Annotated in this window: 65 protein-coding genes (2 of these 65 running past the window's edge); 61 read left to right on the top strand and 4 right to left on the bottom strand. The window is 37.7% G+C overall.

Annotation, left to right across the window (positions count from 1 at the left end):
• The 11 genes from AC2TFD_RS21300 to fni form a co-directional block, all read left to right on the top strand.
• Positions 1-301, top strand: partial view of a Glu/Leu/Phe/Val family dehydrogenase gene (locus AC2TFD_RS21300; RefSeq protein WP_484673915.1) — the 3' portion only. Its footprint begins 977 nt before the window's first position; only the last 301 of its 1,278 coding nucleotides appear in the window; the start codon falls outside the window, past its left edge; its stop codon occupies positions 299-301.
• A 129-nt stretch (positions 302-430) separates the two neighbouring features.
• Positions 431-1,402: a YpdA family putative bacillithiol disulfide reductase gene (locus AC2TFD_RS21295; RefSeq protein ID WP_335518077.1), complete on the top strand. Its 972-nt coding sequence runs from the start codon at positions 431-433 to the stop codon at positions 1,400-1,402.
• A gap of 4 nt (positions 1,403-1,406) precedes the next feature.
• Positions 1,407-2,363: an asparaginase gene (locus tag AC2TFD_RS21290; RefSeq protein ID WP_335518073.1), complete on the top strand. Its 957-nt coding sequence runs from the start codon at positions 1,407-1,409 to the stop codon at positions 2,361-2,363.
• Between the two features lie 94 nt (positions 2,364-2,457).
• The gene (gene prsW, locus AC2TFD_RS21285) at positions 2,458-3,147 is read left to right on the top strand and encodes a glutamic-type intramembrane protease PrsW (RefSeq protein WP_335518070.1); all 690 of its coding nucleotides are present in this window, start codon (positions 2,458-2,460) and stop codon (positions 3,145-3,147) included.
• A gap of 109 nt (positions 3,148-3,256) precedes the next feature.
• Positions 3,257-4,126 (top strand): spore cortex-lytic enzyme, encoded by an 870-nt coding sequence (gene sleB, locus AC2TFD_RS21280; RefSeq protein WP_335567285.1) that lies wholly within the window; start codon positions 3,257-3,259, stop codon positions 4,124-4,126.
• A 12-nt stretch (positions 4,127-4,138) separates the two neighbouring features.
• Positions 4,139-5,491, top strand: a complete 1,353-nt coding sequence (gene ypeB, locus AC2TFD_RS21275; protein ID WP_335567284.1) for a germination protein YpeB — start codon at positions 4,139-4,141, stop codon at positions 5,489-5,491.
• 78 nt (positions 5,492-5,569) lie between these two features.
• Positions 5,570-5,749 (top strand): YpfB family protein, encoded by a 180-nt coding sequence (locus AC2TFD_RS21270; RefSeq protein WP_335567283.1) that lies wholly within the window; start codon positions 5,570-5,572, stop codon positions 5,747-5,749.
• A 149-nt stretch (positions 5,750-5,898) separates the two neighbouring features.
• Complete coding sequence (gene cmk / locus AC2TFD_RS21265) at positions 5,899-6,573, top strand: (d)CMP kinase (protein ID WP_335518057.1); 675 nt, start codon at positions 5,899-5,901, stop codon at positions 6,571-6,573.
• A gap of 2 nt (positions 6,574-6,575) precedes the next feature.
• Positions 6,576-7,157: a lysophospholipid acyltransferase family protein gene (locus AC2TFD_RS21260; RefSeq protein WP_335518080.1), complete on the top strand. Its 582-nt coding sequence runs from the start codon at positions 6,576-6,578 to the stop codon at positions 7,155-7,157.
• 128 nt (positions 7,158-7,285) lie between these two features.
• Positions 7,286-8,425, top strand: a complete 1,140-nt coding sequence (gene rpsA, locus AC2TFD_RS21255; protein WP_335567282.1) for a 30S ribosomal protein S1 — start codon at positions 7,286-7,288, stop codon at positions 8,423-8,425.
• Positions 8,426-8,437: 12 nt separating this feature from the next.
• Positions 8,438-9,493 (top strand): type 2 isopentenyl-diphosphate Delta-isomerase, encoded by a 1,056-nt coding sequence (fni, locus tag AC2TFD_RS21250; RefSeq protein WP_335567281.1) that lies wholly within the window; start codon positions 8,438-8,440, stop codon positions 9,491-9,493.
• A gap of 25 nt (positions 9,494-9,518) precedes the next feature.
• Here fni and AC2TFD_RS21245 read toward each other — a convergent pair whose 3' ends face one another.
• Positions 9,519-9,665: a YpzI family protein gene (locus tag AC2TFD_RS21245; RefSeq protein WP_335518048.1), complete on the bottom strand. Its 147-nt coding sequence runs from the start codon at positions 9,663-9,665 to the stop codon at positions 9,519-9,521.
• A gap of 111 nt (positions 9,666-9,776) precedes the next feature.
• Here AC2TFD_RS21245 and AC2TFD_RS21240 point away from each other — a divergent pair, with 111 nt between their 5' ends.
• The 29 genes from AC2TFD_RS21240 to AC2TFD_RS21100 all read left to right on the top strand — a co-directional run bounded on the left by AC2TFD_RS21240 (position 9,777) and on the right by AC2TFD_RS21100 (position 35,658).
• Positions 9,777-10,385: a YphA family membrane protein gene (locus tag AC2TFD_RS21240; RefSeq protein WP_335567280.1), complete on the top strand. Its 609-nt coding sequence runs from the start codon at positions 9,777-9,779 to the stop codon at positions 10,383-10,385.
• A 167-nt stretch (positions 10,386-10,552) separates the two neighbouring features.
• A complete protein-coding gene (gene der / locus AC2TFD_RS21235; protein WP_335567279.1) occupies positions 10,553-11,863 on the top strand; it encodes a ribosome biogenesis GTPase Der in 1,311 nt (436 codons plus the stop codon).
• 22 nt (positions 11,864-11,885) lie between these two features.
• Positions 11,886-12,941 carry an NAD(P)H-dependent glycerol-3-phosphate dehydrogenase gene (locus tag AC2TFD_RS21230; protein ID WP_335567278.1) on the top strand — a complete coding sequence of 352 codons (1,056 nt, stop codon included), beginning with the start codon at positions 11,886-11,888 and terminating at the stop codon, positions 12,939-12,941.
• A gap of 243 nt (positions 12,942-13,184) precedes the next feature.
• Positions 13,185-13,370: a DUF2768 domain-containing protein gene (locus AC2TFD_RS21225; protein WP_335516149.1), complete on the top strand. Its 186-nt coding sequence runs from the start codon at positions 13,185-13,187 to the stop codon at positions 13,368-13,370.
• Between the two features lie 207 nt (positions 13,371-13,577).
• Positions 13,578-14,288: a hypothetical protein gene (locus tag AC2TFD_RS21220; RefSeq protein ID WP_484673914.1), complete on the top strand. Its 711-nt coding sequence runs from the start codon at positions 13,578-13,580 to the stop codon at positions 14,286-14,288.
• A gap of 356 nt (positions 14,289-14,644) precedes the next feature.
• The gene (spoIVA, locus tag AC2TFD_RS21215; RefSeq protein WP_335516143.1) at positions 14,645-16,123 is read left to right on the top strand and encodes a stage IV sporulation protein A; all 1,479 of its coding nucleotides are present in this window, start codon (positions 14,645-14,647) and stop codon (positions 16,121-16,123) included.
• 359 nt (positions 16,124-16,482) lie between these two features.
• Entirely contained in the window at positions 16,483-16,755 is a 273-nt protein-coding gene (hbs, locus tag AC2TFD_RS21210) for a non-specific DNA-binding protein Hbs (protein WP_034676225.1), read from the top strand.
• Between the two features lie 219 nt (positions 16,756-16,974).
• Positions 16,975-17,541 carry a GTP cyclohydrolase I FolE gene (gene folE / locus AC2TFD_RS21205; protein WP_335567276.1) on the top strand — a complete coding sequence of 189 codons (567 nt, stop codon included), beginning with the start codon at positions 16,975-16,977 and terminating at the stop codon, positions 17,539-17,541.
• 12 nt (positions 17,542-17,553) lie between these two features.
• Positions 17,554-17,790, top strand: coding sequence for a trp RNA-binding attenuation protein MtrB (gene mtrB, locus AC2TFD_RS21200; RefSeq protein ID WP_335516134.1), 237 nt, complete (start codon positions 17,554-17,556; stop codon positions 17,788-17,790).
• Positions 17,791-17,965: 175 nt separating this feature from the next.
• Entirely contained in the window at positions 17,966-18,787 is an 822-nt protein-coding gene (locus AC2TFD_RS21195; protein ID WP_335567275.1) for a heptaprenyl diphosphate synthase component 1, read from the top strand.
• A gap of 4 nt (positions 18,788-18,791) precedes the next feature.
• On the top strand, positions 18,792-19,496 hold the full coding sequence (locus AC2TFD_RS21190) for a demethylmenaquinone methyltransferase (protein ID WP_335567274.1): 705 nt from the start codon (positions 18,792-18,794) through the stop codon (positions 19,494-19,496).
• A gap of 42 nt (positions 19,497-19,538) precedes the next feature.
• Positions 19,539-20,501 (top strand): heptaprenyl diphosphate synthase component II, encoded by a 963-nt coding sequence (gene hepT, locus AC2TFD_RS21185; protein WP_335516126.1) that lies wholly within the window; start codon positions 19,539-19,541, stop codon positions 20,499-20,501.
• A gap of 155 nt (positions 20,502-20,656) precedes the next feature.
• Positions 20,657-21,103 carry a nucleoside-diphosphate kinase gene (gene ndk, locus AC2TFD_RS21180; protein ID WP_335567273.1) on the top strand — a complete coding sequence of 149 codons (447 nt, stop codon included), beginning with the start codon at positions 20,657-20,659 and terminating at the stop codon, positions 21,101-21,103.
• Positions 21,104-21,343: 240 nt separating this feature from the next.
• On the top strand, positions 21,344-22,516 hold the full coding sequence (gene aroC, locus AC2TFD_RS21175) for a chorismate synthase (RefSeq protein WP_335567296.1): 1,173 nt from the start codon (positions 21,344-21,346) through the stop codon (positions 22,514-22,516).
• A complete protein-coding gene (gene aroB / locus AC2TFD_RS21170) occupies positions 22,516-23,586 on the top strand; it encodes a 3-dehydroquinate synthase (RefSeq protein ID WP_335567272.1) in 1,071 nt (356 codons plus the stop codon). The genes aroC and aroB overlap by 1 nt, the downstream gene beginning before the upstream one ends.
• 203 nt (positions 23,587-23,789) lie before the next feature.
• The gene (aroH, locus tag AC2TFD_RS21165; RefSeq protein WP_335516116.1) at positions 23,790-24,164 is read left to right on the top strand and encodes a chorismate mutase; all 375 of its coding nucleotides are present in this window, start codon (positions 23,790-23,792) and stop codon (positions 24,162-24,164) included.
• A 36-nt stretch (positions 24,165-24,200) separates the two neighbouring features.
• Positions 24,201-25,313: a histidinol-phosphate transaminase gene (gene hisC, locus AC2TFD_RS21160; RefSeq protein WP_335516113.1), complete on the top strand. Its 1,113-nt coding sequence runs from the start codon at positions 24,201-24,203 to the stop codon at positions 25,311-25,313.
• Between the two features lie 11 nt (positions 25,314-25,324).
• Entirely contained in the window at positions 25,325-26,434 is a 1,110-nt protein-coding gene (locus AC2TFD_RS21155) for a prephenate dehydrogenase (RefSeq protein ID WP_484673913.1), read from the top strand.
• Positions 26,435-26,458: 24 nt separating this feature from the next.
• Positions 26,459-27,748, top strand: coding sequence for a 3-phosphoshikimate 1-carboxyvinyltransferase (gene aroA / locus AC2TFD_RS21150; protein WP_335516110.1), 1,290 nt, complete (start codon positions 26,459-26,461; stop codon positions 27,746-27,748).
• A 103-nt stretch (positions 27,749-27,851) separates the two neighbouring features.
• Positions 27,852-28,754, top strand: coding sequence for a hypothetical protein (locus AC2TFD_RS21145; RefSeq protein WP_335567271.1), 903 nt, complete (start codon positions 27,852-27,854; stop codon positions 28,752-28,754).
• A gap of 26 nt (positions 28,755-28,780) precedes the next feature.
• The gene (locus AC2TFD_RS21140) at positions 28,781-30,046 is read left to right on the top strand and encodes a tetratricopeptide repeat protein (protein WP_335567270.1); all 1,266 of its coding nucleotides are present in this window, start codon (positions 28,781-28,783) and stop codon (positions 30,044-30,046) included.
• Positions 30,047-30,082: 36 nt separating this feature from the next.
• A complete protein-coding gene (locus AC2TFD_RS21135) occupies positions 30,083-30,649 on the top strand; it encodes a ReoY family proteolytic degradation factor (RefSeq protein ID WP_335567269.1) in 567 nt (188 codons plus the stop codon).
• A gap of 109 nt (positions 30,650-30,758) precedes the next feature.
• Positions 30,759-31,223 carry a YpiF family protein gene (locus AC2TFD_RS21130; protein WP_335567268.1) on the top strand — a complete coding sequence of 155 codons (465 nt, stop codon included), beginning with the start codon at positions 30,759-30,761 and terminating at the stop codon, positions 31,221-31,223.
• Positions 31,224-31,363: 140 nt separating this feature from the next.
• Positions 31,364-31,873 (top strand): QcrA and Rieske domain-containing protein, encoded by a 510-nt coding sequence (locus AC2TFD_RS21125; protein ID WP_335519722.1) that lies wholly within the window; start codon positions 31,364-31,366, stop codon positions 31,871-31,873.
• Positions 31,874-31,876: 3 nt separating this feature from the next.
• The gene (gene qcrB, locus AC2TFD_RS21120; protein WP_335519725.1) at positions 31,877-32,551 is read left to right on the top strand and encodes a menaquinol-cytochrome c reductase cytochrome b subunit; all 675 of its coding nucleotides are present in this window, start codon (positions 31,877-31,879) and stop codon (positions 32,549-32,551) included.
• Positions 32,552-32,616: 65 nt separating this feature from the next.
• On the top strand, positions 32,617-33,390 hold the full coding sequence (locus tag AC2TFD_RS21115; RefSeq protein ID WP_335519728.1) for a menaquinol-cytochrome c reductase cytochrome b/c subunit: 774 nt from the start codon (positions 32,617-32,619) through the stop codon (positions 33,388-33,390).
• 65 nt (positions 33,391-33,455) lie between these two features.
• Complete coding sequence (gene lhaT, locus AC2TFD_RS21110) at positions 33,456-34,049, top strand: lipoprotein heptaprenylglyceryl N-acetyltransferase LhaT (protein WP_335567266.1); 594 nt, start codon at positions 33,456-33,458, stop codon at positions 34,047-34,049.
• A gap of 78 nt (positions 34,050-34,127) precedes the next feature.
• The gene (gene ypjB / locus AC2TFD_RS21105) at positions 34,128-34,922 is read left to right on the top strand and encodes a sporulation protein YpjB (protein ID WP_335519733.1); all 795 of its coding nucleotides are present in this window, start codon (positions 34,128-34,130) and stop codon (positions 34,920-34,922) included.
• Positions 34,923-34,977: 55 nt separating this feature from the next.
• Positions 34,978-35,658, top strand: coding sequence for a zinc metallopeptidase (locus tag AC2TFD_RS21100; RefSeq protein WP_335519736.1), 681 nt, complete (start codon positions 34,978-34,980; stop codon positions 35,656-35,658).
• Between the two features lie 28 nt (positions 35,659-35,686).
• Here the strand turns inward: AC2TFD_RS21100 and AC2TFD_RS21095 are convergent, their stop codons facing one another.
• Positions 35,687-36,559, bottom strand: a complete 873-nt coding sequence (locus AC2TFD_RS21095; RefSeq protein ID WP_335519739.1) for a YitT family protein — start codon at positions 36,557-36,559, stop codon at positions 35,687-35,689.
• A gap of 178 nt (positions 36,560-36,737) precedes the next feature.
• On the opposite strand from AC2TFD_RS21095, the gene AC2TFD_RS21090 reads away from it, so the two are divergent.
• The 18 genes from AC2TFD_RS21090 to AC2TFD_RS21005 all read left to right on the top strand — a co-directional run bounded on the left by AC2TFD_RS21090 (position 36,738) and on the right by AC2TFD_RS21005 (position 52,382).
• Entirely contained in the window at positions 36,738-37,082 is a 345-nt protein-coding gene (locus tag AC2TFD_RS21090; RefSeq protein WP_335519742.1) for a nucleotide pyrophosphohydrolase, read from the top strand.
• A gap of 6 nt (positions 37,083-37,088) precedes the next feature.
• On the top strand, positions 37,089-37,892 hold the full coding sequence (gene dapB / locus AC2TFD_RS21085; protein ID WP_335519745.1) for a 4-hydroxy-tetrahydrodipicolinate reductase: 804 nt from the start codon (positions 37,089-37,091) through the stop codon (positions 37,890-37,892).
• A gap of 10 nt (positions 37,893-37,902) precedes the next feature.
• On the top strand, positions 37,903-38,322 hold the full coding sequence (mgsA, locus tag AC2TFD_RS21080) for a methylglyoxal synthase (RefSeq protein WP_335519748.1): 420 nt from the start codon (positions 37,903-37,905) through the stop codon (positions 38,320-38,322).
• Complete coding sequence (gene bshB1, locus AC2TFD_RS21075; protein WP_335567265.1) at positions 38,312-39,022, top strand: bacillithiol biosynthesis deacetylase BshB1; 711 nt, start codon at positions 38,312-38,314, stop codon at positions 39,020-39,022. The genes mgsA and bshB1 overlap by 11 nt, the downstream gene beginning before the upstream one ends.
• Before the next feature lie 2 nt (positions 39,023-39,024).
• Positions 39,025-40,152, top strand: coding sequence for an N-acetyl-alpha-D-glucosaminyl L-malate synthase BshA (gene bshA, locus AC2TFD_RS21070; protein ID WP_484673912.1), 1,128 nt, complete (start codon positions 39,025-39,027; stop codon positions 40,150-40,152).
• Positions 40,153-40,162: 10 nt separating this feature from the next.
• Complete coding sequence (locus AC2TFD_RS21065) at positions 40,163-41,362, top strand: CCA tRNA nucleotidyltransferase (RefSeq protein WP_484673911.1); 1,200 nt, start codon at positions 40,163-40,165, stop codon at positions 41,360-41,362.
• Positions 41,347-42,324: a biotin--[acetyl-CoA-carboxylase] ligase gene (locus AC2TFD_RS21060; RefSeq protein WP_484673910.1), complete on the top strand. Its 978-nt coding sequence runs from the start codon at positions 41,347-41,349 to the stop codon at positions 42,322-42,324. Before AC2TFD_RS21065 ends, AC2TFD_RS21060 begins: the two co-directional genes overlap by 16 nt.
• Before the next feature lie 259 nt (positions 42,325-42,583).
• On the top strand, positions 42,584-43,420 hold the full coding sequence (gene panB / locus AC2TFD_RS21055) for a 3-methyl-2-oxobutanoate hydroxymethyltransferase (RefSeq protein WP_335567261.1): 837 nt from the start codon (positions 42,584-42,586) through the stop codon (positions 43,418-43,420).
• Positions 43,417-44,268, top strand: coding sequence for a pantoate--beta-alanine ligase (gene panC / locus AC2TFD_RS21050; RefSeq protein WP_335567260.1), 852 nt, complete (start codon positions 43,417-43,419; stop codon positions 44,266-44,268). Before panB ends, panC begins: the two co-directional genes overlap by 4 nt.
• A 23-nt stretch (positions 44,269-44,291) precedes the next feature.
• Positions 44,292-44,675, top strand: a complete 384-nt coding sequence (panD, locus tag AC2TFD_RS21045) for an aspartate 1-decarboxylase (RefSeq protein ID WP_335517521.1) — start codon at positions 44,292-44,294, stop codon at positions 44,673-44,675.
• Positions 44,676-44,800: 125 nt separating this feature from the next.
• Complete coding sequence (dinG, locus tag AC2TFD_RS21040; RefSeq protein ID WP_484673909.1) at positions 44,801-47,608, top strand: ATP-dependent DNA helicase DinG; 2,808 nt, start codon at positions 44,801-44,803, stop codon at positions 47,606-47,608.
• Positions 47,609-47,654: 46 nt separating this feature from the next.
• Positions 47,655-48,509 (top strand): ComEC/Rec2 family competence protein, encoded by an 855-nt coding sequence (locus tag AC2TFD_RS21035; RefSeq protein ID WP_335517516.1) that lies wholly within the window; start codon positions 47,655-47,657, stop codon positions 48,507-48,509.
• Positions 48,510-48,543: 34 nt separating this feature from the next.
• Positions 48,544-48,714, top strand: a complete 171-nt coding sequence (locus AC2TFD_RS21030; protein ID WP_335517514.1) for a YpmA family protein — start codon at positions 48,544-48,546, stop codon at positions 48,712-48,714.
• A 19-nt stretch (positions 48,715-48,733) separates the two neighbouring features.
• Positions 48,734-49,207 (top strand): cell wall elongation regulator TseB-like domain-containing protein, encoded by a 474-nt coding sequence (locus tag AC2TFD_RS21025; protein ID WP_335567258.1) that lies wholly within the window; start codon positions 48,734-48,736, stop codon positions 49,205-49,207.
• 25 nt (positions 49,208-49,232) lie between these two features.
• The gene (locus AC2TFD_RS21020; protein ID WP_335520572.1) at positions 49,233-50,426 is read left to right on the top strand and encodes a pyridoxal phosphate-dependent aminotransferase; all 1,194 of its coding nucleotides are present in this window, start codon (positions 49,233-49,235) and stop codon (positions 50,424-50,426) included.
• Between the two features lie 126 nt (positions 50,427-50,552).
• The gene (locus AC2TFD_RS21015) at positions 50,553-51,257 is read left to right on the top strand and encodes a DnaD domain-containing protein (RefSeq protein ID WP_335567257.1); all 705 of its coding nucleotides are present in this window, start codon (positions 50,553-50,555) and stop codon (positions 51,255-51,257) included.
• A 65-nt stretch (positions 51,258-51,322) separates the two neighbouring features.
• A complete protein-coding gene (gene nth, locus AC2TFD_RS21010; protein WP_335509912.1) occupies positions 51,323-51,985 on the top strand; it encodes an endonuclease III in 663 nt (220 codons plus the stop codon).
• The gene (locus AC2TFD_RS21005) at positions 51,978-52,382 is read left to right on the top strand and encodes a YpoC family protein (protein ID WP_335509910.1); all 405 of its coding nucleotides are present in this window, start codon (positions 51,978-51,980) and stop codon (positions 52,380-52,382) included. Before nth ends, AC2TFD_RS21005 begins: the two co-directional genes overlap by 8 nt.
• Positions 52,383-52,406: 24 nt before the next feature.
• Here AC2TFD_RS21005 and AC2TFD_RS21000 read toward each other — a convergent pair whose 3' ends face one another.
• Positions 52,407-54,983 carry a PBP1A family penicillin-binding protein gene (locus tag AC2TFD_RS21000; RefSeq protein WP_484673908.1) on the bottom strand — a complete coding sequence of 859 codons (2,577 nt, stop codon included), beginning with the start codon at positions 54,981-54,983 and terminating at the stop codon, positions 52,407-52,409.
• A 42-nt stretch (positions 54,984-55,025) separates the two neighbouring features.
• Complete coding sequence (gene recU / locus AC2TFD_RS20995) at positions 55,026-55,637, bottom strand: Holliday junction resolvase RecU (protein ID WP_335509905.1); 612 nt, start codon at positions 55,635-55,637, stop codon at positions 55,026-55,028.
• Positions 55,638-55,818: 181 nt separating this feature from the next.
• Between recU and AC2TFD_RS20990 the strand changes: the two genes are divergently transcribed.
• The 3 genes from AC2TFD_RS20990 to AC2TFD_RS20980 form a co-directional block, all read left to right on the top strand.
• A complete protein-coding gene (locus AC2TFD_RS20990) occupies positions 55,819-56,793 on the top strand; it encodes a DUF2515 family protein (RefSeq protein WP_484673907.1) in 975 nt (324 codons plus the stop codon).
• A gap of 337 nt (positions 56,794-57,130) precedes the next feature.
• A complete protein-coding gene (locus tag AC2TFD_RS20985) occupies positions 57,131-57,406 on the top strand; it encodes a hypothetical protein (RefSeq protein ID WP_484673906.1) in 276 nt (91 codons plus the stop codon).
• Positions 57,407-57,500: 94 nt separating this feature from the next.
• Positions 57,501-57,671 carry the 5' end (the start) of a DUF1798 family protein gene (locus AC2TFD_RS20980; RefSeq protein WP_335509899.1) on the top strand. It continues 183 nt past the right edge of the window, so the window shows 171 of its 354 coding nt (coding positions 1-171); it begins with the start codon at positions 57,501-57,503; the stop codon falls past the right edge of the window.

The following is a 57,671-nucleotide window of genomic DNA, read 5'->3' as shown; positions in this document are numbered from 1 at the left end:
TAACGGACCAACAACACTTGAGGCAACAGAAATACTAACAGAACGCGGCATTTTACTCGTACCAGATGTACTTGCTTCCGCTGGCGGAGTTACAGTTTCTTACTTCGAATGGGTGCAAAATAACCAAGGATATTACTGGTCAGAAGAGGAAGTTGAGGAAAAACTTGAAATAGTAATGGTGAAATCCTTTAACAATATTTATGATACAGCGCAAACACGGCGTGTTGATATGCGATTAGCTGCCTATATGGTTGGTGTTAGAAAAATGGCTGAGGCAAGCCGCTTCAGAGGATGGATTTAAAAAGCATTACGATTGAAACAATATAGAAAAACTCCTATCATATGACGGTAGGAGTTTTTTTTTTGGAGTCTTTTAATAAAGATTGTTGTTAAAATAGCCATTGTGGAATAATAAATTGAGGTGATCATTTTGCAAGTAGAAGATATTATTATTGTCGGAGGGGGACCATGTGGTTTAGCCGCTGCGATTGCTTTTAAAGAAGTTGGGTTTAATCCTCTCATCCTTGAAAAAGGGAATGTAGTAAATGCTATCTATCATTATCCAACACATCAAACGTTTTTTAGTACGAGTGAAAAACTTGAAATTGGAGATATTCCATTTATTACTGAAAGTTATAAACCAAAACGAAACCAAGCGCTCGTATATTACCGAGATGTTGTTAAAAGGAAACAACTGCGTGTCAATTCTTTTGAAAAGGTTACTAATGTGTTAAAAGAAGGAAAACAGTTTCAAGTTTTATCGGATAAACAAATATATCAGGCTCAGTTTGTAGTGATTGCGACAGGATACTATGACCACCCAAACTACATGAATATTCCCGGGGAAGATTTACCGAAAGTTTCTCATTATTTTAAAGAAGCCCATCCATATTTTGATAAGGATGTCTGTGTAATCGGCGGGAAAAATTCAAGTGTTGATGCAGCGCTTGAACTCGTAAAAGCGGGTGCAAGAGTGACTGTTATTTATCGTGGAACAGAATACTCCTCTAGCATTAAGCCATGGATTCTCCCAGAATTTGAAGCATTAGTACGAAACAATATCATTACGATGGAATTTAATTCACATCTCATCGAGATAACGGAAGACCAGGTTCGATATCAAAAAGATGGAAAAGAAAAGTCGATTTACAATGACTTTGTTTTTGCGATGACTGGCTACAGACCAGATCATCATTTCCTTAAGACCATGGGAATATTAATTGATGAGGAATCCGGAAGACCATTATTTAATCCTGATTCAATGGAGACGAATGTTGATGGGATTTATATTGCAGGAGTTATCGCTGCTGGAAATAATGCCAACGAAATATTTATAGAAAATGGCAGGTTCCATGGCGGTCTTATAGCACAATCTATTCAAGAAAAAGTAATAAAGGGGTGAAAAGATGAAAAAAGTTGTATTGTTAACGACTGGTGGAACAATAGCAAGTAAAACAAATAAAGACTCGGGAAAATTAGCTTCAGGGGAATTAACAGGCGAAGAGCTTGCTTCCATGTGTAATCTGCCAAATGATATCGAAATCATCATTGAATCTGTATTTCAAAAGGCAAGCATACATATTACATTTGATGACCTAGTCGTTTTAAAAAATAAAATTGAAACATACTTCCAGGATGATACCATTTCTGGGGTAGTGGTTACTCATGGTACAGATACTCTTGAAGAAACAGCTTACTTTCTTGATTTAACCATAAAAGACATAAGACCAGTAGTTATAACTGGGTCCCAGCGTTCGCCAGAGGAATTAGGCAGCGATGTCTACATTAACTTAAGGCATGCCATCTATTCTGCGTGTTGTGATGATTTACAAGATGCGGGGGCTGTAGTGGTGTTCAATGAGCGGATATTTACTGCTAGGTATGTAAAAAAGGAACATGCCTCGAATATCCAGGGGTTTGACGTTTTTGGATTCGGTTATCTTGGTATTATTGATAATGACGTCGTACATATTTTTCAAAAGCCAATAAAGCGGGAATATTATGGTATTCAAGCAGCTATTCCCCAAGTAGAAATTATAAAATGTTATATTGGGGCTGATGGAAAATTTATTAAGGCTGCAAGAGAGTCAGGCGTCAAAGGAATTGTTCTCGAAGGTGTTGGGCGTGGCCAGGTTGCGCCGCAAATGATGGAGGAAATCGAAAAGTCACTTTCGGAAGGAATCATCTTGGTTATTACAACGAGCGCTGAGGAAGGTTCTGTTTACACCACATATGATTATAAAGGCAGTGCTTATGATTTATACAAAAAAGGTGTAATTCTTGGCAGTGATAATGACTCAAAAAAAGCTAGAATTAAATTAGCTGTTGCTCTGGCCTCTGGCTTAAGGAAAATTAAATTTTAAGAGCAATTCTCAAATGGCTATAATCTTTCATTTAATAAATGCGGATATCATGTTACGATTAAGGTAACAATCGATTGTGAAATGAGGATTATCCATGCTGGGAATATTATCAGCCGGTATTGCCCCCGGACTGGCCTTGTTAAGTTACTTTTATTTAAAAGATGAATATGAATCAGAACCAATATCAGTAGTACTTAGAACATTCTTGTATGGTGCTCTCTTAGTGTTTCCAATTATGTTTATTCAGCATGTACTCCATACAGAGAATATTATTAAATCTGGATTTATTGAGGCATTTCTTTCTTCTAGTCTTCTTGAAGAGTTTTTCAAATGGTTTATCCTCTTCTATGCGATTTACCAACATGTGGAGTTTGATGAACCCTTTGATGGAATTGTATATGGAGTTGCTGTATCTCTTGGGTTTGCGACCGTCGAAAATATATTTTATTTGGTTGCAAATGGAATTGAACATGCAATGGCCAGGGCGTTACTGCCTGTATCGAGTCATGCACTATTCGGAGTAATTATGGGGTTTTACATGGGTAAAGCAAAATTTACTGATGGGAAAAAGGGTAAATGGGTAATACTTTCTTTACTTTTACCTTTCATTTTACATGGATCTTATGATTATATTTTAATCTCACAAGAAAACTGGTTATATATTATTTTGCCTTTTATGATCTTTCTTTGGTGGTTTGGATTAAGAAAGGTAAAAATGGCGCGAATTTTAACGACAAACCATAAGAAAAAACAATTTTCAACTCAAAATACCTTTCATTCTTAAAAAGAAACCCCTTCATTTTTAAATGAAGGGGTTTTTTTTGAATAAATTTGCCATTAAAACAAAAAATAGGTTTACAACTAAAAAGATTTACAACTGGGGGTTATTTTAAATGAAGAAGAAAATTGTTCGATTTACAGTTCCAATCTTAATCTCCCTTTGTATAATGCCATTTACAAGTCTGGAGGGAAATAAGGCATTTGCATTCTCTAATCAGGTTATTCAACAAGGCTCTATTGGAGATGATGTCATTGAGCTGCAATCAAGACTTCAGTATTTGGGATTTTACAATAAGAAAATTGATGGTGTGTTCGGATGGAGCACTTATTGGGCACTTAGGAATTTTCAGTATGAATTTGGGCTGCCAATCGACGGCCTTGCTGGAAAAGATACAAAGGCAAAATTAGTGAAAGCAAGTAAATATGATAAACAATTTGTAAAAAATCAAATAAATAAAGGAAATAAATTTACTCATTACGGCGGGGTGGATCAAAAAAAGCAGGCTGCACCACAACCCAAAGCAACAGCACCAAAATCTCCTGCTAATACGGCTAATCCAAAACCGGCACCGGCAGCCCCTAAAGCGGCACCTAAAAAACCAACTGCTGCTAATACTCCAGGAGGTTTCTCAAGTAACGATATCCAATTGATGGCGAATGCTGTTTATGGAGAGGCAAGGGGTGAACCATACACCGGACAAGTGGCAGTAGCTGCTGTTATCTTAAATCGTGTTAATAGTGCATCGTTTCCAAACACCGTCTCAGGAGTTATTTTTGAGCCTGGTGCATTTACAGCTGTTGCAGATGGTCAAATTTGGCTGACACCAAACGCACAAGCTAAAAAAGCTGTGATTGATGCAATAAACGGCATAGACCCAACCGGGGAAGCACTTTATTATTTTAATCCAGTAACGGCAACAAGTAAGTGGATATGGTCACGGCCGCAAATTAAACGAATTGGAAAACATATTTTTTGTGAATAGAGGGGTGATTGGATGATTAGAGGAATCATTATAGGTGTTCTAGCGGTAGGTGTAGCCGGTACGGCCTACTGGGGTTATCAAGAACATCGAGAGAAAAACGCAATATTATTAAATGCTGAAAATAATTATCAACGTGCTTTTCATGATCTTACCTATCAAATGGATATACTACACGATAAAATTGGAACAACACTTGCAATGAACTCTAGATATTCTCTGTCTCCTTCGTTAGTTGAGGTGTGGAGACTAACATCCGAAGCACACAGCGATGTTGGGCAGCTGCCGCTTACATTGCTCCCATTTAATAAAACCGAAGAGTTTTTAGCGAAGATTGGGAAATTTAGTTATCAAACTGCAGTGAGAGATTTAGATAAAGAACCTTTATCAGAGGAAGAGTATGAAACATTAAAGGTTCTTTATAAGCAATCTGGTGAAATTCAGAAAGAGCTTCGAAAAGTACAGCATATGGTATTGGCAAATAATCTACGCTGGATGGATGTTGAATTAGCGTTGGCTTCAGGAAAAGAAACAACAGACAATACGATTATTGATGGTTTTAAAACAGTTGAAAAAACCGTAACTGGCTATGATGAGAGTGACTTTGGACCGACTTTTGCAAACATGCAAAAGAAGGATGATAATTTCAAGAAGATTAAAGGAAAAACCATTTCTGAAAAAGAAGCCATAAGCATTGCAAAAAAATATATGAAATTTGATGGAAATGCGGAAGTAAAAGTAACAGAGAACGGTAAAGGTTCTGATTATGGATTTTATAGTGTATCACTAAGAAATAAGAAAACGGGACAAGAAGGAAGTATGGATATTACGAAAAAAGCAGGGTATCCGATATGGTTTATTAATTACAGAGATGTGAAAGAGCAGAAAATTAGTTTAAACGATGCAAACCTTAAGGCTGCTGCTTTTCTAAAGGAAAATGGCTACAAAAATTTAGAATTGTTTGAGAGTACTCAATATGATCATACGGGTGTCTTTAATTTTGTTACCAGTGAAAACAATATTAGAATATATCCAGAGGCATTAAAAGTAGAAGTGGCATTAGATAATGGAAACATTATTGGCTTCTCTGCGGAGGAGTACTTAAAATCATTAAATGACACGAGAAAAGTTGAAAAGCCTGTGTTATCAAGTGAGCAAGCCCGGGCAAAAGTAAATCCAAACTTCAAAGTTATGGAAGAAAGACAATCAATCATTGTTAATGATTTAAATAAGGAAGTTCTATGTTATGAGTTCTTAGGAACCATAGAGGATGATACCTATAGAATCTTTATTAATGCCATGGATGGTACCGAAGAAGAAGTTGAAAAGTTAAAGAACGCCGAGAATATATACGACGAAGTGATTTAGATTTGCAGCATAAAAGAATAAAACAATACCATCACTCCAATACTAGTAGTAATTGGTAAATTGGAGTGATGGTATAAAATGAAGATTGTTGAAAGAGTATTAATAAAGATAATTATTGTCCAATTTGTCTTCCTTTTTTTTGCCCAGTTATTTTTACACCAATTGGATATTTTTCCACAATTAGAGCAGCTAACCAAATATGAAGGAGTAAATGAGAATACATTTACTGAAATCTTACAAACCTTTAACGGAAAATAAAAAAGCAGAACACTGCTTTTTTTTTATGCTCATACGGAAATTATAATAGAAATAATTATTAAAACGCTAAAAAAAAGAGGCTTTACCCTTTCTTATGGTAAAATAAAAATATAGGTCTACGAGACGACAAGAGTGACTTAGGAGGATTTATGGAAAAGAAATTATCAATTGCAATTGACGGTCCTGCTGCAGCCGGAAAAAGTACAGTAGCAAAAGTTGTAGCAGAAAGATTATCTTACATATATATTGACACTGGTGCAATGTATCGGGCCTTGACCTTTAAAGCACTGAATAGCAATCTTAATCTAGAGGATGAAGATACCTTATTAGAAATTTTACTTTCAACAAAATTAGAACTTTATCCTTCGCCTAAAGGTCAATTGGTGTTCCTTGATAATCAAGAGGTGACAGATGCTATCCGCTCCACAGAGGTAACTAATTCAGTATCGATTGTTGCTAAGCACCAAAAAGTCCGTGAAGAAATGGTACGGATGCAGCAATCCTTTGCCGTTAGCGGAGGTGTTGTAATGGATGGCAGGGATATAGGTACACATGTGCTGCCAAATGCTGAAGTAAAGGTATTTTTACTTGCAAGTGTTGAGGAAAGAGCAGTTAGACGCCATACTGAAAATCTGGCAAAAGGTTATTCTTCCAATTTAGAACAACTAAAAGAGGAAATTGCCCGTCGTGATAAAATAGATTCTGAACGAGAGTATGCACCTTTAAAAAAGGCAGACGACGCAATAGAAATTGACACTACATCCTTAGCTATCAATGAAGTAGTAGAAAAAATTATGGCTCTCGTGCATGAAAGGGTTGGATGAGTGTGACGTTTTATTCATTTGCAAGATCGGCTGTTGCAACCATTTTTAAACCATGGTATCGAATTGAAGTGATTGGATTAGAGCATTTTCCTAAAAATGGCGGGGTGCTGCTTTGTACAAATCATATTCATAATTTTGATCCTTTAGTCGTTGGTATTACTGCCCCAAGGCCTGTCCATTTTATGGCCAAAGAAGAACTATTCAACGTTCCTGTATTGGGGAATATCGTGAGAAAGTGTAATGCTTTCCCAGTAAAAAGGGGTAAGGGAGATAGGGAATCATTAAGAGCTGGATTAAAGGTATTAAAAGATGGAAATGTTTTCGGGCTTTTTCCTGAAGGGACGAGAAGTAAAACGGGTGAAATCGGCAAAGGTCTATCGGGAGCGGGTTTTTTTGCCCTTAGAGCAGAAGCAGAGGTCGTACCATGTGCTATCATTGGTCCATACAAGAGTTTGAAAAAGTTAAAGGTTGTTTATGGGAAGCCGATTGCAATGGAGGAAGTGCGGGCTGCTAGAGCCTCTGCCGAAGAGGTAACTGAATTAATTATGTCAGAAATCCATAAACTTATAAAAGAGAACAAATAGGTTCTGCTTGACAAAATAGGCTATTTGTAAGAAGTTAATTAAAAGAGATTATATAGAATATTCACTCGTTTGTTTGTATTAAACATTATATATTTATTAAGTAGTATATGGATTAAGGAGGAATACATATGTCGGAAGAAATGAATCAAGTTGAAGTAAAAAATTATTCTATTGGAGATAAAGTCACTGGACAAGTCACCAAGGTAGAAGAAAAACAAGTAATCGTAAACATTCAAGATAGTAAACATGATGGTATTATTCCAATTAGTGAGCTTTCCAGCCTGCATGTTGAGAGAGCCTCTGATGTTGTTTCTGAAGGTGATGAATTAGAACTTGAAGTATTAAAAGTGGAAGAGGATGCCCTCATTTTGTCAAAAAGAAAAGTTGACGCTGAGAAAGCTTGGGTAAACCTTGAGAACCTATTTAATAGTGGCGAAGTATTTGAAACAGAAGTAAAAGATGTAGTTAAAGGCGGACTCGTCGTGGACCTTGGCGTCCGTGGGTTTGTTCCAGCATCTTTAGTAGAAGCACATTTTGTTGAAGATTTTTCTGATTATAAGGGTAAAAATCTTACTTTTAAAATTGTTGAACTTGATAAGGAAAAAAATCGCTTAATCTTATCTCACCGTGCAGTGGTAGAGGAAGAAAAAGGAAAACATAAGAAAAATCTCTTAAATTCAATTAATCCTGGACAGGTTATTGATGGAACGGTTCAAAGAATTACGGATTTTGGAGCATTTGTTGATATCGGCGGCATTGATGGACTTGTGCACATTTCCCAATTGTCTTACCAACATATTGACAAGCCATCTGATGTAGTCCAAGAAGGACAAAAAGTAAAAGTTAAGGTTCTTAATGTAGATCGTGATAATGAAAGAATTTCTTTATCTATTAAAGAAACACAACCTGGACCATGGTCTGATATAGCTGAAAAAGCACCTAAGGGCAGTAGTCTAACCGGGACTGTAAAACGATTGGTTTCCTATGGTGCCTTTGTGGAAGTGTTCCCTGGTGTTGAGGGGCTAGTTCATATTTCACAAATTGCTCACAAACATATCGGGACGCCGCATGAAGTATTAAAAGAAGGTCAAGAAGTTCAAGTGAAAGTCCTGGATGCAAATGAGCAAGAACAGAGACTTTCCTTAAGTATCAAGGACCTGCTTGAAAAAGAAGTAGAAGAAAACTTTGATTACGAACTTCCTGAAGAATCTAAAGGCTTCCAGCTTGGAGAAATGATTGGCGATAAATTAAAGAATCTAGGAAAATAATGGTGATACGCAGTGTCTAGAGCTGAACGGAAATGGGACCATATTCGCTTTGCACTGGAAACAGGGCAAAAACGAGCAACAGCATTTGATGATATTCAATTTATTCATCAAAGTTTACCAAACATTAATGTTTCAGATGTCCGGTTACACCAAAAAATTGGCGAACTTTCTTTAAGTTCGCCAATTTTTATCAATGCCATGACGGGTGGCGGCGGTGAGAAAACCTACACGCTTAACAAGCAGCTGGCACAGGTGGCGAGTGCTGCGGGTCTTGCCATGGCAGTAGGGTCACAAATGTCTGCATTGAAAGACAAATCTGAAAGATATACATATGAAGTGGTAAGAAAAGAAAATCCATCTGGAATTCTGATTGCCAACCTAGGAAGCGAAGCATCCCCAGAACACGCTAGAATAGCAGTTGAGATGATTGGGGCAAATGCATTGCAAGTGCATTTAAATGTAATACAAGAACTGACAATGCCCGAAGGAGACCGCGAATTTTCTAATGCGCTTAATAGAATAGAAGCGATTGTAAAGGGAGTAAGTGTACCTGTAATTGTTAAAGAGGTTGGATTTGGTATGTCAAAAGAAACGGCTGAGATTCTCTCATCTGTGGGTGTTTCAGCCATTGATATAGGCGGGTTCGGGGGTACAAATTTTGCTGAAATAGAGAATAAGCGCAGTGATAAATCAAATTTCTTCTTTAATCAATGGGGGATTCCTACAGCGATATCTATTTGTGAAGCCTCTCATGCTTCTAGTGTACCGATTATTGGTTCTGGTGGTTTTACTACTAGTATTGATATGGCAAAAGGATTAGCGTTAGGAGCGAGTGCAGCTGGCTTTGCAGGATATTTTTTAAAAATCCTTATTGATGAGGGAATCGATTCATTACACGCAGAAATTTCGTCCCTGCATCATGAGTTAAAAATGATTATGACTGCCTTAGGGGCAATATCTATTCAAGATTTGCAAAAGGCTCCACTAATGGTTTCCGGCCAAACTCATCATTGGCTGACCCAAAGGGGAATCGATACCAAAGCATATAGCCAGCGTAGTATAAAATAAGCTCCCGCAGCAGCGGGAGCTTTATTTATTCACTATACTTATTATCATTTAATTTTCTTGCTTCTTCAGGGCTGGAAAGCTTTGTTGATCCCGGGTAATGCAGCGCCTGATCCCGGTCTGATTCCACTCTTCTACTATCCTTTAGCTTTTTTTCTTGTCGATCCTTTCCCATTTTTCTACACCTCCTACTATTAACATGAATTTGTTGTTGAAAGATTATACAGGTAAGTATGAAAGTACATAAAGAATACCGATAATGGGAATAGTAGGAGGTGTGTACAAAATGGAGGGTTCATTGTTCTATTGGGTTCTTTGGTTGTTTTGGGTTTATATTACATTTTTTATGGACAAGCAAAATCGGTACCGTACAAAATTAGCGGTTGTAACATTATTGGTGATTATACTCTCAAATGTTCATTTTGTAGCGGCAGGATTCGAGTTTTATGCTAGTGGATTATTTTTGCTGATATTATCTTATTTAATTCTAAGTAAAAAAAAGCTTGGGTCCTTACTGTATTCTTTTATTTGTTCATTTATATTAACCATTTCGTACGTTACATTTAACCTATTCGTTATTTATGATCCCGTCTGGGTCATTTTTCAAAAGGAATGGATGATGGGAATTTGCTTTAGCATCCTTGCTATATTATTACAAACGACTTTAAAAGGAAGATTGTTAATTTTTACTAGCGGCACTATGCATGGAGAGATTTTCTACGCTATTTACCTAAATAAGTTTGAATTTTCCTACCCTGTTGGAACGATTGCATATTTGGATGTTTTTGCTCTTACCGTCTTGCTTCTAGTAAGCTGGAGTATACTTGAAAATGCAGGTATTTACTATCAGAACCATCTTCAATTTTTAGCGAAGGGAAAACAAAAGTCTTCCTAAATGAATCCTTCCAAGTTTTTGGTTTGCTAGAAAGGATTAACATTGCTAAAATAATATGGTTAGACCCTTCTGTTTTAAGGAAGGGTTTCTTTATCATTAGTACACCATAACGATAAAAATAACAAAAGTATTGATAAATAGAAGAAATAGAAAGGATGGCGATGATAATGGTAAAACCTGTTATAGCCATAGTAGGACGACCGAATGTCGGAAAGTCCACCATCTTCAACAGAATTGTTGGAGAAAGAATTTCAATTGTTGAAGATATCCCTGGAGTAACACGTGATCGAATTTATAGTTCTGGAGAATGGTTAACACATGATTTTAATGTAATTGATACGGGTGGAATCGATATTGGGGATGAACCATTTCTAGAGCAGATTCGTCAGCAGGCTGAAGTCGCGATTGATGAAGCAGATGTTATTATCTTCTTAACAAATGGAAGAGAAGGAGTTACAGCCGCAGACGAAGAGGTCGCAAAGATATTATATAAATCCAAAAAGCCGGTTGTATTAGCGGTTAATAAAATTGATAATCCTGAAATGCGCGAACAAATTTATGATTTTTATTCTTTAGGATTTGGAGAGCCAATACCTGTATCCGGTTCTCATGGGCTCGGATTAGGTGACTTACTAGACGAGGCTGCTAAACACTTTCCAAAGGATAAGGGACTGGATTATGATGAAGATACGATTAAATTCTCTTTAATAGGTCGGCCAAATGTTGGAAAATCATCATTAGTCAATGCCATTCTGGGAGAAGAGCGCGTGATTGTAAGTGACATTGCCGGAACAACTAGGGATGCAGTGGATTCTCCGTATACGTACAATGGTGGAAAATATGTCATCATTGATACAGCAGGAATGCGTAAAAAAGGAAAGGTCTATGAGAGTACAGAAAAATATAGTGTACTTCGTGCTTTAAGGGCAATAGAGCGGTCAGATGTTGTTTTAGTCGTTATTAATGCAGAAGAAGGAATCATCGAACAAGATAAGAAAATTGCTGGATATGCACATGAAGCGGGCCGGGCAATTGTGATTGTTGTCAACAAGTGGGATGCCGTTGAAAAAGATGAGAAAACGATGAGGGAACTTGAACAAAAAATTCGGGAACATTTTCTGTTCTTAAGTTATGCTCCTATTGTTTTCTTATCTGCAAAGACGAAAAAACGGATCCATACGCTTTTACCAATGATTAATACTGCCAGCGAAAACCATTCCATGCGTGTTGAAACAAGCGTTTTAAATGATATCATTATGGATGCAGTTGCCATGAATCCAACACCAACAGATAAAGGGCGACGATTAAAGATTTATTACACAACACAAGTAGCTGTTAAACCGCCAACCTTTGTTGTATTTGTAAACGAACCAGAATTAATGCATTTCTCATATGAGCGCTTCTTAGAAAATCGGATCCGAGAGGCATTTGGATTCGAGGGAACCCCGATAAAAATTTACGCAAGAGAAAGAAAATAATTTTACGGTGGGAGTGAATTATATGCAGGGAAATAAAGAAACGGTTGCTGTCATTGGAGCAGGAAGCTGGGGAACTGCCCTTGCAATGGTCCTGGCTGACAATGGACATCCAGTTCGGTTGTGGAGCCATAATGAAGGCCAGGTTGAAGAGATTAATCAATTCCATACGAACAAAAAATATTTGCCAGAAATTTTACTACCTGACTTAATAGTAGGTTATGCATCATTACATGATGCATTATCTGATATCAAAACAGTTATCCTTGCAGTGCCAACGAAAGCCATACGCGAAGTACTTGGAAAAATGAAGTCCGTAGAGAGCTCACCCTTAATTATTGCACATGTTAGTAAAGGGATTGAACCAGACTCTCTTCTGCGCGTCTCAGAAGTCATTAAGGAAGAAATGCCTAGTGAGCTGTTGAAAGCTGTTGTAGTGCTCTCAGGCCCCAGCCATGCAGAAGAAGTTAGTAAAAGGCATCCAACAACTGTTACCGTATCTTCGGAGGATATGGAAGCTGCAGAAGAAATTCAAGACTTGTTTATTAACCTTAATTTTCGGGTCTATACAAATCCAGATGTAATAGGTGTAGAAATCGGCGGCGCGTTAAAGAATATCATCGCTTTGGCTGCGGGAATTACGGACGGGCTTGGGTATGGTGATAATGCAAAGGCGGCTTTAATGACAAGAGGATTAGCTGAAATAGCTAGACTTGGAACCAAAATGGGGGCAAATCCACTAACTTTCTCAGGATTAACCGGAATTGGGGACTTAATTGTTACGTGTACCAGTGTCCATTCAAGGAACTGGAGAGCTGGAAATTTACTTGGTAAAGGTAAAAACCTTGATGAGGTTCTTGATAACATGGGAATGGTTGTAGAAGGTGTTAGGACAACGAAAGCGGCCTATCAGCTTTCAAAAAAGTATGATGTCAGCATGCCGATTACATGTGTCCTCTATGATGTATTGTTTAATGGTAAAAATGCAAAAGATGCAGTTGATGTATTAATGGCTCGTGGTAAAACCCATGAAATGGAAGATTTAGTGAATATTCTTGAAGAAAGAAACCTCGAGGAGTAAAAATTGTGCATTTTTCACCGAAAAATAGGCATTCGATGATTCGCATTTAAATCTTTTTGCATACAATGCAAGCGAAGCACACGTGTAGTATGAACCGAAGCGTTATGGGTTGATTAGTCACTAAGACTGAAGTAAAGAATTCGCCCCTCTTTACTTCAGTTTTTTTATTGCCGTTAAACAAAATTTTTTTAAGAACCACCTCCCTTATGTTATAATAGCTTTCGGAATAAGGGGGGTGTCTTTTTGTCACCAGGAATGCTAAAAATGTGGATTTCAATTGCAGGTATGGGAATAATGTTTCTTGCTATTATTACAATTTATCTTAGCCGCTACAAGTTAAAAGGAGTCCTCAAGTTGATCACGGCTCTCCTTGCCTACATCTTTTTATTTATCTCGGCTATTACGTTATTCATTGTCCTTTTTACATAGGATGTTTTCGGAATTTAGTTGTTAAAATCCTAAAGCCGATTTTAACGTGGACCAAGCTATTTCGTGCATAAAATTAAGTTTGCGAGCTCTTTTCTTACAATTGAAGGCTATTTCGCAACAGGTCATAGCTCATCCACAGCTTTTATCTCCAAATGGATAAGGTTTAAGAAAAGAGCCTTACATAATAAGAAAAAAATAGGTGATTGTATGAATTGGAAAGTCATAGGCATCCTGCTTGTTTTTACTTCATTGTTCTTAACAGGCTGTATGTATCCTTCTGAGAAGTTAACACAGAACCAAATCCCATATCAAGACCAACTCCAAGCTGTTCAACAGGCTGTAAATTCCTTTAAGGAGGAAAATGGGGGAATTCTGCCGATTAAAACAAGGGAAGCAGATACGCCAATTTACCAAAAATATCCGATTGACTTTAAAAAAATTGCTCCCAAATATCTTGCAGAGCCGCCAGGTAATGCATTTGAAAGCGGCGGGATTTTCCAATACGTCCTTGTGGATGTAGAAACGAATCCAACTGTAAAGCTTTTAGATTTAAGAATGGCTGATGCCATTCGTGATATTAATGTCAGAATCAAAACAAATGGCTATCCGCCCTATAAAGACCAGCTAGCTAATCATGTGTATACACTTGATTACAACAAGCTAGGTTATAAGCAGGAACCGTACGCCGTTAGCCCGTTTTCAAATAAAAATCTTCCATTTGTGGTAACGACGAATGCAGAAGTGTATGTTGATTACCGTCAAGATCTATATCAAGAGCTTAAAAAAACGGACAAACAGATAATAACCGGTGAGGATATTCGAAATATTCTTGTGGAAAGTTCTATGTTTGTTCCGGCTTATTCTTTACCCTATATCGTCGATCCTGAGACCAACGAACCAGTTTTTTTAGAGAACTGAAGCTCTTTTCTTAAAAACAACTAACATAAGAATGCTAAATAGTCATAACCCTTCTCTTGCGAAATATATTGTAGGAGAAGGGTTTTTTTTAGGCACATTGGTGCCAGTTGCCAAATGGGATAAAGACAAATACGGAACGTGACTATATACCGTGTTACTTTACCAGAAACCCTCATACGATCAACTGTTCAGACACAACAGATACTAGCATATTCAAGGAATAAATCGTTAAGGGGGTAAAAAAATTTTTAAAAAGAGTCATAACAATATAGGACAACGTCATACACATATATTGTCCAAAAATATCTTAATGGATAATATTATCCCACTTTACTCTATGATCGGGAGGGGATCACTTGGAAAAGGTTGATATTTTCAAAGATATTGCCGAAAGAACCGGCGGTGATATTTATTTAGGAGTAGTTGGTGCTGTAAGAACAGGAAAATCCACATTTATTAAAAAATTTATGGAGCTCGTGGTTTTACCGAATATAGAAAATGAGGCAGAGAGATCTAGAACAGTTGATGAACTTCCTCAGAGTGCTGCAGGGAAAACAATCATGACAACGGAGCCTAAGTTTGTTCCGAATCAAGCTGCTTCCGTCCATGTTGACGAAGGTCTTAATGTAAATATAAGACTGGTTGACTGTGTCGGTTACACGGTTCCAGGTGCTAAAGGATATGAGGATGAAAATGGTCCTAGGATGATAACTACTCCTTGGTACGAAGAGCCAATTCCGTTCCATGAAGCTGCTGAAATTGGTACTAGAAAGGTGATCCAAGAACATTCCACAATAGGTGTAGTTGTTACTACGGATGGAACTATTGGTGAGATACCAAGAAGTAACTATATTGAGGCTGAAGAAAGAGTGATAAACGAGTTGAAAGAGGTTGGCAAACCATTCATTATGGTCGTCAACAGCGCGCAGCCATATCACCCAAGCACGGAAACACTCAGGTCTAGCTTAGCGGAAAAGTATGATATTCCAGTACTAGCGATGAGTGTAGAAAGCATGCGTGACAGTGATGTTCTTAATGTTCTAAGAGAAGCTTTATATGAATTCCCAGTACTTGAGGTTAATGTTAATCTCCCAAGCTGGGTAATGGTGTTAAGGGAGAATCACTGGCTGCGTGAAAGCTATCAAGAAGCAGTAAAAGAAACAGTTAAAGATATCAAAAGATTAAGAGATGTTGATAGGGTTGTGCAGCAATTTAGCGACTTTGACTACATTGAAAGTGCTGGCCTAGCAGGAATTGAAATGGGTCAAGGTGTAGCAGAGATTGATTTATTTGCACCAGATGAACTTTATGATGATATTTTAAAAGAAATCGTCGGTGTGGAAATTAGAGGAAAAGATCATCTCCTAGAGTTAATGCAGGATTTTGCTCATGCAAAAGCAGAATATGATCATATTTCAGACGCACTAAGGATGGTGAAGCAGACTGGATACGGTATTGCATCTCCATCACTTTCAGATATGAGCCTTGAAGAACCTGAAATTATCCGTCAAGGTGCGAGGTTCGGGGTAAGGCTGCGAGCGGTGGCTCCATCCATTCATATGATAAAGGTCGATGTTGAATCTGAGTTTGCCCCGATTATTGGTACGGAAAAGCAAAGTGAAGAACTCGTCCGTTATTTAATGCAGGATTTTGAAGATGATCCATTATCCATCTGGAATTCTGATATTTTTGGCCGCTCTTTAAGTTCTATCGTTAGGGAAGGGATTCAAGCAAAGCTATCCTTAATGCCAGAGAACGCAAGATATAAATTAAAAGAAACATTAGAAAGAATTATAAACGAAGGATCAGGCGGCCTAATCGCTATAATCCTGTAAGCAGAAGACTCCAAATATGGAGTCTTTTTTGATTTTACAAAAAACAACACTCAATCTTGTCGAAAATAGTAGAAATTTGTAGAAATGAAGAAAAGATTACCATTATTTCATGAAATATTCTTGATAAGCGTAAATGATTGTGATAATCTTTTAACAGACCTACGTTTGGTGCTTAAAACCTTTATATAATAAGGTTTCTTATTAAAAAAGTGAATTAAAAAACAAAAGCAGTAATTTTTGATTACTTTTCCAATAAAACCGCGCTATGACGTATAGAATTAAGGAAAATTGTTTAGAAATGTAGATAAGAACTCTTATTTACGATTCTTTACTTAATATACTGGGAGGAGGTGAATAGCATGAACAAAACAGAACTAATTAACGCAGTTGCAGAAGCAAGCGAGCTTTCTAAAAAAGACGCTACAAAAGCAGTCGATGCTGTTTTTGATTCAATTCTAGATGCTTTGAAAAATGGTGATAAAGTCCAATTAATCGGTTTTGGTAACTTTGAAGTACGCGAACGTGCAGCACGTAAAGGCCGCAATCCTCAAACTGGTGAGGAAATCGAAATTGGTGCAAGCAAAGTTCCTGCTTTCAAACCAGGTAAAGCGCTTAAAGACGCAGTAAAATAATTACATAAATTTATTGCCTCGGCAAAAAGGTCATGGTAACCTCCATGGCCTTTTTTCTATGCTGATGGTAACTTTGAACTTGTCTAGCGCAAGCAGCCTAGGGGCTCGTAGTGATAGGCCGCCCCTGTTCAAGCCGCTTCCGCTTTTCTATATCTCTTTTGTTGTGCTAATATGTAATAGTCGTTTATACTTGTTTGATATACAGTAGGGGGAATATGCATGACTGAAGTAAATCGTACCCAAATTGAAGAGGCGGTACGTTTAATCTTAACGGCGATTGGGGAAGATCCCAACAGAGAAGGCCTGCTCGATACGCCGAAACGAGTTGCAAAAATGTATGAAGAAGTTTTTAGCGGATTAAAGGAAGATCCGAAGAAACACTTTGAGACTATTTTCAGTGAAGACCATGAAGAACTAGTTTTGGTGAAGGATATCCCGTTTTATTCTATGTGTGAACATCATCTTGTACCATTCTTCGGGTCAGCTCATGTTGCATATATACCAAAAAATGGACGTGTAACTGGTTTAAGTAAATTGGCAAGGGCTGTAGAGGCGGTCTCTAAAAGACCACAATTACAGGAGAGAATTACTTCAACCATAGCTGATAGTATAATGGAAAAATTAGATCCTCATGGGGTAATGGTCGTTGTCGAGGCAGAACATATGTGTATGACGATGCGCGGTGTAAAGAAACCTGGTTCAAAAACAGTGACAACAGCAGTAAGGGGCAATCTTGTCAAGGATACAATCGCTCGATCTGAAATTCTAACTTTAATTAAGAATTAAGTGGGGGATACTATGGAAAAGCGAGAAACGCAAAACAGTGACTTTGTTGTGATAAAAGCAATTGATGATGGGGTTAGTGTGATTGGATTGACTCGAGGAACAGATACTAAATTTCATCACTCTGAAAAGCTTGATAAAGGGGAAGTATTAATTGCCCAATTTACAGAACATACTTCAGCAATAAAAATTAGAGGAAATGCAAAAATATTGACTCAGTTTGGCGAAATTGAAAGCGAAAATAATAAGTAATGAGAGTAAAGTCTATATAGTAAACACTACTTATTTTTTATATGCTAATTTCCCTTCGGTAGAAATGTATTTATTTTGTGAATTTCTGCCCATACATAAGCTTTTATGATATAATTGTCACTGCCTTGTTTAAACAAAAGGAACATAATAAATATATAAATTCGGGGAAGCAAGGGTGATTAAATTGCCAGACATTCGACAAAAGTTTACAGACATTAAGGAGCAAGTTGAGCAAAAAGTATATCATTCTTACTTGCTTAAACATATTGATATGCCTGTAATTGATGAAGATAAACTGCTTATTCTCGTATCCATCATGGATAGGCTCGAATTGTCTTACAATGAGTTAAAGAATTACGCAACGACAACAATGCTAATACAAATTGCCCTTGATACCCATGAGCATATATCGAATGCAACTGTTGATGAAATTAATAGACAATTAACAGTCCTAGCTGGGGACTATTATAGTGGATTGTATTATAAACTATTGGCTGAGTCAGAAGATATCAATATGATAAGAGAGCTCTCAAGAGGGGTAAAAGAAGTTAATGAACATAAAGTGTCCATTTATCAAAAAGAACTGAATGGAATCGAAAATTTAATGACAAGTATAAAAAAAATTGAAAGCTCTTTACTTGTTAAATTCTCCGGACGTTTTAAAGTAGACTTATGGAATGACTTTATTGTAAATTTATTTTTCTTTAAGCGCTTGCTTTTCGAAAAGAAACTTTTTTTGGAAACTGGAAGCAGCATCATGTTCGAATCAATGAAGGATTTTATTAGTCCTATTAAAAATCTTTCAGTAAATAAATTGTCAGATAATCAGCAGAGAGATTTGCTTGTGATTTGTGATCGTTATCTTGATTCTTCCAAACAATTTCTTATAAAAGGAATAAGTCAGCTCCCATATTTAAATGATATGCTTGAAGCTAGAATTACTTCGATCATTAATGAACATCAACCATTTGCGAAATCTTTAGTGGAAGAAGGGTAAGCATATGCAGCAATCCAAAGAACAACGAGTTCATAAGGTTTTTGAGAAAATTTCCGATAACTACGATAAAATGAACTCTGTGATAAGTTTTCAACAACACATTAAATGGCGTAAAGATACCATGAAAAGAATGAATGTCAAGCCAGGTTCGAAAGCGCTGGATGTTTGTTGTGGAACAGGGGACTGGACGATTGCACTATCTGAGGCTGTTGGTCCATCTGGTGAGGTTACTGGATTGGACTTTAGTCAGAATATGCTAAATGTTGGGATCGAAAAAGTAAAAAGCATGGGTTTAAAACATGTGAATTTAGTTCATGGAAATGCCATGGAGCTGCCTTTTCCTGATAATAGCTTCGACTATGTAACAATAGGTTTTGGTTTAAGAAATGTGCCGGATTATCTTCAGGTATTAAAAGAAATGAACCGTGTAGTTAAGCCGGGCGGGATTGCAGTCTGTTTAGAAACCTCCCAGCCTACTCTTATAGGGTATAAACAACTTTATTATTTTTATTTCCGTTTTATCATGCCAATGTTTGGTAAATTATTTGCTAAAAGCTACGAAGAATACTCATGGCTTCAAGAATCTGCACGTGATTTCCCTGGTATGAAAGAATTAGCGAGAATGTTTGAAACTGCAGGCTTCAAAAATGTTTTTTATAAACCATATAGCGGCGGCGCGGCAGCGGTTCATATAGGACATAAAAAGTAATTTTTTTGATATGTAAACAGGATGAAAAGCTGGTGAATACAAATGAAATTAAAGATGATGTATTCATTTTTGAATTCAGATATTAATTTAATCGAAAAAAAATTAGAAGAGACAATCCAGGCGGACTCTCTTCTTTTGAAACGGGCTTCATTGCACACCCTGCGGGCAGGAGGTAAAAGAATTCGGCCTGTTTTTGTTTTATTGGCTGGAAAGTTTGGCCAGTACGATATTAATGTAATGAAAAACGTTGCCGTTGCACTTGAACTTATTCATATGGCTTCCCTTGTGCATGATGATGTCATCGACAATGCCGATATTAGAAGGGGTCAGCCAACGGTTAAAGCGAAATGGGACAACAAGACGGCCATGTATACGGGTGACTTTATTTTTGCGCTCTCGTTGGAATTGATGAGTGAAATTAATAAGCCCTTAGCTCATAAAATATTAGCCAATACCATTGTTGAAGTATCTGTGGGTGAAATCCAGCAGATTAAAGATAAATATCGATTTAATCAGAATCTTAGGGATTATTTGCGCAGAATTAAAAGAAAGACAGCCTTGTTAATCTCTGCCAGCTGTCAGCTGGGTGCGATTACTGCTGATGTTGAGGAATCCATACATAAAAAATTATACCGATTTGGATATTACGTCGGCATGGCATTTCAGATAACAGATGATATTTTGGATTTTACCTCGACGGAAGAGGAACTTGGTAAGCCAGCTGGCAGTGACTTACTTCAGGGAAATATCACAGCTCCTGCTCTCTATGCAATGGAAAACGATCAGATTCGGTTTGAGATTGAAAAGGTTCACGAGGATATGGAGCCTATTCAAATACAAAAAATCATCTCCCTTATTAAAGAGTCTGGTGCTATAGAAAGGTCCATCGCATTAAGCGATATGTACCTAAAAAAGGCACTAGCCGTACTAGAAGAACTACCCGCGAACAAAGCAAATAAGACACTGCGAGATATCGCAAAGTTTATTGGAAGACGGAAATATTGAGAAAAAGAGAGTCAAACCATGGTTTACTCTCTTTTTCTGTCAATTTTTTAATTGAAATCGCTTTCGACTTGCGAAATATTCTAAAAAATGTTAACATCTTCATGGATTGTCCCACTATGGCAATTATTATACATACTATTTTAGGAGTGGAATTCATGGAAAAAACATTTTTAATGGTGAAGCCTGACGGTGTACAGCGTAATTTAATCGGAGAAATCGTTGGTCGTTTTGAAAAGAAGGGTTTCCAATTAGCAGGCGCTAAATTAATGAGCATTCCAACTGAACTTGCCCAGGAGCACTATGGCGAGCATAAAGAACGTCCGTTTTTTGGTGAGTTAGTAGATTTCATCACATCCGGACCTGTTTTTGCAATGGTTTGGCAAGGTGAAAATGTTATTGCTACAGCACGTCAAATGATGGGATCAACAAATCCTAAGGATGCCGCACCAGGTACTATACGTGGAGATTTTGGTTTAACTGTTGGAAAGAATGTTATTCACGGATCTGATTCTCCTGCAAGCGCTGAACGTGAAATTGGGTTGTTTTTTAAAGACGGCGGCGTTGTAGAGTACAGTAAACTCGTGAATGAATGGATTTATTAATTTCGGGTAAAAGGCACTTGTATCCTTGATACAGGTGCTTTTTTGTATGCGTATTCATCAGAATTAAAAAAATATTTTGTTAACAAATAGTGTACAAAAGGGTGAAACGTGTTTATCATTAATTAAATAAGCATCCATCAATTTATGCTATTTTCAGATAATTATACTAGGTTTATTGGTCTTAATATGGTATATTGATAAAAATCCTTTAATGAGTTGAAGGGGGAAAGAGTAATGGGAATGAGATATTTAACAGCAGGAGAATCACACGGTCCACAATTAACGACTATTTTAGAGGGACTGCCAGCAGGGATGCCCTTATTGGCTGAAGATATTAATACAGAGCTTGCAAGGCGGCAGCAAGGTTATGGCCGCGGAAGAAGAATGCAAATAGAAAAAGATACAGTTCAAATTACATCTGGAGTTCGTCATGGCCAAACACTTGGATCTCCGATTTGCTTAGTGGTAGAGAACAATGACTGGAAGCATTGGACTAAAATTATGGGAGCAGATCCATTAATTGAAGGACAAGAAGATGAAGTAAAACGTAAAATAACGAGACCAAGACCTGGTCATGCTGACTTAAATGGTGCGATAAAATACGGTCATCGAGATATGAGAAATGTTCTTGAACGTTCATCAGCACGAGAGACTACGGTAAGAGTAGCGGCCGGTGCAGTTGCTAAGAAACTTTTATCTCTAGTTGGAGTTACACTTGTTTCACATGTTGTTGAAATAGGTGGTATTAAGGCTAAAGCCAACCCTGATTTAACCTTTGAAGAGTTAAAGGAAAGAACAGAGCTTTCACCTGTACGCTGCGCCGATAAAGAGGTAGAGCAGGAAATGATGGATGCGATTGACAATGCGAAGAAGAACGGCGATTCCATTGGTGGTGTTGTTGAAGTAATCGCAACCGGTATGCCAGCAGGGGTAGGCAGCTATGTTCAATATGATAGGAAATTAGATGCAAAACTTGCGGCAGCTATTGTAAGCATTAATGCATTTAAAGGAGTAGAGATTGGAATTGGCTTTGAAGCAGCAAGTAAGCCAGGAAGCGAAGTCCATGACGAAATTGTTTGGGATAAAGAAAATGGCTATACCCGCAAAACTAATCGTCTTGGCGGTTTTGAAGGCGGCATGACTAATGGGATGCCAATTGTTGTGCGCGGAGTAATGAAGCCTATACCAACGCTTTATAAGCCGTTAATGAGTGTGGATATCGATACGAAGGAGCCTTTTTCTGCAAGTGTTGAGCGTTCAGACAGCTGTGCAGTTCCTGCCGCAGCAGTGGTTGCAGAGAATGTTGTAGCATGGGAACTAGCTAATTCACTTATTGAGCAATTCTATAGTGATCGTTTCGAAACATTTGCCGCCGAAATTAAGCGCCAGCGTGATTACGCGAGGGAATTTTAATGGAAGCTATTAAAATCCAAACAAGCTCGAAACAGTATGAGGTGTTTGTTGGCGAAGGTGTACGGAGTGAAATAAGCACTTTTTTATCATCAAACTTTAGTGATCTGACTAGAATATTAATTATTACGGATGAAACCGTTGGAAAATTACACATGGATAAATTAGCACCACTTATATCCCAATGGGAACCTGCTATTTTTACTGCTCCAGGCGGAGAAAAAGCCAAAACATTCGAGGTTTTCTATGAAGCCTTATCGACGGCTTTGGAAAACCGCTTAGACCGAAAATCCCTTATTATTGCATTTGGCGGCGGTGCGGTGGGTGACCTATCGGGTTTTGTAGCAGCATCATTTATGAGGGGAATACCCTTTATTCAAGTGCCAACGACAATCCTTGCCCATGATAGCGCGGTTGGTGGAAAAGTGGCTATTAATCATCCGCTAGGCAAAAATATGATTGGAGCTTTCCACCAGCCGGAGGCTGTTTTTTACGACCTTGAATTGCTTCATACACTTTCTAAACAAGAAATTCGATCTGGTTTTGCGGAAGTTATTAAGCATGCCCTTATTTATGATAACAACTTTTATAAATGGTTAAAATCAGATATTCACCGTCTTGACGCCTTATCATCTCGACAATTATTTGAATCACTCACAAAAGGGATTCAAATCAAAAATGAATTTGTATCAAAGGATGAAAGAGAAACGGGGATTCGTGCTTATCTAAATTTTGGACATACACTAGGTCATGCCATTGAATCGGAAATGGGCTACGGGAATTTTACACATGGTGAAGCCGTTATGATTGGAATGGTATTTGCCTTAAAGCTAAGTAAAGAGGTAGCAGGGTTATCTTTTGATATAGATGAGTTTGTTACCTGGGTTCAAGAACTTGGCTATCAAACAGAGATTCCGGCGCATCTTTCCACTGAACGTTTGCTGTCAAAAATGAAGCAAGATAAAAAGTCATCAGGCGGGTCTGTTAAATTTGTATTATTAGAGCAGATTGGAAAACCGAAGCTCCAGGAGCTTTCGGATGACTTTTTACTAAATCACATTAGAAATTTTTAAGGTTGTATTTGTATAGATTGTTGTTAAAATCTTAAAGCCGATTTTAACGTGGAAATAGCAATTTTGCGCTTTAGAATTTAGTTTGTAGGCTCTTTTCTTATTAAATTATTTTTTCTATGGAAACTTGGCACAATCATTAAACTTGTTCAAAAATCATCATAGTTAAAGAAAAGAGCCGTATTAAAAACAAGGAGGGACTTGTCATGATTAGAGGGATGAGGGGAGCAATCACTGTAGATAGCAATTCCGAAGAAGTAATCGTATCTGCAACAGAAGAGCTTTTAAAACAATTAATCGAGAGAAACAATATCCTCCCAGAGCAGGTTGCTTCTGTTTTTATTTCAACAACAGAGGACCTGAACGCAGCCTTTCCGGCGAGAGCACTGCGTAAATTTGATGGCTGGACTTATGTACCGGTTATGTGTATGAGAGAATTGCCAGTAATAAATTCTTTACCAATGTGCGTTAGAGTAATGCTGCACGTGAATACAACTGTTAAACAGGAAGAAGTTGTTCATGTTTATTTAAACGGAGCAAAGGTCCTGCGACCAGATTTAGGCAATACTGTGGCCAAGTAGAAAGCAAATTATTAATACGGATGGAGTGGAGATAAAATGAGATGGAAAAAACAGTTATTAAGCCTGACTCCATATCAGCCAGGAAAATCAATTGAATCAGTTAAGAAACAATATAAATTAGACCAGATTGTTAAACTTGCATCTAATGAGAATCCTTTTGGGTGTTCTCCGAAAGTACTTTCTGCATTAGAAAGGAATCAGCCTGACCTTCCTATTTACCCTGATGGCTATATGACGAACTTAAGGGAATCCGTTGCTTCTTTTTTAAATGTCAGCCAAGAAGAACTCATATTTGGTAATGGTTCTGATAACCTAATTCAAATTATTTCAAGGGCTCTCTTACATCCGGGTGCTAACACTGTAATGGCGACCCCTTCCTTCTCGCAATACAAACATAATGCGGTAATTGAAGGAGCAGAGATAAGGGAAATCCCTTTACTTGATGGTCAACATGATTTAGAGAAAATGTATAATGCCATCGATGATCAGACGAATGTTGTCTGGGTATGCAGCCCTAATAATCCAACGGGTACATATGTATCAGAAAATAAATTAATTGCATTCTTGGATAAGGTCTCTTCCGATGTTTTAGTAGTCCTCGATGAAGCGTATTATGAATACGTTTTTGCAGATGATTATTATAATTCAATTGAATTAACACGCTCATATCCCAATCTAATCGTGTTACGAACTTTTTCTAAAATATATGGTATTTCCTCATTAAGGGTAGGCTATGGCGTTGCGAACAAAGAGATTGTTAAAGCGCTGGAACCTGCAAGAGAACCGTTCAATGTTAATTCATTTGGACAGGTGGCGGCACAAGCTGCACTTAGTGACCAAGAGTTTGTTCAAACTTGTAAAGAAAAGAACAAACAAGGTTTAAATCAATTTTATAAATTCTGTGAACAGCACAAGCTTAGCTATTATCCTTCTCAAACTAATTTTATTTTAATAAATATTAATGCTGATGCAGACAAAGGGTTTCAATTTCTTTTAGAAAAAGGCTTTATTGTTAGATCGGGTAAAGCATTAGGATTCCCAACCTCTTTAAGGATTACAGTTGGTACGGAAGAGCAAAATGAGGGTGTGCTTAAAGCGTTAGGAGAATTTCTAGCTGAACAACATACAGCTCAGCTCAGTGGAAATTAGGGGGACTGCCAATGATAGGCCGGGTGTTTGTAATTGGGCTTGGGTTAATTGGCGGTTCCTTGGCTCTATGTATTAGAAAAGAACATAAAGATGCTTTTATTGTTGGCTATGATATTAATCAAGAACAAGCTAGGCTTGCAAAAATGCTTGGTGTTATTGATGAAGTGGCTGATGATATAGCTGATGGAGCTAAAACCGCAGATTTAATTATTATTTCCGCACCAGTAATTGAAACGGAAGCGATCATTCACTTATTGTCGGAGCAATCGTTAAAACCAGAAGTTATCATTACTGATACAGGAAGTACAAAAAGTAAAATTGTTGCCAATGCTGCTGGTTTAAAGAATAATGGATACACCTTTATTGGCGGTCATCCGATGGCTGGTTCCCATAAAAGTGGTGTGTCAGCTGCAAAAGAAATTCTTTTTGAGAATGCTTTTTATCTATTAACACCAGAGGACCACATTGAAAACTCAAAAGTGGAACTGTTAAAGACATGGCTCAAAGGTACAAATGCAAAATTCTTAAGTGTTACCCCCAAAACCCATGATTATTTAACTGGAATTGTAAGTCATTTCCCTCATATCATTGCAGCCTCGATTGTTCGCCAAACGGAAAGGTTAGCGGATGAAGAGAGTCTTATTCCACGTCTAGCAGCAGGCGGGTTTAGAGATATTACAAGGATAGCTTCTAGCAGTCCTGCAATGTGGAAGGATATATTACTTCATAATCGCGAGGTTTTAATAGAGTTAATTGATAAATGGAAGGAAGAAATGGATGAGGTGAAGGAGTTACTCGAGGAAGAAAATAGTGATGAAATTTTCCGCTATTTTCAGCAGGCCAAGCAATACCGTGATGGATTGCCTGTAAGAGAAAAGGGAGCAATTCCTTCATTCTACGATCTATTTGTCGACGTTCCGGATTATCCTGGTAGTGTTTCTGAGGTTACTGGATACTTAGCAAAAGAAAATATTAGTATAACGAATATTCGCATTTTAGAAACACGAGAAGATGAGATTTATGGAGTACTAGTCATTAGTTTTCAAACAGAAGAGGACAGGCAGCGTGCAGAGAGATGTATTCACAATTGCTCAAGCTACGCAACCTCAATTGGAATATAAATTGATTTGAATATGGGTGATTACATGGAAATAATAGAATTACAGCCAACAGTGAAAGGCTTAAAAGGTGTTATTGAAATACCTGGGGATAAATCAATTTCTCATCGATCAGTAATGTTTGGCTCCATAGCCGATGGAGTTACAAGGGTAACGAATTTTCTTCCCGGTGATGATTGTTTGAGCACGATTTCCTGTTTTAGAAAATTAGGGGTCGTAATTGAAGAAAATGAAAATGAAATAACCATTTATGGAAACGGGTTTGATGGGTTAAAGGAACCTAATGACCTATTGGACGTTGGTAATTCTGGAACAACGATTCGACTATTATTAGGTATTTTAGCAGGGAGACCATTCCACTCTTCTCTTATAGGTGACCATTCAATTGGTAAAAGACCGATGACTAGGGTAACAGAACCGCTCAAAACGATGGGTGCAAAAATCGATGGCCGTAAAAGTGGTGAGTTTACCCCCCTCAGCGTGCGTGGCGGCAGCTTAAAACCGATTCATTATAAAATGCCTGTGGCAAGTGCTCAGGTCAAGTCAGCTCTTATTCTTGCCGGTTTACAAGCTGAGGGAGAGTCAACGATCATTGAAAAAGCTGAATCACGCGACCATACGGAAAGAATGATCCGGAAGTTTGGCGGTGAAATTCAGAAAGATAATCGTACGATTACGGTAAAAGGCGGTCAAAAGCTTTACGCTTCTGATATCCATGTTCCTGGAGATATTTCTTCCGCTGCGTTTTTCCTAGTTGCTGGAGCGATTGTACCTGACAGTGAAATTGTTCTAAAGAATGTTGGTCTTAATCCTACAAGGACAGGTATCATTGAGGTTATGAATCAAATGGGAGCTGCAATCGAGATTCATAACCATGATAAAGATTCTTTTGAACCAGCTGGTGATATTACAATTAAAACTTCAAGTTTAAGAGGGACTGTCGTTGAGGGGGATGTAATCCCAAGACTTATCGATGAAATTCCAATCATTGCCTTATTAGCGACACAAGCCGAAGGGACAACGATTATAAAAGACGCCTCGGAGCTTAAAGTGAAAGAAACAAATCGAATTGATACAGTTGTGCAAGAACTAACAAAACTAGGTGCTTCAATAGAAGCAACCGAAGACGGAATGATTATTCATGGAGGTGCCTCTCTCAAAGGAGGAACTGTATCCAGCCATGGTGACCATAGAATTGGTATGATGCTTGCAATTGCATCTTTGCTATGCAAAGATCATGTTGAGCTGGAAAACCCAGAAGCCATTTCAGTTTCCTACCCAAATTTCTTCGGTCATTTAAATAGCCTAAAAAAATAAAGCTGCCACTCGGCGGCTTTTTTACATGATTTTTCCTGTCATAGTTTCTACAGCTGACACATAGCTTGTCTTAAAGAGGCAAAGCTGTGGAAAGGGTGGTAAGATGGGATATATCATTGAAAATGCCAATATTTTAAAAGAGACTAAACTTACACAATCATCCCTTTTAATCGAGGGAACACAAATTGCTGTAAAGCAAAATCGAATTCACCATAATAAGTTAATGAGAATGAATGCAGAACCTTTTATCATGACTCCAGCTTATGTAATTTTAGACAGTAAAATCCCTCTTAATGCTCCCTTTCAGGAATTTCGAAAATACATGATTGAGAACTTCCTTCTAAAGGGATGTACTACATTCCTTACCTATATTACGATTTCTTACGAAAGTGAATTGTCAGAAAAAATAAAAGAAACCAAAACATCTCTTGTCAGCAGTCCAATCGATTTTCTCATCAGTGTAAAAATTCCATTAAGAATATTAACTCCCTCCTTTATTAGAAAGTGTAAAAAAGAAAGGGTTCCGGCCATTTTTATTGAGATTGATGATATGGCTGAATTTAGTGAAATTCCTTGGGGATGGATACGAGAGGCGCTCTTTCCGTATAATTGTCCGCTTGTCCCAATAATTTCTAAGGATGTAAAGAAGGAACCAAGGAAGGTTGTGTCGAAATGGAAGTTAATAATGGAAAATGAAAAAATTCCTTCTATTCTTGAAGAGGTTAAAGAAAATCACCCATTATCCGTTCCTTTGCTGAACAAACTAGGATTATACCCGCAAAAGGCAAGTTTACTGCATGGATCCGAAGTAAGCTACAATTTATTTTATAAAGCTCGAGAAATCATGAATGTTGATGAAGCAGCATTATTTCATTATCATAGTGATAGACTTGTAGTAACAGTTAGTAAGGGACAAGTAATACGAGCAGGGGAAAAAGTTTTATTTAAACCTGGAAATGGAGAATATGTTAAGGTGCGAACCCCGTCTTATTTTTATTTAAGTTAATCAAGGGAACCGAGAGGATAAAGATTATGGACAGAGTAGACAAAATTATTACAATGTTGGAAAACGGCCAACATAATGAAGCTATAAATGAATATAATGTTGTATTAACAAAAGGTCAGCCCGATGAAAAATTCCTTCTTGCTGAAGAAATGTTCCAGTATGGATTTTTAGCCGAATCCAAGGCGCTCGTCGAAAACCTTTTAGCAATATATCCCGAAGAAGGCGAACTACTCGTCCTGCTGGCTGAAATAGTAGTCGAGTCCGGTGATGAGGAACAAGCAATTCTTGTATTAGAGAAAATTTCTGAACATGACCCTAGCTTTGGACAATCTCTATTGCTGTTAGCTGACTTATATCAAGTTCTAGGTTTATATGAGGTATGTGAAAGTAAACTGCAAAAAGCAAAGGATCTATTGCCTGATGAGGTGATTATTGATTTTGCCCTAGGCGAACTTTATAGTGAACAAGGTGAAGTAACAAAGGCCTTGAAATCATATGAAGCTGTTCTAAAGGAGCAGATTGAAGTCGCCGGTGTGAGTATTTATCAACGAATGGCTGAGCTCCTAAGCGCTTCGGGAGAATTTGAGGAAGCATTAGCCTTTTATGACAAAGCAATCGATGAGAGGGTAGAGATTAATACGTTATTTGGCTATGCTTTTACAGCGCTTCAAGCAGGATATAATCGAACTTCGATTGAGAAGTTTGAGGAATTAAAAGGGCTGGATCCAGAATACCATTCCCTCTATTTACATCTAGCAAAAGCATATGAACGGGAAGAAGAGCTTGAAAATAGCTTAAAGGCTATACAAGAAGGAATTAGTCAGGATGAGTTTAATAAGGATTTGTTTTTCTATGGCGGCAAAATTGCCATCAAACTTGGCATGCCAGAGCAAGCTGAACAATATTTTCGGGAGGCACTAGCATTAGATCCAGGCTTTACAGAAGCAGCACTAACTTTGAATAAGCTCTTTTTTCAGGAAGAGAGGTATGAGGCAGTTATCGATTTAATTTCACAGTTGGACATTGTTGAAGATGAGGAACCCCAGCTCCTATGGGATTCTGCTCTTGCATATGATAAGTTAGAGGAATATTCCTATGCATTAGACAAATATGAAAGTGCATATAATTTTTTTAAGGATAATGAAGCATTTTTGAACGATTACGGATATTTTTTAATTGAGGAAGGAAAAACCGACCTTGCTGCCGAAATTTTTAAACAGTTACAAAAAGGTGATCCAACAAATGGAGAGTATGCTGATTTGCTTGACCGTCTAATTAGTAGAGAGAAGTAATAAAAAGCTGAATATACAGAGGAGGGAAACTATCATATGGCAACCCCTGTTTCTGTCAACGAGAAAAAGGACTTTATTCGTTGGTTTTTAAATCATTATCAATTAAAACGTAGAGAGTGTGTTTGGATTCTAAATTATTTAATGAGTCACGACCAATTAATGGAGAAGGTTCATTTTGTAGAACAAGCACAGTATTGTCCGCGTGGGCTGATCATGTCAACACACTGCGTTGATAAAGTACCATTTCGTTTTTATAAAGAAAATGTGATGACAACTGATGCTGAAAAATCCTTTCATGATATTCGGTTAAATCGTGATGAGGACATTTTTATTCAATTAAACTTTCATGCATCAAATCAAGCTCACCAATATGCTGCAGTATTAGAGGAAAATCCATTTGTCCCAAAACACCTTCAAGTAAATGAAAAAGACGGAGTATTAGCAGAGCAATTTTTACAGAATAGTATTGAAAGGTTTCAACGAGAGAAGTTGCTTCAATTAATTGATGATGCACTCGATAAGCAGGACAAAATCGCCTTCTGTGCCTTAACGGAACAGCTAAATCAACTAAAAGAAGCAGAGAAGAATGGAAGCTTGCGCTAAGCAGGCTTCCATTTTTATTGATTTCCGTGGATTTCTATATTTTCTTTGCGGTTGTCCAATAAATTTTGATATGATAGGAGTAATGATTTGAAAGAAGGCTGGTGTCATAATGAAGTGGGTCTCGAAGGATGTAGAAACCTATTTAACCGCAAAAGAGTACGTGGATACAGCAGTAATTCCCTTAATATCGGTATCATTTGGAAATGAAATGAAACAATCTGCCTCAAGTACTGAATTTATTACCTTGTTAACCAATTATTTAGAAAGGCAATTCACTGGACGATTGATGTTGTTTCCTCCATTTACATTCTTGAAAAGTGACGACCTAGAAGACGTGTTTGGTAAGTTGAAAAACTGGGAAGCTAATATCGAAAAAAATGATTTTAAGTATATTTTTTACATAACCTCTGACAGCGATTGGAAAAAATATGAGAAGGAGTTGACAGGTCCATTAATTTGGCTCCCATCTTTACCTCTGGAGCACTTAAATGATTCCCAGAAAGTTTCAATGATTGAGAGCCAAGTAAAACAACTCTTAAGCCTGTTTACTCAAAAATGGCATGAAAATTTGTAATTCTTTGAGATTAAATATGTTTTTAAAATAGTATGATATTGACCTAGGATAAAGATTGATATATCATGGTTATGTCCTAGTTTTATATGTGTTTAATTTATGTCCGATGGACTTAACTTGTGAATAGAGGGGGGATAAGCATGAGTAAGCATCGTGTTTCAAGAAGACAATTTTTAAGTTACACTCTTACAGGTGTAGGCGGGTTTATGGCAGCAGGAATGTTAATGCCAATGGTTCGATTTGCCATTGATCCAGTTTTAACGGCTGAAGCAGGCGGAGATTTTGTTGCAACTCCATTGAAAATTTCCGATATCACTGCGGAACCACAACGGGTTGATTTCACGTTTGAACAAAAGGATGCATGGTATACTTCAGAAGTGACAAATACTGCCTGGGTGTATAAGGATGAACAAGATAATATTGTAGCCCTGTCACCGGTATGTAAACACTTAGGTTGTACGGTTGCTTGGGGGACTGACAAAGAATATCCGGATGAATTCTTCTGTCCATGTCACTTTGGACGTTATACAAAAGATGGAACAAACGTCAAGGGTACTCCGCCAATTGCACCACTAGATGTATATCCATTACAAGAAAAAGACGGTTTACTTTATTTAGGAAAAGCTGAACCACGGACGAAGGAGGCGTAATCATTGTTAAACAAAATTTACGATTGGGTAGATGAACGTTTAGATATTACGCCTTTGTGGCGCGATATCGCAGACCATGAAGTCCCTGAGCATGTAAATCCTGCGCATCACTTTTCTGCGTTTGTTTATTGCTTTGGCGGTCTAACGTTTTTTGTAACAGTTATTCAAATTCTTTCTGGTATGTTCTTAACGATGTATTATGTACCAGATATTAAAAACGCGTGGGAATCCGTATTCTACCTTCAAAACCAAGTAGCTTTCGGACAAATCGTACGCGGTATGCACCACTGGGGTGCAAGTTTAGTTATTGTAATGATGTTCTTACATACATTACGCGTTTTCTTCCAAGGCGCATACAAAAAGCCTCGTGAACTTAACTGGATTGTCGGAGTTCTTATTTTCTTCATCATGCTAGCTTTAGGTTTAACAGGTTATTTATTACCTTGGGATATGAAAGCGTTGTTTGCAACGAAGGTTACGCTTCAAATTATTGAAGCAGTACCGTTTATTGGAGTTTACTTAAAAACTCTGCTTTCGGGCCATGAGACCATTGTAGGTGCTCAAACCTTAACTAGATTCTTTGCGATTCACGTGTTCTTCTTGCCTGCTGCATTATTTGGCTTAATGGCAGCTCATTTCATGATGATTCGTAAACAGGGTATTTCTGGACCACTATAATACTCTCAATTTGATTCCGAAATATTAATTTTCTAAATTTACGAATAAAGGAGGGGGATTGTTCGATGCATCGCGGTAAAGGAATGAAGTTCGTAGGTGACTCTCGTGTATTGGCGCCAGAGGTCCGTACGAAAAAGAATATTCCGAAAGATTACTCAGAATACCCTGGTAAAACAGAGGCATTTTGGCCTAATTTCCTTTTGAAAGAATGGTTGGTAGGTGCAGTATTTCTTGTCGGCTTTTTAAGTTTAACAGTAGCACATCCGAGTCCACTTGAAAGGATAGCGGATCCGTCAGATACAGGATATGTTCCAATGCCGGACTGGTATTTCTTGTTCTTATATCAATTACTGAAGTATGAGTTTGCAGCTGGACCTTATACTGTAGTTGGTGCAATGGTTATCCCTGGACTAGCTTTTGGAGCATTACTATTAGCTCCGTTCTTAGATCGTGGACCAGAGCGCCGTCCGAGCAAGCGTCCACTTGCAACTGGCTTTATGCTTTTGGCATTAGCTGCTATTACATTTTTAACATGGCAGTCTGCTTCTACCCACGATTGGGAAGCTGCAAAAGAATATGGAAAGATTGTGGCTGATGTTGAAATTGATAAGACGTCGGAAGAATATCAGATTGCTTCAGACAATACTTGTATCACTTGTCATGGTGATGCCTTCCAGGGTGGTGCTGGTGCGCCAACTTTAATTGATACTGGATTATCTGCTGACGAAATTGCAAAAATTGCAAAAGAAGGTATAGGAACTATGCCGCCAGGAGTCTTTAAAGGTGATGACGAACAGCTTAAAAAGCTTTCTGAATACATCTCAGGCTTAGGTAAATAACTAGATCATAAAAGCTGACGGACTTTCGTCAGCTTTTATTATTAAATAGAAAAGAGGAATTAGTAGTGAACCGCATTTATCCTCTCTTAGCACACAGATCATTTTTATGGATTTTGTTAGTCATCAATATTGCTGGAACTGCTTACGGATATGTGTGGTATGGCTGGCAATTAAAAGAAACACCACCGATTTTCCTTCTATTTGTTCCTGATAGTCCAACTGCTAGTTTGTTTTTTGTCTTTGTATTAGCAGCCTTTCTGTTGAAAAAGAATTGGCCGCTTATGGAATCTCTCGCGATTGTTACCTTATTTAAATATGGAATTTGGGCGGTGGTAATGAATTCTCTTGTTTTTATCATACAAGGTGAATTAGACTGGATCGGACTAATGTTGGCTTTATCTCATTTTGCCATGGCTGTTCAAGCTTTGCTCTACGCCCCTTTTTATCGTTTTAAATGGGTGCATTTGCTGGTGGCTGCGATTTGGACATTACATAATGATGTAATTGACTATGTCTTTTTCATGCTTCCGAGATATCATATGTTAAATGAATTTACACCAAAAATTGGTTATTTTACATTTTGGCTATCAGTTTTATCGATTGCTATCGGCTATTATTTTGTGATACGCCCAAAACGATTCCAACTAGAACTAAAATAGTTAATGATAGGATAAAAGATGGTCTAACCTTGTCCACCCGTTCATACATTTTATTAGTAATGATAGGGGGGACAAGGTTTGAAGTATAAATGGTTACTAGTATTCTTAATTGTCGTTATGCTGACTCCCATGACGGCCTATGCCCACGGGCATAGACCGATAGAGAAGCTCGATAATATCTCTGATGAAGCACTTCAAATGATTAAATTTCAGAGATATGAAGATGGAAAAAAATTGTTAGATTATTTTTCAGAACAATTTTCTGACATCTCTAACAAGGAACATCCATTTTCCATGGATGAACAGAGAATTATTACAGTATCCCATGATGAAGCTTTAGAGGCAGCTGCGAGTTCAAATATGGAGTATGAGGAAAGGGTTCTAAGACTGACAAAATTTCGTCTTGTGGTGGATGCCATTGCTACTAGCCATCAACCATTATGGACGGAGATGGAGAATCAAATTATGGATGCCTTCCGAGAAGCAAGAGAAGCGGCAAATATTGGCGATTCCGCACATTTTCACTCTAATTTTAATACGTTTATGTCCTTATACAACATTATATATCCGAGTATGAAAATTGATGTATCTGCAGAAAATATTCAAAGAATTGATGCACGTATCAATTTCATTGATGAATATCGATCAGAAGTTGTTCATAACGTAAAAACCCTGGAAGAATTAGAAAGTTTAGAAATGGATTTAAAAGATTTATTTGAAAACATGGATGAGGATGAGGCAGACCCGTCTTTATGGTGGGTAATCATCTCAACCGGCAGCATTATCATTTTAACCCTATCGTATGTTGGATGGAGAAAATACCAGGGTGAGAAAGAAGCCAGAATGAACCGTTCTAGAGTTCATAAGGATTAATCTTAATTTGAACTTCAACAAGTTGATTACACCCGTAGAATACTGGAGGTTCACTATGTTATTTTTACTTTATTTTTTAATAATTATTTTGGTACCATTATGGGCCCAATTTAGGGTAAAGGGTACGTATATCAAATATTCTCGTATAGCCAATTCATCCTATCGAACCGGAGCAGAAGTTGCGAGAGAGGTACTTAATTCAAATGGTCTTTTTAATGTTGGTGTTGAAGAGGGCAGAGGGTTTTTAAGTGACCACTATGACCCAAGAACAAAAACAGTGAGGTTATCTCCTGAAAATTTCCGGGGTCATTCCATCGCTTCAACCGCTATCGCTGCACATGAATGTGGACATGCTATTCAGGATGCCGAGCGCTATACTTTTTTACGCTTTCGCCACGCATTAGTCCCAGTAGCCAATATTGGGTCAAACTTTTCGTGGGTCCTTGTTTTGATCGGAATCTTTTTTCAAATGAGCGGCTTGTTGTTAGCAGGAATTATTTTTATGGCAGCAGCGGTTCTCTTTCAAGTAATCACATTACCAGTTGAATTTAATGCTTCTAATCGTGCTATGGACCAAGTCGTCTCGTTGGGATTCATTCGGAACGAGGAGGAGCGTAATGCTAGGAAAGTTTTAAATGCAGCCGCATTAACCTACGTAGCAGCTGCCGCGGTAGCGGTATTAGAGTTACTAAGGCTAGTCCTCATTTTCACAGGTATGAATAGAAGTAATGAATAAAGCAATGTCACAAACGGACATTGCTTTTTTAAATTTCTATGGGCTTCTTATTTTCGTCTAGTGTAAATCCTTCTCCATGGACATCATGGACTACTGTTACGGAAACAAAAGCATGAGGGTCAACGGAAGTTATTAAATTTTTCAAGCGCACAATCTCATTCTTAGCGACAACACAATATAAAACTTCGCGTTCCAATTTTGTAAAAGAACCATACCCTTTGAGAACAGTAACACCCCGGTCCATTTCCTCCATAATCTTCTTTGCTATATCTTCATTTTTCTCCGAGACAATCATTGCCCCTCTTGCCGTATAGGCTCCTTCTTGAATGAAATCAATCACTCTAGCCCCGATAAATACTGCCACCAGGGTGTACATGGCTTCTCTATAATTCAAATATGTAAGAACAGAAGCGCCAATAACACAAATATCGAAGATAAACATTGTCCTTCCCATGCTCCAGCCGGCGTATTTCTGAACAAGTCTTGCAATAATATCAACGCCGCCAGTGGTCCCGCCATAACGGAAGATAATCCCTAATCCGATTCCGAGAAAGACACCGGCAAATAATGCAGCTAATAATAAATCGTCCTTTAGCGGCATTTCAATCGAGTAACGTTGAAAAATCCATAAAAACACAGAGATACCAACCGTGCCAAGAATGGTATATAAGAAAGCATTTCTCCCGAGTAATTTCCAACCGATAAAAAAGAGAGGAATATTTAAAAGTAAGTTTGTATAAGAGGGATCCCATTTGAACATGAAATAAAGTAGAAGGGTTATACCTGTAAAACCGCCTTCAGCTAGTTTATTTTGCATATTAAAATGTACAAGTCCAAAAGACATAATGGCTGTACCTATTAAGATAAATAATATATTTTTCATTTTAAGTCCAAATAACATATTATCCTGCCTCCTCTTCCAATTATTTCATTTAACCAGCGGATTTTATTATAGCGGATTAACAATAGAAGAGCAATTTTGGTAAGGAAGGTATATACTTAATACAAAAATATTTGTAAAACTAGCTTAATTTAGATAATGTATTTAGTAAGTAAATTGTTTAACGAGGTGAGTGTGTATGATCAATGGAAAATCTATCAAAGACATGCAAACAGAAGTAGATACATACATAAGCCAATTTAAAGAAGGTTATTTTAGTCCTCTTGCAATGGTAGCAAGACTCACTGAAGAACTAGGTGAACTGGCTAGAGAAGTAAATCATTATTATGGTGAAAAACCAAAGAAATCCAGCGAAACTGAAAAGGCTATCGAGGAGGAGTTAGGAGATCTTCTTTTCGTCATTATTTGCTTAGCCAATTCATTACATATTGACTTGGAAGATGCACACGACTACGTAATGAATAAATTTAATACTAGGGACAAGGATCGTTGGACAAGGATAGAAAATAAGGATCAGGAGTGAGAGAGTGTGAGTAAGGTGAAAATTATAATTGCGGGGCCACGGGGACGGATGGGTAGCGAGGCCGTCAAAATGGTAACCAATACCGAACATTTTGAGTTAAAGGCTGTTATCGATTATAAATATGATGGTCATATGTTAAGTGATCTCGAAGGATTCCACGCAGTAAAGAATGTACCGATTTTTACGAATATCGAGACATGCCTGCAAAGTGTAGAGTGTGATGTTTTAATTGACTTAACGACACCAGAGGTGGGAATGTATCATGCCAGAACAGCACTTCTTCATCATGTAAGACCTGTTGTTGGTACTACTGGGTTTACAAAAAAAGATTTGGAAGAGTTAGAAGGAATTTGTAAGGACAAAAAACTTGGATGTATTATTGCTCCAAATTTTGCACTAGGTGCAGTGCTAATGATGAAGTTTTCGCAAATGGCAGCAAAATATTTTAATGATGTCGAAATCATTGAACTGCATCACGACAAAAAACTAGACGCTCCTTCAGGTACAGCTGTGAAAACGGCAGAAATGATCACTGCAGTAAGGGAATCCAAACAGCAGGGTCATCCAGACGAGAAGGAAACGATAAGTGGAGCAAGGGGGGCCGAGGTTGATGGAATGCATATCCATTCAGTCAGACTTCCAGGTCTAATTGCCCATCAACAGGTTTTATTTGGAGCAGACGGTCAAACATTAACGATTCGCCATGATTCCTATAACCGTGCCTCGTTTATGTCAGGTGTAAAAATAGCAGTTGAGACAGTAATGAAGCAAGATAATTTTGTCTATGGACTTGAAAACATTTTAGAATAGGGGTACTACCATGAATATAGCCTTAATTGCACATGATAATAAAAAAAATGACCTAGTTCAATTTACAACAGCCTATCAAACAATCTTTTCAGAGCATACACTTTTTGCGACCGGAACTACAGGGATGAGAATTCAAGAAGCTACTGGGTTACCTGTTACCAGGTTTCAATCTGGACCATTAGGTGGGGATCAAGAAATCGGGGCAATGATTGCAAAAAATAAAATGGATGCAATTTTCTTTTTTCGTGATCCGCTAACTGCACAGCCGCATGAACCTGATGTAACTGCATTAGTCCGCCTTTGTGACGTATATTCCATTCCCCTTGCAACTAATATGGGGACCGCCGAACTTTTGATAAGAGGCTTAGATGAAGGCTTCCTAGAATGGAGAAATATTGTCCACGAGACTGGTGAAAGTGATGAGCGATAAACCTTTACATATACTAGCGTTCGGTGCTCATGCTGATGATGTAGAAATCGGCATGGGAGGAAGTATTGCAAAATTGACAGCAAGTGGAAAAAGGGTAGGAATATGTGATTTAACCGAAGCGCAGCTTTCTTCAAATGGGACTATTGAGTTAAGGAAAGAGGAAGCCAATAAAGCAGCTGAAATATTAGGTGTGACGGAAAGGTTGTCACTCGGTTTTCCAGATAGAGGACTCCTTCTCCAGGAGGAATTTATAAAAAAAATTGCAGCAGTAATTAGAAGGTATCAACCTCAAATTGTCTTTGCTCCCTATTTTGAAGACCGCCATCCTGATCATGGAAACTGTGCCCGCCTTATTGAAGAGGCGGTCTTTTCCGCGGGCATAAGAAAATACCAAACAGAGGATTTTCAAAAACCCCATAAGGTTACAAACGTGTATTTTTATATGATCAATGGCTTCCATAAGCCAGATTTCACAATGGATATCTCAACAACCATTGAACGGAAGCTGGCAGCCTTGAGAGCATATGAAAGCCAATTTGAACAAACAGAAACAAGTGTCAATACACCGCTTGTAAATGGGTATATTGAAACGGTGGAGGCAAGGGAAAGATTATTCGGTCAACAAGTTGGTGTTCAATTTGCGGAAGGTTTTAAATCAAAAGTACCAATCCTCTTGAATCGAGATTTGATGGGAGATTAAGAATGAGGAAACTTAAAATAGGAATTACCTGTTACCCCACTGTTGGGGGTTCAGGAGTTGTAGCAACAGAATTAGGTAAAATGCTAGCTGAGAAGGGACATGAAATCCATTTTATTTCATCTAGTATGCCTTTTAGACTAAACAGAATGTATCACAATATTTTTTATCATCAGGTTGAAGTCAATCAATACTCGGTTTTTCAATATCCACCATATGACATTGCATTAGCAAGTAAAATGGCAGAGGTTGCGAACAGAGAGAAACTGGACATTCTCCATGTTCATTATGCCATTCCACATGCAGTGTGTGCCATTTTGGCCAAACAAATGAGTAATGTAGATGTAAAGATTGTTACCACGCTTCATGGGACAGATATTACGGTTCTTGGGTACGACCCATCCCTTACAGAAGCAATTAAATTTGGAATTGAAAAATCTGACACCGTAACAGCTGTTTCCCGTTCTTTAATTGAGCAAACTCACGAACTGATTCAGCCAGACAAGCAGATTGAAACGGTTTATAACTTTATTGATCAAAGAATTTATCAAAAACGGGATGCAAACCATTTAAAAAATGAATTTGGAATCAAAGAAAATGAAAAAGTTGTTATCCATGTTTCCAATTTTCGACCAGTAAAGCGGGTTCAGGATGTTGTAAAAACATTTGCAAGAATTTCCGCTGCGATGCCAGCAAAATTATTGCTGGTAGGAGATGGTCCGGAAATGACACCGGTGTGCAGCCTTGTAAAGAAATTAGGATTAACAGATAAAGTTCATCTACTAGGGAAACAAGAGAACTTAGACGAATTATACTCAATAAGTGATTTAAAGCTATTATTGTCTGAAAAAGAGAGTTTTGGATTGGTAGCTCTTGAGGCAATGGCCTGCGGGGTTCCATGTATAGGTACAAATGTTGGTGGAATGCCTGAGGTTATTCAGCATGGTGAGACAGGGTACATATGTGAATTAGGTAATATTGACGATATTTCTTCTAAAGCGATTTTACTTTTAAGTAATCCACAACTTCATCAAGAATTTGCTAATAATGGGGTCTCAGTTGTAAATGAAAAATTCAGAGCCGACCAAATTGTCGGTCAATATGAGCAGTTATATTATAAGCTCTTAAAATAAGGTGATTACTATGAAAGAGCAATTTTTAGCCGCGGTACCAGTAATAGAAAAATTAGAAGCTGCAGGTTTTGAGGCCTATTTTGTAGGCGGGGCAGTCAGGGATTTACTTTTAAATAAAGAAATAAACGACGTGGATATTGCTACTTCTGCAACTCCTGAGGAAGTGAAGCAAATCTTTTCAAAAACTGTAGATGTTGGAATTGAGCATGGCACTGTTCTTGTTTTATATCAAAATCAATCGTATGAAATTACTACCTTCCGTACGGAGGCTGAATACGAAGATTTTCGCAGACCGAAAGCAGTGTCATTTATTAGAAACCTGAAAGAGGATTTACAACGCAGAGATTTTACAATGAATGCCATTGCCATGGATAAAGACGGAAATCTTATTGATCCCTTTAAGGGTGAACTTTCCATAAAGAATCAAGTGATCATGACAGTCGGAAAAGCAGCAGATCGTTTTCAAGAGGATGCACTAAGAATGATGCGAGCGGTTCGTTTTGTTAGTCAGTTGTCTTTCCGGATTGAAGACGAAACACTAAATGCGCTGATAAATCTCGTACACTTGCTTGATAATATTGCTGTTGAACGAAAACACACGGAGTTCGATAAGTTACTCTTAGGTGAAAACCGAAAAAAAGCGATTCAACTCATTCTAAAAACCAATATGAATTCCTATTTACCAGGACTATCAAACCAAGAGGCTCGCCTTAAATTAATGTTAGAGTACAAGCTTGATCGGTTAACCACACGTGAAATGTGGGCATTGCTTGTCTTTTTCCTAGAACTCAAATCTAAGGATATAGAGGGATTTCTAAGAGACTGGAGAAGTCCAATAAAGGAAATAAGGGAGATTCAGCTTATCTTACACTACTTAGATAAGAGGTTCGAAGAAAGCTGGTCTTCGTATGATTTGTATATGGCCACAAAGGATATTTTCCTATCTGCGGAGGTTCTGTATCTGGTGATAAAAGGAATTGAGACAAAGGATACGATTTACCAATATATCCAAGTATATGAAGGGCTTCCAATAAAAAATCGATCAGAAATGGACGTAACGGGGAACGACTTAATGGAATGGTTTAACAAAAGCGGTGGACCATGGATCAAAGAGCTGCTGCTTAAGATTGAGCAGGCCATCCTAGCAGGCAGTCTAATTAATCAAAAGAAAATGATAAAGGAGTGGCTCTTAAAGTGCAATCACAATTAAGGAAGGACTTGCTCGATGCTTTCACAAAAGCCGATGGTGCCTATTTATCAGGGCAGCATATTGCAGAGTTAATTGGCTGCTCCAGGACTGCAGTTTGGAAGCATATTGAGGAGCTCCGAAAAGAAGGATTTGAATTAGAGGCAGTCCGCCGAAAAGGCTATCGGATCGTGAAAACACCTGAAAAAATAACACCTGATGAATTGAGACTTGGATTAACCACTAAATTCATCGGTAAAAATGTATACCATGAGGATTGTGTAGAATCTACTCAAAAGATTGCACAACGTTTAGCATTTGAGGCTGCTCCAGAAGGAACAGTAATTATTGCTGAAGAACAAGTGTCTGGCCGTGGAAGAATGGACCGCAGATGGCATTCTCCTAAATATACAGGTATTTGGATGAGTTTGATCCTTAGACCTAATATTCCATTGCCGAAAGCTCCACAATTAACGCTGATAACGGCGGTAGCCATTGTTCAGGCAATTGAGGATCTCACCGGTCTGATACCAGAAATTAAATGGCCGAATGATATCCTTATAAGCGGAAAAAAGGTAACAGGAATACTTACTGAACTTGAAGCAGAAGCGGACCGGATTAATTCCGTTATCATTGGTATTGGCATTAATGTTAATCAAACAAGGGAAGATTTTCCTAGCGATATAGAGCAGATCGCTACCTCACTTCTGCTTGAAAAAGGAGAAAAAGTATCGAGGGCTGATTTAATAAAAGGAATCTTTACGAATCTAGAAAAATTGTATTTACTTTATTTAAAAGAAGGGTTCCAACCTATTAAGCTTCTATGGGAAAGTTATGCGATAAGCATTGGCAAGAAAATTACGGCGCGAACACTTTCACATTCGATTATAGGGGTTGCAAAAGGGATCACAGATGATGGAGTGTTAATGATAGAAGATGGACATGGGAAAATACATCATATATATTCGGCGGATATTGAACTTTAAAAAGATTGCATGCAGACAAAAAGATTATCTTGCGATTTTTTGAGATTTTTTTTATAATTCAAATAATGGGCGGTATCCTTGAGAGCTGCACCTGAAACTTATTTTTTACAACTTAAAAAGGTTTCTGCCTAGATCCGTAAAGCGGACCGGGACAGAGGGATAGAACACGTGAAAGAGTACCAAGATCCTCTGCCTTCAGATGGATCTTTTTATTTGCTCTTTTATACCCCTCTCTTCCTACTAAAAGGAGGGAATATGAATGAAACAAAGTACAGACTTCTTAAAAATGAAAGAAAATAATGAAAAAATCGTCATGCTTACTGCCTATGATTATCCATCTGCTAAGCAGGCGGAACAGGCTGGTGTGGATGTCATTTTGGTTGGAGACTCACTTGGAATGGTTGTACTTGGATACGATTCAACAGTCCCGGTAACGATCGAAGACATGATTCATCATGCAAAAGCGGTAAAAAGAGGAGCTAAGGATACGTTTATTGTCGTTGATATGCCTTTCCTATCCTACCATTTATCCATTCAGGATACATTAAAGAACGCAGGCAGATTAATCCAGGAAACGGGTGCTCATGCAGTTAAGCTGGAAGGTGCAGATGAAGTAATTGAAAAAATATCAGCACTTACTAAGGCTGGCATTCCAGTTTGTGGTCATCTCGGTTTAACACCACAATCCGTTGGCGTATTAGGCGGCTATAAAGTTCAAGGAAAAGAAGCGAAAGACGCAATTAAACTATTAGAAGATGCAAAAAAATGTGAAGAAGCTGGGGCATTCGCCATTGTGCTTGAATGTGTACCGAAACAGCTTGCCGATGAAGTCTCTAAACATGTATCTATTCCTGTGATCGGTATTGGAGCAGGCGTTGATGTAGATGGGCAAGTATTAGTCTATCATGATATTTTAGGGTATGGAGTAGAGCGTGTACCGAAGTTCGTAAAGCAATATTATTCCTTAAATCCGTTTATTATTGAATCGATCCAAGCATATGTGAAGGATGTCAAATCGGAACAGTTTCCTGATGATAAGCATTCCTTTACCATGAAAGAACGTGAGCTCAGCGGACTATACGGAGGAATAAAATGAGAGTCATAACCAAAATACATGAAATGCAAACGGAAATGAAAAAATTGAAATCCCAATCAAGATCTATTGGATTTGTGCCAACAATGGGATTTTTACATGAAGGTCATTTAACCCTAATAAAAAAAGCTAGACAAGACAATGATGTTGTTGTTTTAAGCATATTTGTGAATCCATTGCAATTTGGTCCGACTGAAGATTTTTCAACGTATCCTCGAGACTTTTCAAGGGACAAATCATTGGCTGAATGTGAAGGGGTAGACATCCTATTTTATCCTAGTGCGGAGGAAATGTACCCACAGCCTACATCAGTAAAAATAATTGTTCAGGAGCGTACCGATGTTTTATGCGGTAAATCGCGACCTGGTCATTTTGATGGTGTGGCTGCTGTCCTAACAAAGTTATTTAATATTGTTATGCCGACAAGAGCTTACTTTGGTAAAAAGGACGCACAGCAAGTTGCAGTCGTAGAAGGATTAATTTCAGATTTTAATTTTCCAATTGAATTAATACCTGTAGATATCGTCCGAGAAGAAGATGGGCTTGCAAAAAGTTCCCGAAATGTTAATCTTCTCCCTGAAGAAAGGGTTCAAGCAACCGCCCTTTATCATAGCTTAATTGCTGCTAAGGCGGAAATTGACAAAGGGGTTCGAAATCCAAACACCATAAAAACGCTAGTAACAAATATGATAGCTTCCGAGACCAAAGGGGAAATTGATTATGTTGAGGTCTATTCGTATCCTCAATTGAAAACAGTTGAGACTTTATCAGGCACCATTATCATTGCCCTGGCAGTAAAATTTTCAAAGGTTCGGTTAATTGATAATTTCATCATAGAAGTAGAAGCCTAGGCGAATACAAGAGGAGGAATACCATGTTTCGGCACATGATGAATGGTAAAATCCATCGTGCAACTGTTACAGAAGCAAATCTTAATTATGTTGGAAGTATTACCATAGATGAAGATTTACTAGACGCAGTGGGCATGATGGCAAATGAAAAGGTTCAAATCGTCAATAATAATAATGGTGCACGTTTAGAAACTTATATCATTCCTGGTGAAAGAGGCAGTGGGGTCGTTTGCTTAAATGGGGCTGCCGCTCGGCTTGTACAGAAGGGTGATATTGTTATCATCATCTCCTATTGCTTGGTCTCTGAAGAAAAAGTCCAAAGCCACAAACCTAAAGTTGCGATTATGGGTGAAGATAACAAGATTATGGAACTTATATATGCAGAGCCAGCATTAACGATTATGTAGAAATCCCTGTTTTTCGGGGATTTTTTCTTTTTTTGTGTTAATTTTATATACTAAGTGTAAGGTTTACTTTTTCTTTTACCTATTTTGTGATACCGTTTTAATGAAGGTCTGAGGTGTTAAATCATATGTTAAATAAATTTGTTGTAGTCGATTTGGAAACTACAGGAAATAACCCGAAAAAAGGGGATAAAATAATCCAATTTGCCGCTGTGGTCATTGAAGATGGGAAAATCACTGAAAGGTTTTCATCTCTAATCAACCCACAAAGGTCAATCCCAATATTTATTGAGGAATTAACAGGGTTAAAGGATGAAATGGTGAAGAGCGCTCGCGTTTTTGCAGAAATAGCCCCACGAGTGAATGATCTTTTGGAGGGTGCTTATTTTGTTGCACATAATGTATTATTTGATTTGTCATTCTTACAGGAAGAATTAGTACAAGCGGGGTTCGAAGGTTTTTACGGTCCAGTTCTAGACACAGTGGAAATGGCAAGGATTATCTTTCCAACTGCAGATGGTTACAAGCTATCTGATTTAGCTGTCCGAGAGGATCTAGAACATGATCGGCCGCATCAGGCAGATAGTGATGCACAGGTAACAGCTGAGCTTTTTCTAATACTTGTAAATCGTTTAACTCAATTACCTGAATTGACTCTTCGCCAGCTTTCTCAACTAGCTGGCGGGCTAAAAAGCGATTTACAACAATTAATCGATGAAATTATTTTAGAAATAGATCAGGACAGTGAGAGTTGGAAAGAGTCGCTTGAGATATGCAATATGCTTGCCCTAAAAAAACAGCCAGTTTATTCGATGGCAGTGAGCAGACCATACCAGTATGAATTCCAATATCCTGACAGTGATAAAGATAAAATCGAGCTAATTAAAGAAGGCTTTACTGTCTTTGAAAATAGAACGGGCCAATTTGAAATGATGGATGGGGTTTATCAAGCCTTTAATTCAGGTATGCATACGCTTATTGAGGCAGGAACGGGTGTAGGAAAGTCTCTTGGGTATTTACTGCCTGCTGCCTATTTTGCTAAACAAAACAGGCTCCCTGTTGTGGTGAGTACACACACCATCCAACTTCAGGAACAGATCATCCATAAAGAAATTCCTTTATTAGCAAAGATACTTCCTTTTGGGGTAAAGTCCATTTTATTAAAAGGGAGAAACCATTATATTAGTCTAGAGAGATTTGCCCTTTCCTTACTCGAGGAAAACGATAATTATGATACCACCTTAACGAAAATGCAAATTCTTGTATGGCTGACAGAAACGGAAACCGGAGATCGTGACGAATTGAATCTTTCAAGCGGTGGAAATATCTTCTGGAATAAAATAAAGAACGAGCAAACGGTCTTTACTCGGAATAAGGTTTGGCAGGAGAAGGATTTTTATTTACGTGCGAAAAACGAGGCACTGCATGCTGATATCATTATTACCAACCATTCTCTGCTATTAAGTAATTTATCGGCTGAAAAGTCTTTTTTACCAGACTTTGAATATGCCATCATCGATGAAGGACATCATTTTGAAAAGGTGGCAAGTCAATACTTTGGCCGCTCATTAGACTATTTAACCACTCGATTGCTATTAAATCAATTTGGCCAATTTGAACAACGTCAGCTTTTTTATGAACTAGAAAGGATACTAGACTCACTTGTAGCAAACAAAGGTGATTTAACACAAACGATAAAAATAAATCAATTAGCTGCAGACCTATCCTATGAAATGGACGAGTTTTTTAAGTTGACTGCTCTTTATGCAAAATCAAATTCTGCAGAAAGACGAGCAGGAAACCGTGCGAAGGTGCGTTTTTCACGTGACAAGGGTGGAAAAGAAAAAAATGCGCTTGTGCACAGTGCTGAAAGATTTGCCTTCCTTTTGAAGGATTTACAAGGTGCTATATCAGAGCGGTTAGAGTTAATAAAGATAAATAAGAGAACATTATCGAGTAAGCAAAAAGGAAAACTAGAAGAAATCATTTCCTTTAGAAACGAATTAGAAGAGCTGAGAAATACCGTACAAGATTGTTTTATTAAAGAATCTAACGAGGTAAAATGGATCGAAATTGATTTCCGTTCACAGCAAAATGTAACAACCTTTTATGCGCAGCCAGCCTTTGTTGCAGCTTCTTTACATGAAAAGTTTTTTCGTGTAAAGAAAGGTGTGGTCTTAACTTCAGCAACCCTGACAGTCAATCATTCGTTTGATTATATGATAAACGAAATGGGACTTTCCAAAGACAATACACGAACGATGTCTATTGCTTCACCTTTTGATTATAAAAATCAGGTGCAGCTATTAATCCCTAATGACTTGCCAGAGGTTAATTCCACTAGTCTAGATGATTATGTCGTTGCGATAACGGAACACATTATTACGATTGCTGAGGCGACCAAGGGAAGAATGTTGATTCTATTTACAGCCCACGATATGTTAAAGAAAACATATGAGCTAATTAAAGAAAGTGGTTTTTTGGATGAATTTGCCATGATTGCTCAAGGGATTACCAGTGGCAGCCGCTCAAGGCTAACGAGGAATTTCCAAAGGTATGATAAAGCCATTTTGCTGGGAACTAGCAGCTTCTGGGAAGGTGTTGATATCCCTGGTGAGGATTTATCATGTTTGGTTATTGTCAGACTGCCATTTAGTCCACCGGATGAACCGTTAACAGAAGCAAAGTGTCAATTAATTACACAAAAAGGTGGAAACGCCTTTACGGAGTATTCTTTACCAGAGGCAATCCTTCGATTTAAACAGGGTTTTGGACGCCTTATCCGAACAGAAAACGACCGTGGGATTATGATGGTTTTCGATAAAAGAATTATTACCTCAAAATATGGAAAGGCATTTTTACAATCCATTCCACCTGTACCCATGAAGAAGGGAAATATTGATGAATTAGTAGAAATTATTTACAAATGGTTATAATGAAATATGGAAAAATTACACATCCTATAAATAAGGAGGTATGTGTATGAGAGTGATACTATTAATGACAGCAATCTTTTTTCATTTGACTTCATTTGGAAATGCCTCTTCTATTGATTATGGAAATATCGAAAGTATCGATTTAAAATTGAAAGATCATGAGATTGCCGTCTCTTTTTTAGGGTTAGGTGATGGAGAAGCCACTCTAATCCAGGGCTCTAATGGAGAAAATATATTGGTTAATATCGGTGGAAAAGAAACAAGTGAAGAATTACAAAATATGCTTAAAACTTATGGTGTAAAGGAAATTACAACACTCGTTATTACCGACCGTCAAAATCTTTTTCTGGATGAAATTACACATATAATTTCGAAATATAAAGTAAGGCAAGTAATTACAACACCTGAAATAGCAATGGAAATAACAAATAAAGACGCGGCCTTTATCGGCGTAGTAGTGATTCCATGGAAAGAGGGCACCATACAGACTCTATTACCAGATTTATCTGCAGAAGTGCTTTTTGCTGGTAACGGTGAAGATGAAGGATTAGATTTTTCTTTGCAATTTTTTAAGCATCGTCTGTTCTTAATGACTTCATCAAGTGATCACGCGGAAGAGAACTTATTAAAGAAAAATTTAGATGAGGTAACTATATTTAAAGTGCCGAAATGGGCGAAGGAAGATTCTCTATCTGAGCAATTAATTCAATACGTTAATCCTCAAATCTCGATTCTTTTTGAATCAGAACAGCATCAACCTGACCCAGATATCATCTATGACCTGCAGGATAATTGGTCAGAGGTTTTTTTTACAAAAAAACATGGCACTATTACAATAAAATTCACAGAAAATAATTACGAAGTATTCACTTTTCCAGTAGAAAAGGAGGACTATAGCTGATATTATTGCTTTAGAGAGATAAAGGAGGAATAGAATGGAATCAAAAATCGAAGTCCTCTCCACTGTTAAGCTTCAGCATAGTCCTGACCTATACAAGATTGTAGATGCCCTTAATCGAACACTAAAGCAAAAGGATTTAGTATTTGGATTGGCACTTGATCGAGAAGATCAAAGTAAAGCGATTTTTACGATTTATCGTACATAAAGATGAAAAGTGGAGTAAAATGAAAAAAATTTTAATATTTCTTGTACTATTTATAGTCATTTCTGTTGGTGTTTTTATTAAAGTATATGTTAGTGCTCAGGAGCCGCTTGTTACGGCGGAAGAAAAAGCAGCTTCCTTGGCAAAAGAAAAGGTTGAGCTAAGCGAAATAGAGGATTTTCATATCTACCATGGAACAGAAACTGTTAGTGTTCTTGAGGGGAAAAATAAAAAAGGTGAAAATATCATCGTATGGATTCCCGAGAAAAGCAAAAAAGTAATAGTGGATAAACGAAAAAATGGATTATCTAAAGAAGAAGCCGTTAAAAGACTTCTTGATGAAAAAAATCCAACAAAAATTATTTCTGTAAAATTAGGAATGGAAAATAATATCCCATTATGGGAAATTCATTACCGTTCTGAAAATAATTTAATAAATTATTATTATGTAGATTTTAAAACAGGTGAATGGCTTAAAAAAATTGAAAATTTATAGCTTGATTGAGCAGGAGGAAATTGGAATGGCAGTCAAATTAGCAAACAGGGTAATGGCACTTACACCTTCAACAACTTTAGCCATTACAGCAAAGGCAAAAGAATTAAAGGAACAAGGGGTAGATGTTATAGGTCTAGGCGCAGGTGAACCTGATTATAACACACCACAGCATATCATAGACGCTGCAGCACGCTCGATGAATGAAGGTCATACGAAGTATACTCCATCTGCAGGCCTGCCAGCTTTGAAAAAGGCTATAATTGAAAAGCTTGAAAGAGACCAAGGGCTTTCCTATAAACCAAATGAAATTATTGTTGCCAACGGGGCAAAACATGCTCTTTATACCTTATTTCAAGTCCTTTTAAATGAAGGTGATGAAGTAATTATCCCAACCCCTTACTGGGTAAGCTACCCCGAGCAAGTAAAATTAGCAGGAGGGGTACCTGTTTATGTAGACGGCTTGGAGTCTCAACAATTTAAAGTTACTCCTGAACAATTAGCAAGCGTAATTTCTGAAAAGACAAAGGCAGTTATTATCAATTCTCCTAGTAACCCTACAGGTGTTATTTATACAGCTGAAGAACTACAGGAAATAGGAAAATTATGCTTGGAAAGAAATGTATTAATTGTATCAGATGAAATTTATGAAAAACTTATATATGGTGAATATAAGCATGTTTCGATTGCACAGTTATCACCAGAGTTAAAAGAGCAAACCATCATCATTAATGGCGTCTCTAAATCACATTCCATGACAGGCTGGCGTATTGGATATGCTGCTGGAAATAAAGCAATCATTGAGGCAATGACGAACCTTGCAAGTCACAGCACTTCCAACCCGACAACTACTGCCCAATATGCATCAATCGCGGCATATAATGGACCTCAAGAGCCAGTAGAAGAAATGCGTCAGGCTTTTGAACATCGTTTAGGAGTAATTTATGATCAATTAGTTTCGATACCAGGTTTCACTTGTGTAAAACCACAAGGTGCGTTTTATTTGTATCCGAATGCAAAGGGAGCTGCAGAAATAACTGGATATCCAGATGTCGATGCTTTTGTTGAAGCATTATTAGTTGAGGCTAAGGTAGCAGTAATTCCAGGCTCTGGGTTCGGTACACCGGATAATATCCGTCTATCCTATGCAACCTCTTTAGATTTACTAGAGAAGGCAGTAGCAAGAATCAAGGATTTCGTTGAATCAAAACGTCAAGATTAAAATATTGGATGATCAAAAAAAGTCTGCAGCTGCAGGCTTTTTACTTTTCTTATAAAATATGGTTAAACCAATCCTCTTACAGAGAGAAGATGTTCATGTTATACTAAGCAAGAGGTGTCGTAAAAAATGAAAACAAGTATATTATCATGGCTTCAAGAAGGTAATATAACCATTCCTGCTGTATTATTTTCTGAGTATAGAAATATGAATTTAAATGAACATGAAATAGTCCTTTTATTAAATATTATTACTTTTATCGAAAAAGGAAATCACTTTCCAACCCCAGAAGAGCTCTCCTCACGTATGACAATTACTGTTTCCGAATGTAATGAGCTGCTGCGACGATTAATCCAAAAAGGGTTTATTAAAATAATAGATGAATTCTCACCAGAAGGAATCATGTTTGAGAAATACTCCGTTGAACCCTTATGGGAGCGGCTAGTGGATCAGTTTTTAATGAAAAATAAAAATACCCAAGAAGTCGCAAAAAAGGCGGACGAAAGTGACCTATACACCTGTTTTGAAAAGGAATTTGGCCGTCCTTTATCTCCATTTGAGTGTGAATCACTGGCCATGTGGATGGATGATGATCACCATGATCCGGTAATAATTAAGGCTGCATTAAGAGAATCGGTAATGTCAGGAAAGTTAAATTTCCGCTATATTGACAGGATTCTTTTTGAATGGAAAAAGAACGGCATTAAGACCATTGAACAGGCAAAAAATCATGGAAGAAAGTTTCGTCAAAAGCAAACGCCGAATCGGCCGGTACAAGATTCTCAAACCTCTTCACCAAATTCTGTGCCCTTTTACAATTGGCTTGAGCAATAAATCTAGTAAACGAGAGCTGATTTCTCTCGTTTGTTTCTATTTATAAAACTGGCAGGTGAAAATTTTTGTTAAACAATACACAAATTCGTTTTTGTCTAGATAAAATGGGCGAGATGTTCCCTGACGCCCATTGTGAATTAACCCATTCAAATCCTTTTGAGCTCGTCATTGCAGTTGCTCTATCGGCGCAATGTACGGATGTGCTAGTTAATAAGGTTACGAAGGATTTATTTGAAAAATACAAAACACCAGAAGATTATTTACGTGTCTCACAGGAAGAATTACAAAATGACATTCGATCGATTGGACTATACCGAAATAAAGCAAAAAATATCCAAAGTTTATGCCGTTTATTGTTGGATGAATACGATGGTGAAGTTCCAAATGACCGAGATGAATTAACAAAACTTCCGGGGGTTGGCAGAAAAACGGCAAATGTTGTCGTTTCAGTGGCATTTAATGTTCCTGCGATTGCAGTAGATACACATGTTGAGAGAGTAAGTAAGCGACTGGGTATATGCCGCTGGAAGGATTCTGTACTGGAAGTTGAAAAAACATTGATGAAGAAGGTTCCTGAAGATGAGTGGTCGGTTACTCACCACAGATTGATTTTCTTTGGAAGATATCATTGTAAAGCCCAAAACCCCCAATGCCCAAGCTGTCCATTATTAGAGCTGTGCAGAGAGGGGAAAAAGAGAATGAAGGGAAGGGAAGTAGTGAATGGATAATCAACTAATCATTCCTTTTCTAGATGAGCAGGATTTAGAACCTTCGAAAGAGAATATTCCACTTCTATTAGCTGAATGGGACCGGTTAAGAGATGAACTTGAGATTCTTTACCGTAATCGAGATCAAAAAAACACACTTCAGGGGATGAAAAAGGGGATTTCCTTGTTCATCCAATTATTATATCTGACGAACGATAGACAGGTGAAGGTTACTGAACTTGAACCAATTGACTTTATCGAGATAAAACCCGTCAATCTTGACGAAAGGCTGGGTTTTATCATCGGCAGACCAAAATTATTTCATTCTTATCGTCAGCTCTCTGAATTGTTTATCGAACAAAACAAATTATATGTAAAAAATAATATCGTAAAAAAGCGTCTAACCTCAAAGGGCTAGACGCTTTTTGCTTTATCCTCCACTTCAGCTATTGCCGTTAGTATTACCATTGCCATTGTTATTGCCATTACCATTTCCGCTTCCAGGCTCGGTGGTTACTGGTGCATTACCGTCTTCTTCACCGCCATCGTCTTCTTCACCATTACCATTACCGTTGCCATTACCATTGCCATTACCAGCACCGTTGCCATTGCCATTACGGTTACCATTGCCTTCGTCTTGACCATTTTGTTGTGGCAATGGTATGTCAACTGTTGTTGTTGCAGGATCACTTCTCTTTCCATCGATGATCGCAACAATTGAAATGCTATATTTGGTACCTGGCGTTGGATTCTGAAGCGTAACTACTCTGTCTGAAACGGTTGAGGTATTTGGTGTTGTCCCATCCGTAACGGTCACTTCATATTGAACCTTACCATTGTCCGGATTAGGGTAATCCCACGTTAATGTCACAACATTTTTTCCAGGATCATAGATTGCATTAGGGTTAATAGGCGCTGCAATCTTGTTATACTTTTCCGAAACGGTTTTTGGTGCATGACCTTTCACTGCGTACTCTATAATTACCTCACTATCAGGTGTAAACTCACTAGCTAATGCAGGCGGTTTAGATCCCTTTTCAACCCTTACTTTTTGTACACTGTCAGGCATAGGAAAATCAGATGTCTTGATATCTTTAGAAACATAAGCCATTAGATTTTTAAAGATTAATTGTGCTATTTTTTGATCGTCTCCAGGTTGGATTGGTGTCTTTCTTTCGGCATATCCCGTCCAAACAGAAGCAGTATAATTTGTAGTATAACCTGTAAACCAAGCGTCAGGGACAACTCTGCCGCTGGCAATATTCCATTTTTTCAATTCATCTGCTGTATAGTTCGTTGTACCAGTTTTTCCGGCAATCGGAAGTCCAGGAACTTTTGCTGTCGTTCCAGTACCAGGCGAAACCATAACGCTCTTTAACATATCAGTAACCATAAATGCGGTAGAATCCTTCATGGCAAGCTTTGATTCTGGCGCTGTATCAAGGACAGTTCCATCCCTAAGCTCGATTTTTTTTACCGCATAAGGCTTAGTATACATACCGTTATTCCCAAATGCGCTGAAGGCGCCAGCCATTTGCAGAGGGGAAACCCCAACTGTTTTTCCACCAAACCCACCAATAGCATAGGATTCAAAAATTTCCTTTAATGGAATCCCAATGTTGATGGCGAATTCTTTTGCCTTTTCTAAACCTACCTGTTGTAGTGCTTGAACTGCAGGAGTATTTCTAGAAAGCGCCAGTGCCGTACGCATCGACATCGGTCCCATATATTTATTGTCCCAGTTGCCAAATTCCTGCCCTGTAGAATACTTGATTGGTTTATCATCAATCGTTTGATAGGTACCCCAATTGAGATATTCAATGGCTGGACCATAATCGAGAACAGGTTTTATCGTTGAGCCAGGCTGCCGCCTAGTATCGATTGCATAGTTAAAGCCACGTTTCACATCTTGGTTACGACCTCCGCCAATCGCACGGATTTCCCCTGTTTTTGTATCGATGAGGGCGATCCCTGCTTGGAAATTGGCATCCGGATAATTTATGACTTCATCCGTATTAAGAATGGTATTTACATACAATTGAGCATTTTTATCAAGAGTCGTATGAATCGTTAAACCATCAGAGAAGATATCAAAATCCCCTTGAGCTTCAACTTCATCAATAACGGCATCGACGAAAGAATCATAAGGCTTTTCGTCCCTAACTCTTTCCTCTTCTTTAACCAATGTGGCCGTCACTGGAGTACTTTGCGCTTCTTTCATTTCCTCCTTGGTAATATAGCCATGCTGTTCCATTAACATCAACACGATATTACGTCGTTTTTCTGCTAAGTCCGGGTGATCAAATGGGTTATAATTATTTGGACTTTGCGGCATTCCAGCGAGCTGTGCGGCTTCTGGAAGAGTAAGTTCATTTAATGGTTTCCCATAATAAATTTTTGCAGCCGTTGCTAGTCCATGACTGTTTTCAGATACAAAAACTTTATTAACATACATTTCAAAAATTTGGTGCTTCGTATATTTTTGTTCAAGCTGATAGGCCATCCATGCTTCCTGAACCTTTCGCTTTAGGGTTTTTTCAGGAGTTAAGAATGAGTTTTTGATTACCTGCTGCGTAATCGTACTTGCCCCTTCGGAACCGAATCCTTCACGGAAGTTGGCCACAACGGCTCCGGCCAATCGAATCGGATCTAAACCATGGTGTTTATAAAAACGAACATCTTCTACTGCTAACACGGCATCTTCGACTAGCTTTGGTATTTCCTTATAATTAACATATTCACGATTCTCTGAACCAACCTCTGAAATTAGCTCACCATCTTTATCCAAAACTTTAGAGGAGATGGGGTCTTTTAATAATTTCGGATCAAGTTTAGGGGTATCCTTTACCAAATAAGCAAAAGTTCCAACGCCGGCTAAAATACCAATAATGCCAAGTGCAACAAGGGATAGAAAAATTTTCTTAACAATACTGCTCGGTTTTTTCTTCACTTGTTTTTTTCCTTTGGATTGTTGGAGTTTTTTACGGCGCTCCTCTCTTGATTGAAATTCTCCTGCCATAATAAAATTCCTTCCTTTCATGCAACAATCAATTTCAACTAGTTAAAAATGAAAAAGAGTATCTATTATTTTAATATAGTCAATACGAGGGTGAAATCCAAGCGGAATGAAATAAGCATTTTGCTCAATTTCTTCCTTGGTAATGGATTTTCTTCCTCCATTTTTCATTCTTTCCCAAAAAGATAACAAATGTTTTGCTTGCAATAAGTATACTTGTTCCTGTTTGGAAAACCGAAGAATTACAAAACAGATTCCACCCTGTGAAACCACTTCCTCCATATGATCAATTTGATGCTGGTGAAAATTTTTCAATGGAAATGATGTCGTATTAGCTGTTTCCTTTGCCTCAAAATCAATATATTTACCTTTATAGACCCCGTTGTAGTCGGTTGTGGAAGCTTGTTTAAAGTATGCCTCTTTTATTACTGCAGCACTTCTTTTCGGATAATCAACTTTGACAATTTGAACGGGTGTAGGTTTTTTGTGAATCACAGCAATATTTCTTTCTCGGTAATATTCATTCGTCTCATTTAAATCTTCTTCGAGGGTCATACCTCTATTACTATAGGATGGATTACTCTGTTTTTTTACTTTTGCAGTTATTTCGATACTGTTTGGAATGTACCTTTTTCCATTTGGATAATTAAAATTCATGATAAGCACCTCTCACGCTATTACTTATCATAACAAATCTGTGCTGTAATGGGCGTATAAAATTTTTAGGAAAACACACGCTAATAAAAATAATGTACCTTGACTGTCAAGAAAAAGCATGATTCCTTTTTCATAAAAATTAATTCTCTAAAACTACCTATAATGAAAGTTGTTGAAGAATATGCGTCATCTTACATTACATGAGATTGAGACCATCAGTCAAATTAGGAGCGAAACCAATAAAAAGAATCTTGATAATATTTCAAGGACTGACGCATATTTTTCTTATTTTAAAAGGAACCCCGATGTTATTTGGTCATTTCTCGCCAGTATGGTTTCAAGGAATGGCGGATGGAATATGTGCGATCTAGAGGGCGATGTTTTTCGAGAAATTTTAGAGCCCAAAACAAGGAAAGATCTATTCCTTACCTTCGAGAGAGCCAATTGGTTAATCTTCCACGATGTTTATCCCCAACTTTTGATCTATCAATATTCGACGAAACGAAACACTCCAATGTTTCATCTTCTTCCATATTTTAAATGTTCAGAATTTATTCAAAAAGAATGGGAAAGGTATTGGAAAGAAAGCAATCGTGAAAGGCTCACCACTGCGTTAATTATCAATGAACAAAATGTGATTCATGGACCGGTAATCCAACATCCTGTTTATAAAAAGAGGGTTTTCGATTCTTGGATTTTTACTTTTCAAGATTGGCTTCATTTTAGCTGCGTGCTATTTCCTACATGTGGGGGCGAATTATATGGAGCAAGTGTGAATGGTTTTAAGTCATTATCGAAACGAATAAATCTTGGGAAAAGGCTTGCTCGAATTTTAACGCATCCGCGATTATTCCCTTTTTTTTTCGAATTTGCTGATAAAACTCCACATACCGGTTCGAGAAATGATTATGAACAATTCTTTAAGACAAAAACCAGCCGTAGGACACCACTTTTAAGGGCAACCTACCCGATTATAGATCACAATCATTATCAATATGATGATTGGAGCAAGAACCGAATGATATCCCCGGCATGGCTGCATTTTCCAGCAAGGCATCGACATAGTATTCACTTAACAGATTGGTACTATGAAAAATCAAATCAGATGGAATTAATGCTGGCCATCCATCGAGCAGCAAATTTGAAGAAAATCTAAAAAGCAAGGCCGCTTTGCCTTGCTTTTTATATGACTTCTTATTCTGCTGGACGATTTGGTCCTTCGAGTTTTTTATCACCGTAGCCAACTTTATTTTCAACTTGTGCTGCTCCGGATTTTTTATTTTGTTTCTTTTTAGCCATTATTAACACCTCCAATTTTAGCTTGTTCGATTTTCAATTTTTAATGCGAGTATGTGCCTCTGTCGAATGGGTAGGGAATAATTGCCAGATTGGCACTTTCTTTGGCGAATACCTTCTAGTTTTGTCAGAGGGGAAGGAAGCATACAAAATAAAGAGAATAGTACTTAGTAAGAAAAAGCGAGGAGGTTCTAAATTTGATAAACTCGTCATTGCCAGAAAAGGAAAAGCTGCTTTCTATGCTGACAGAAATTTATGATCAATTAGAAGAATTGGAGAATGTTCTTGAAACTTCTTTCTCAGACCTTCGCAATCAAATGAACCATGAGGAGCTATTAAAATTATCATCACCGGTACAAAAACTTTATAAACTTGAACAGGAATTAGATCGGATAAATCCTGTATCTGACGAATGTGCAGTAGAGCAAAACAATTCAGTTACCAGAGCACTAAAACTTGAATTGGGCTTTTAATTACCGGTAAAATAAAAAAGAATGCAAAAAACCATTGAGTAGCTTTAATAAAGCTGCTTTTTATTTTGTTATATATAGAAGGGAAAGAACACCAATGTCTGAGGAGATTCTACAGCTAACAAAAAAGCTGCTGCATTATAACCAACTAGCTTTAAAATACTATGAGGAAGCTCGTGAAGAGGCGACCGAACATGATTTTCACCAAGTTGTTAAGCCGTTTGCGAATACAGTAAAGGAACTTACAGTTGAATGGAGTGCTTTGATG

It is taken from the genome of Neobacillus sp. plas4 (assembly GCF_057221695.1).
This window is presented reverse-complemented; position numbering and strand designations above follow the sequence as displayed.

Bases quoted from the DNA above. Each gene is read 5' to 3' on its own strand.
- AC2TFD_RS21290 (WP_335518073.1), top strand. From the start codon at position 1,407: ATGAAAAAAGTTGTATTGTTAACGACTGGTGGAACAATAGCAAGTAAA.
- prsW (WP_335518070.1), top strand. From the start codon at position 2,458: ATGCTGGGAATATTATCAGCCGGTATTGCCCCCGGACTGGCCTTGTTA.
- sleB (WP_335567285.1), top strand. From the start codon at position 3,257: ATGAAGAAGAAAATTGTTCGATTTACAGTTCCAATCTTAATCTCCCTT.
- ypeB (WP_335567284.1), top strand. From the start codon at position 4,139: ATGATTAGAGGAATCATTATAGGTGTTCTAGCGGTAGGTGTAGCCGGT.
- AC2TFD_RS21270 (WP_335567283.1), top strand. From the start codon at position 5,570: ATGAAGATTGTTGAAAGAGTATTAATAAAGATAATTATTGTCCAATTT.
- cmk (WP_335518057.1), top strand. From the start codon at position 5,899: ATGGAAAAGAAATTATCAATTGCAATTGACGGTCCTGCTGCAGCCGGA.
- rpsA (WP_335567282.1), top strand. From the start codon at position 7,286: ATGTCGGAAGAAATGAATCAAGTTGAAGTAAAAAATTATTCTATTGGA.
- AC2TFD_RS21245 (WP_335518048.1), bottom strand. From the start codon at position 9,665: ATGGGAAAGGATCGACAAGAAAAAAAGCTAAAGGATAGTAGAAGAGTG.
- AC2TFD_RS21240 (WP_335567280.1), top strand. From the start codon at position 9,777: ATGGAGGGTTCATTGTTCTATTGGGTTCTTTGGTTGTTTTGGGTTTAT.
- der (WP_335567279.1), top strand. From the start codon at position 10,553: ATGGTAAAACCTGTTATAGCCATAGTAGGACGACCGAATGTCGGAAAG.
- AC2TFD_RS21230 (WP_335567278.1), top strand. From the start codon at position 11,886: ATGCAGGGAAATAAAGAAACGGTTGCTGTCATTGGAGCAGGAAGCTGG.
- AC2TFD_RS21220 (WP_484673914.1), top strand. From the start codon at position 13,578: ATGAATTGGAAAGTCATAGGCATCCTGCTTGTTTTTACTTCATTGTTC.
- hbs (WP_034676225.1), top strand. From the start codon at position 16,483: ATGAACAAAACAGAACTAATTAACGCAGTTGCAGAAGCAAGCGAGCTT.
- folE (WP_335567276.1), top strand. From the start codon at position 16,975: ATGACTGAAGTAAATCGTACCCAAATTGAAGAGGCGGTACGTTTAATC.
- mtrB (WP_335516134.1), top strand. From the start codon at position 17,554: ATGGAAAAGCGAGAAACGCAAAACAGTGACTTTGTTGTGATAAAAGCA.
- AC2TFD_RS21190 (WP_335567274.1), top strand. From the start codon at position 18,792: ATGCAGCAATCCAAAGAACAACGAGTTCATAAGGTTTTTGAGAAAATT.
- hepT (WP_335516126.1), top strand. From the start codon at position 19,539: ATGAAATTAAAGATGATGTATTCATTTTTGAATTCAGATATTAATTTA.
- ndk (WP_335567273.1), top strand. From the start codon at position 20,657: ATGGAAAAAACATTTTTAATGGTGAAGCCTGACGGTGTACAGCGTAAT.
- aroC (WP_335567296.1), top strand. From the start codon at position 21,344: ATGAGATATTTAACAGCAGGAGAATCACACGGTCCACAATTAACGACT.
- aroB (WP_335567272.1), top strand. From the start codon at position 22,516: ATGGAAGCTATTAAAATCCAAACAAGCTCGAAACAGTATGAGGTGTTT.
- aroH (WP_335516116.1), top strand. From the start codon at position 23,790: ATGATTAGAGGGATGAGGGGAGCAATCACTGTAGATAGCAATTCCGAA.
- hisC (WP_335516113.1), top strand. From the start codon at position 24,201: ATGAGATGGAAAAAACAGTTATTAAGCCTGACTCCATATCAGCCAGGA.
- AC2TFD_RS21155 (WP_484673913.1), top strand. From the start codon at position 25,325: ATGATAGGCCGGGTGTTTGTAATTGGGCTTGGGTTAATTGGCGGTTCC.
- aroA (WP_335516110.1), top strand. From the start codon at position 26,459: ATGGAAATAATAGAATTACAGCCAACAGTGAAAGGCTTAAAAGGTGTT.
- AC2TFD_RS21145 (WP_335567271.1), top strand. From the start codon at position 27,852: ATGGGATATATCATTGAAAATGCCAATATTTTAAAAGAGACTAAACTT.
- AC2TFD_RS21140 (WP_335567270.1), top strand. From the start codon at position 28,781: ATGGACAGAGTAGACAAAATTATTACAATGTTGGAAAACGGCCAACAT.
- AC2TFD_RS21135 (WP_335567269.1), top strand. From the start codon at position 30,083: ATGGCAACCCCTGTTTCTGTCAACGAGAAAAAGGACTTTATTCGTTGG.
- AC2TFD_RS21130 (WP_335567268.1), top strand. From the start codon at position 30,759: ATGAAGTGGGTCTCGAAGGATGTAGAAACCTATTTAACCGCAAAAGAG.
- AC2TFD_RS21125 (WP_335519722.1), top strand. From the start codon at position 31,364: ATGAGTAAGCATCGTGTTTCAAGAAGACAATTTTTAAGTTACACTCTT.
- AC2TFD_RS21115 (WP_335519728.1), top strand. From the start codon at position 32,617: ATGCATCGCGGTAAAGGAATGAAGTTCGTAGGTGACTCTCGTGTATTG.
- AC2TFD_RS21100 (WP_335519736.1), top strand. From the start codon at position 34,978: ATGTTATTTTTACTTTATTTTTTAATAATTATTTTGGTACCATTATGG.
- AC2TFD_RS21095 (WP_335519739.1), bottom strand. From the start codon at position 36,559: ATGTTATTTGGACTTAAAATGAAAAATATATTATTTATCTTAATAGGT.
- AC2TFD_RS21090 (WP_335519742.1), top strand. From the start codon at position 36,738: ATGATCAATGGAAAATCTATCAAAGACATGCAAACAGAAGTAGATACA.
- mgsA (WP_335519748.1), top strand. From the start codon at position 37,903: ATGAATATAGCCTTAATTGCACATGATAATAAAAAAAATGACCTAGTT.
- bshB1 (WP_335567265.1), top strand. From the start codon at position 38,312: ATGAGCGATAAACCTTTACATATACTAGCGTTCGGTGCTCATGCTGAT.
- bshA (WP_484673912.1), top strand. From the start codon at position 39,025: ATGAGGAAACTTAAAATAGGAATTACCTGTTACCCCACTGTTGGGGGT.
- AC2TFD_RS21065 (WP_484673911.1), top strand. From the start codon at position 40,163: ATGAAAGAGCAATTTTTAGCCGCGGTACCAGTAATAGAAAAATTAGAA.
- panB (WP_335567261.1), top strand. From the start codon at position 42,584: ATGAAACAAAGTACAGACTTCTTAAAAATGAAAGAAAATAATGAAAAA.
- panC (WP_335567260.1), top strand. From the start codon at position 43,417: ATGAGAGTCATAACCAAAATACATGAAATGCAAACGGAAATGAAAAAA.
- panD (WP_335517521.1), top strand. From the start codon at position 44,292: ATGTTTCGGCACATGATGAATGGTAAAATCCATCGTGCAACTGTTACA.
- dinG (WP_484673909.1), top strand. From the start codon at position 44,801: ATGTTAAATAAATTTGTTGTAGTCGATTTGGAAACTACAGGAAATAAC.
- AC2TFD_RS21035 (WP_335517516.1), top strand. From the start codon at position 47,655: ATGAGAGTGATACTATTAATGACAGCAATCTTTTTTCATTTGACTTCA.
- AC2TFD_RS21030 (WP_335517514.1), top strand. From the start codon at position 48,544: ATGGAATCAAAAATCGAAGTCCTCTCCACTGTTAAGCTTCAGCATAGT.
- AC2TFD_RS21025 (WP_335567258.1), top strand. From the start codon at position 48,734: ATGAAAAAAATTTTAATATTTCTTGTACTATTTATAGTCATTTCTGTT.
- AC2TFD_RS21020 (WP_335520572.1), top strand. From the start codon at position 49,233: ATGGCAGTCAAATTAGCAAACAGGGTAATGGCACTTACACCTTCAACA.
- AC2TFD_RS21015 (WP_335567257.1), top strand. From the start codon at position 50,553: ATGAAAACAAGTATATTATCATGGCTTCAAGAAGGTAATATAACCATT.
- AC2TFD_RS21005 (WP_335509910.1), top strand. From the start codon at position 51,978: ATGGATAATCAACTAATCATTCCTTTTCTAGATGAGCAGGATTTAGAA.
- AC2TFD_RS21000 (WP_484673908.1), bottom strand. From the start codon at position 54,983: ATGGCAGGAGAATTTCAATCAAGAGAGGAGCGCCGTAAAAAACTCCAA.
- recU (WP_335509905.1), bottom strand. From the start codon at position 55,637: ATGAATTTTAATTATCCAAATGGAAAAAGGTACATTCCAAACAGTATC.
- AC2TFD_RS20990 (WP_484673907.1), top strand. From the start codon at position 55,819: ATGCGTCATCTTACATTACATGAGATTGAGACCATCAGTCAAATTAGG.